Origin of the sequence: Sphingobium chlorophenolicum (assembly GCF_000722875.1) — a bacterium.
GTDB classification, from domain to species: domain Bacteria; phylum Pseudomonadota; class Alphaproteobacteria; order Sphingomonadales; family Sphingomonadaceae; genus Sphingobium; species Sphingobium chlorophenolicum.
Genome location: NZ_JFHR01000034.1, coordinates 1 through 56,147, shown reverse-complemented (window position 1 = coordinate 56,147; position 56,147 = coordinate 1). Strand labels below are relative to the sequence as shown.

General features: G+C 65.9%; 50 protein-coding genes, 1 tRNA gene, 2 pseudogenes and 1 riboswitch. Of the genes and pseudogenes, 29 read left to right on the top strand and 24 right to left on the bottom strand.

Going from position 1 to position 56,147, the window contains the following annotated elements; translation table 11 throughout:
* Positions 1-65 precede the first annotated feature (65 nt).
* On the bottom strand, positions 66-4,268 hold the full coding sequence (locus BV95_RS14430; protein WP_037453231.1) for a translocation/assembly module TamB domain-containing protein: 4,203 nt from the start codon (positions 4,266-4,268) through the stop codon (positions 66-68).
* Entirely contained in the window at positions 4,268-6,349 is a 2,082-nt protein-coding gene (locus BV95_RS14425; RefSeq protein WP_037453228.1) for an autotransporter assembly complex protein TamA, read from the bottom strand. Before BV95_RS14425 ends, BV95_RS14430 begins: the two co-directional genes overlap by 1 nt.
* Before the next feature lie 240 nt (positions 6,350-6,589).
* On the opposite strand from BV95_RS14425, the gene recJ reads away from it, so the two are divergent.
* The 3 genes from recJ (at position 6,590) to BV95_RS14410 (ending at position 9,333) form a co-directional block, all read left to right on the top strand.
* A complete protein-coding gene (gene recJ, locus BV95_RS14420; protein ID WP_037453226.1) occupies positions 6,590-8,356 on the top strand; it encodes a single-stranded-DNA-specific exonuclease RecJ in 1,767 nt (588 codons plus the stop codon).
* 121 nt (positions 8,357-8,477) lie between these two features.
* A tRNA-Glu gene (locus BV95_RS14415) sits at positions 8,478-8,553 on the top strand.
* Positions 8,554-8,667: 114 nt separating this feature from the next.
* Positions 8,668-9,333 carry a peptidylprolyl isomerase gene (locus tag BV95_RS14410; protein ID WP_037453223.1) on the top strand — a complete coding sequence of 222 codons (666 nt, stop codon included), beginning with the start codon at positions 8,668-8,670 and terminating at the stop codon, positions 9,331-9,333.
* Here BV95_RS14410 and BV95_RS14405 read toward each other — a convergent pair.
* Positions 9,330-9,569: a DUF2061 domain-containing protein gene (locus BV95_RS14405; RefSeq protein WP_037453245.1), complete on the bottom strand. Its 240-nt coding sequence runs from the start codon at positions 9,567-9,569 to the stop codon at positions 9,330-9,332. The two genes, BV95_RS14410 and BV95_RS14405, sit on opposite strands and share 4 nt — an antisense overlap.
* 115 nt (positions 9,570-9,684) lie before the next feature.
* On the opposite strand from BV95_RS14405, the gene BV95_RS14400 reads away from it, so the two are divergent.
* Complete coding sequence (locus tag BV95_RS14400; protein ID WP_037453219.1) at positions 9,685-10,425, top strand: DUF72 domain-containing protein; 741 nt, start codon at positions 9,685-9,687, stop codon at positions 10,423-10,425.
* Between the two features lie 306 nt (positions 10,426-10,731).
* Here BV95_RS14400 and BV95_RS14395 read toward each other — a convergent pair whose 3' ends face one another.
* Positions 10,732-10,917, bottom strand: coding sequence for a PspC domain-containing protein (locus tag BV95_RS14395; RefSeq protein ID WP_037453217.1), 186 nt, complete (start codon positions 10,915-10,917; stop codon positions 10,732-10,734).
* A gap of 325 nt (positions 10,918-11,242) precedes the next feature.
* Between BV95_RS14395 and BV95_RS14390 the strand changes: the two genes are divergently transcribed.
* A complete protein-coding gene (locus BV95_RS14390) occupies positions 11,243-11,629 on the top strand; it encodes a gamma-glutamylcyclotransferase family protein (protein WP_037453242.1) in 387 nt (128 codons plus the stop codon).
* 62 nt (positions 11,630-11,691) lie between these two features.
* Positions 11,692-12,597: a dienelactone hydrolase family protein gene (locus tag BV95_RS14385; RefSeq protein ID WP_037453215.1), complete on the top strand. Its 906-nt coding sequence runs from the start codon at positions 11,692-11,694 to the stop codon at positions 12,595-12,597.
* Positions 12,598-12,777: 180 nt separating this feature from the next.
* On the opposite strand, the gene BV95_RS14380 is transcribed toward BV95_RS14385, so the two are convergent.
* Both BV95_RS14380 and BV95_RS24445 read right to left on the bottom strand, forming a co-directional pair.
* On the bottom strand, positions 12,778-13,314 hold the full coding sequence (locus BV95_RS14380; RefSeq protein ID WP_409372090.1) for a peroxiredoxin: 537 nt from the start codon (positions 13,312-13,314) through the stop codon (positions 12,778-12,780).
* 11 nt (positions 13,315-13,325) lie between these two features.
* Entirely contained in the window at positions 13,326-13,463 is a 138-nt protein-coding gene (locus BV95_RS24445) for a hypothetical protein (RefSeq protein ID WP_156028665.1), read from the bottom strand.
* A gap of 35 nt (positions 13,464-13,498) precedes the next feature.
* Between BV95_RS24445 and BV95_RS14375 the strand changes: the two genes are divergently transcribed.
* From BV95_RS14375 to BV95_RS14360, 4 genes are all read left to right on the top strand, one after another.
* A complete protein-coding gene (locus BV95_RS14375) occupies positions 13,499-14,041 on the top strand; it encodes a hypothetical protein (protein WP_037453213.1) in 543 nt (180 codons plus the stop codon).
* A 316-nt stretch (positions 14,042-14,357) separates the two neighbouring features.
* Positions 14,358-15,428 carry a DNA replication/repair protein RecF gene (gene recF, locus BV95_RS14370; protein ID WP_037453210.1) on the top strand — a complete coding sequence of 357 codons (1,071 nt, stop codon included), beginning with the start codon at positions 14,358-14,360 and terminating at the stop codon, positions 15,426-15,428.
* Positions 15,429-15,535: 107 nt separating this feature from the next.
* Positions 15,536-16,048, top strand: coding sequence for a CHAP domain-containing protein (locus BV95_RS14365; RefSeq protein WP_037453209.1), 513 nt, complete (start codon positions 15,536-15,538; stop codon positions 16,046-16,048).
* 85 nt (positions 16,049-16,133) lie between these two features.
* On the top strand, positions 16,134-16,802 hold the full coding sequence (locus BV95_RS14360) for a CHAP domain-containing protein (RefSeq protein WP_037453208.1): 669 nt from the start codon (positions 16,134-16,136) through the stop codon (positions 16,800-16,802).
* Positions 16,803-16,927: 125 nt separating this feature from the next.
* Here BV95_RS14360 and BV95_RS14355 read toward each other — a convergent pair whose 3' ends face one another.
* The 5 genes from BV95_RS14355 to gltX form a co-directional block, all read right to left on the bottom strand.
* Positions 16,928-17,203 carry a DUF3297 family protein gene (locus BV95_RS14355; protein ID WP_013847715.1) on the bottom strand — a complete coding sequence of 92 codons (276 nt, stop codon included), beginning with the start codon at positions 17,201-17,203 and terminating at the stop codon, positions 16,928-16,930.
* Between the two features lie 33 nt (positions 17,204-17,236).
* Positions 17,237-18,094 carry a S1 family peptidase gene (locus BV95_RS14350; RefSeq protein WP_037453207.1) on the bottom strand — a complete coding sequence of 286 codons (858 nt, stop codon included), beginning with the start codon at positions 18,092-18,094 and terminating at the stop codon, positions 17,237-17,239.
* A gap of 4 nt (positions 18,095-18,098) precedes the next feature.
* A complete protein-coding gene (locus BV95_RS14345) occupies positions 18,099-18,521 on the bottom strand; it encodes a DUF350 domain-containing protein (RefSeq protein WP_013847713.1) in 423 nt (140 codons plus the stop codon).
* Positions 18,522-18,833: 312 nt separating this feature from the next.
* On the bottom strand, positions 18,834-20,120 hold the full coding sequence (locus BV95_RS14340; protein ID WP_037453206.1) for a citrate synthase: 1,287 nt from the start codon (positions 20,118-20,120) through the stop codon (positions 18,834-18,836).
* 17 nt (positions 20,121-20,137) lie between these two features.
* On the bottom strand, positions 20,138-21,592 hold the full coding sequence (gltX, locus tag BV95_RS14335) for a glutamate--tRNA ligase (RefSeq protein ID WP_051749795.1): 1,455 nt from the start codon (positions 21,590-21,592) through the stop codon (positions 20,138-20,140).
* Positions 21,593-21,638: 46 nt separating this feature from the next.
* Between gltX and BV95_RS14330 the strand changes: the two genes are divergently transcribed.
* On the top strand, positions 21,639-23,783 hold the full coding sequence (locus BV95_RS14330; RefSeq protein WP_169804658.1) for a ComEC/Rec2 family competence protein: 2,145 nt from the start codon (positions 21,639-21,641) through the stop codon (positions 23,781-23,783).
* Here BV95_RS14330 and lexA read toward each other — a convergent pair.
* The gene (gene lexA / locus BV95_RS14325; RefSeq protein WP_037453205.1) at positions 23,774-24,460 is read right to left on the bottom strand and encodes a transcriptional repressor LexA; all 687 of its coding nucleotides are present in this window, start codon (positions 24,458-24,460) and stop codon (positions 23,774-23,776) included. The genes BV95_RS14330 and lexA overlap by 10 nt on opposite strands.
* A gap of 153 nt (positions 24,461-24,613) precedes the next feature.
* On the opposite strand from lexA, the gene BV95_RS24355 reads away from it, so the two are divergent.
* A complete protein-coding gene (locus tag BV95_RS24355) occupies positions 24,614-24,772 on the top strand; it encodes a hypothetical protein (protein ID WP_013847689.1) in 159 nt (52 codons plus the stop codon).
* Positions 24,773-24,859: 87 nt separating this feature from the next.
* On the opposite strand, the gene BV95_RS14320 is transcribed toward BV95_RS24355, so the two are convergent.
* The 7 genes from BV95_RS14320 to BV95_RS14290 all read right to left on the bottom strand — a co-directional run bounded on the left by BV95_RS14320 (position 24,860) and on the right by BV95_RS14290 (position 32,362).
* Positions 24,860-26,041 (bottom strand): molybdopterin molybdotransferase MoeA, encoded by a 1,182-nt coding sequence (locus BV95_RS14320; RefSeq protein ID WP_037453204.1) that lies wholly within the window; start codon positions 26,039-26,041, stop codon positions 24,860-24,862.
* Positions 26,038-26,523, bottom strand: a complete 486-nt coding sequence (moaC, locus tag BV95_RS14315; RefSeq protein WP_037453202.1) for a cyclic pyranopterin monophosphate synthase MoaC — start codon at positions 26,521-26,523, stop codon at positions 26,038-26,040. The genes BV95_RS14320 and moaC overlap by 4 nt, the downstream gene beginning before the upstream one ends.
* Positions 26,520-27,311 (bottom strand): indole-3-glycerol phosphate synthase TrpC, encoded by a 792-nt coding sequence (gene trpC / locus BV95_RS14310; protein ID WP_037453200.1) that lies wholly within the window; start codon positions 27,309-27,311, stop codon positions 26,520-26,522. Before trpC ends, moaC begins: the two co-directional genes overlap by 4 nt.
* Positions 27,308-28,300: an anthranilate phosphoribosyltransferase gene (trpD, locus tag BV95_RS14305; protein ID WP_037453198.1), complete on the bottom strand. Its 993-nt coding sequence runs from the start codon at positions 28,298-28,300 to the stop codon at positions 27,308-27,310. The genes trpC and trpD overlap by 4 nt, the downstream gene beginning before the upstream one ends.
* 237 nt (positions 28,301-28,537) lie before the next feature.
* Entirely contained in the window at positions 28,538-29,128 is a 591-nt protein-coding gene (locus tag BV95_RS14300; RefSeq protein WP_013847684.1) for an anthranilate synthase component II, read from the bottom strand.
* Positions 29,129-29,270: 142 nt separating this feature from the next.
* On the bottom strand, positions 29,271-29,675 hold the full coding sequence (locus BV95_RS14295) for a RidA family protein (RefSeq protein ID WP_037453193.1): 405 nt from the start codon (positions 29,673-29,675) through the stop codon (positions 29,271-29,273).
* A gap of 65 nt (positions 29,676-29,740) precedes the next feature.
* Positions 29,741-32,362, bottom strand: a complete 2,622-nt coding sequence (locus tag BV95_RS14290; RefSeq protein ID WP_037453191.1) for a TonB-dependent receptor plug domain-containing protein — start codon at positions 32,360-32,362, stop codon at positions 29,741-29,743.
* Positions 32,363-32,411: 49 nt separating this feature from the next.
* Here BV95_RS14290 and BV95_RS23800 point away from each other — a divergent pair, with 49 nt between their 5' ends.
* Positions 32,412-32,588 (top strand): hypothetical protein, encoded by a 177-nt coding sequence (locus BV95_RS23800; RefSeq protein WP_156028664.1) that lies wholly within the window; start codon positions 32,412-32,414, stop codon positions 32,586-32,588.
* 140 nt (positions 32,589-32,728) lie between these two features.
* Here BV95_RS23800 and BV95_RS14285 read toward each other — a convergent pair whose 3' ends face one another.
* On the bottom strand, positions 32,729-33,304 hold the full coding sequence (locus BV95_RS14285; RefSeq protein ID WP_037453188.1) for a TlpA family protein disulfide reductase: 576 nt from the start codon (positions 33,302-33,304) through the stop codon (positions 32,729-32,731).
* Between the two features lie 43 nt (positions 33,305-33,347).
* Here BV95_RS14285 and argH point away from each other — a divergent pair, with 43 nt between their 5' ends.
* The 5 genes from argH to BV95_RS14260 are packed head-to-tail and all read left to right on the top strand — an operon-like array spanning position 33,348 to position 37,984.
* The gene (argH, locus tag BV95_RS14280; RefSeq protein WP_037453183.1) at positions 33,348-34,727 is read left to right on the top strand and encodes an argininosuccinate lyase; all 1,380 of its coding nucleotides are present in this window, start codon (positions 33,348-33,350) and stop codon (positions 34,725-34,727) included.
* Positions 34,727-34,990, top strand: coding sequence for a hypothetical protein (locus tag BV95_RS14275; protein WP_037453168.1), 264 nt, complete (start codon positions 34,727-34,729; stop codon positions 34,988-34,990). Before argH ends, BV95_RS14275 begins: the two co-directional genes overlap by 1 nt.
* Before the next feature lie 20 nt (positions 34,991-35,010).
* Entirely contained in the window at positions 35,011-36,276 is a 1,266-nt protein-coding gene (gene lysA / locus BV95_RS14270) for a diaminopimelate decarboxylase (RefSeq protein WP_037453165.1), read from the top strand.
* Positions 36,276-37,034 (top strand): precorrin-2 dehydrogenase/sirohydrochlorin ferrochelatase family protein, encoded by a 759-nt coding sequence (locus BV95_RS14265; RefSeq protein WP_037453162.1) that lies wholly within the window; start codon positions 36,276-36,278, stop codon positions 37,032-37,034. The genes lysA and BV95_RS14265 overlap by 1 nt, the downstream gene beginning before the upstream one ends.
* Positions 37,031-37,984 carry a zinc transporter ZntB gene (locus tag BV95_RS14260; RefSeq protein WP_037453155.1) on the top strand — a complete coding sequence of 318 codons (954 nt, stop codon included), beginning with the start codon at positions 37,031-37,033 and terminating at the stop codon, positions 37,982-37,984. Before BV95_RS14265 ends, BV95_RS14260 begins: the two co-directional genes overlap by 4 nt.
* Before the next feature lie 131 nt (positions 37,985-38,115).
* Here the strand turns inward: BV95_RS14260 and BV95_RS14255 are convergent, their stop codons facing one another.
* Together BV95_RS14255 and BV95_RS14250 are read right to left on the bottom strand one after the other, a co-directional pair.
* Complete coding sequence (locus tag BV95_RS14255) at positions 38,116-38,739, bottom strand: response regulator transcription factor (protein ID WP_037453153.1); 624 nt, start codon at positions 38,737-38,739, stop codon at positions 38,116-38,118.
* 50 nt (positions 38,740-38,789) lie between these two features.
* The gene (locus tag BV95_RS14250; protein ID WP_051749794.1) at positions 38,790-39,431 is read right to left on the bottom strand and encodes a TetR/AcrR family transcriptional regulator; all 642 of its coding nucleotides are present in this window, start codon (positions 39,429-39,431) and stop codon (positions 38,790-38,792) included.
* An 89-nt stretch (positions 39,432-39,520) separates the two neighbouring features.
* Between BV95_RS14250 and BV95_RS14245 the strand changes: the two genes are divergently transcribed.
* The 10 genes from BV95_RS14245 to cobA all read left to right on the top strand — a co-directional run bounded on the left by BV95_RS14245 (position 39,521) and on the right by cobA (position 53,975).
* Positions 39,521-41,056 carry an efflux transporter outer membrane subunit gene (locus BV95_RS14245; protein ID WP_037453141.1) on the top strand — a complete coding sequence of 512 codons (1,536 nt, stop codon included), beginning with the start codon at positions 39,521-39,523 and terminating at the stop codon, positions 41,054-41,056.
* Complete coding sequence (locus BV95_RS14240; RefSeq protein WP_037453138.1) at positions 41,049-42,200, top strand: EmrA/EmrK family multidrug efflux transporter periplasmic adaptor subunit; 1,152 nt, start codon at positions 41,049-41,051, stop codon at positions 42,198-42,200. The genes BV95_RS14245 and BV95_RS14240 overlap by 8 nt, the downstream gene beginning before the upstream one ends.
* 11 nt (positions 42,201-42,211) lie before the next feature.
* On the top strand, positions 42,212-43,741 hold the full coding sequence (locus tag BV95_RS14235) for a DHA2 family efflux MFS transporter permease subunit (RefSeq protein WP_037453136.1): 1,530 nt from the start codon (positions 42,212-42,214) through the stop codon (positions 43,739-43,741).
* A gap of 107 nt (positions 43,742-43,848) precedes the next feature.
* Positions 43,849-44,427, top strand: a complete 579-nt coding sequence (locus BV95_RS14230; RefSeq protein WP_013847670.1) for an ANTAR domain-containing response regulator — start codon at positions 43,849-43,851, stop codon at positions 44,425-44,427.
* Complete coding sequence (locus BV95_RS14225; protein WP_037453133.1) at positions 44,428-45,630, top strand: CmpA/NrtA family ABC transporter substrate-binding protein; 1,203 nt, start codon at positions 44,428-44,430, stop codon at positions 45,628-45,630. It begins immediately after the preceding gene.
* A gap of 442 nt (positions 45,631-46,072) precedes the next feature.
* Entirely contained in the window at positions 46,073-47,335 is a 1,263-nt protein-coding gene (locus BV95_RS14220; protein WP_037453130.1) for a nitrate/nitrite transporter, read from the top strand.
* A 291-nt stretch (positions 47,336-47,626) separates the two neighbouring features.
* The gene (gene nirB, locus BV95_RS14215; RefSeq protein ID WP_037453127.1) at positions 47,627-50,131 is read left to right on the top strand and encodes a nitrite reductase large subunit NirB; all 2,505 of its coding nucleotides are present in this window, start codon (positions 47,627-47,629) and stop codon (positions 50,129-50,131) included.
* A 5-nt stretch (positions 50,132-50,136) separates the two neighbouring features.
* Entirely contained in the window at positions 50,137-50,472 is a 336-nt protein-coding gene (gene nirD / locus BV95_RS14210) for a nitrite reductase small subunit NirD (protein WP_037453123.1), read from the top strand.
* Between the two features lie 127 nt (positions 50,473-50,599).
* A complete protein-coding gene (locus tag BV95_RS14205; protein WP_037453121.1) occupies positions 50,600-53,206 on the top strand; it encodes a nitrate reductase in 2,607 nt (868 codons plus the stop codon).
* The gene (cobA, locus tag BV95_RS14200) at positions 53,193-53,975 is read left to right on the top strand and encodes a uroporphyrinogen-III C-methyltransferase (protein WP_037453120.1); all 783 of its coding nucleotides are present in this window, start codon (positions 53,193-53,195) and stop codon (positions 53,973-53,975) included. The genes BV95_RS14205 and cobA overlap by 14 nt, the downstream gene beginning before the upstream one ends.
* A 37-nt stretch (positions 53,976-54,012) precedes the next feature.
* Here the strand turns inward: cobA and mobA are convergent, their stop codons facing one another.
* Positions 54,013-54,552 (bottom strand): molybdenum cofactor guanylyltransferase, encoded by a 540-nt coding sequence (gene mobA / locus BV95_RS14195; protein WP_037453119.1) that lies wholly within the window; start codon positions 54,550-54,552, stop codon positions 54,013-54,015.
* 79 nt (positions 54,553-54,631) lie between these two features.
* Positions 54,632-54,845: riboswitch (cobalamin riboswitch) on the top strand.
* A 171-nt stretch (positions 54,846-55,016) separates the two neighbouring features.
* Between mobA and BV95_RS14190 the strand changes: the two are divergent.
* Positions 55,017-55,970 (top strand): annotated as a pseudogene (locus tag BV95_RS14190) (TonB-dependent receptor); the annotation flags it as partial.
* Between the two features lie 14 nt (positions 55,971-55,984).
* Here BV95_RS14190 and BV95_RS14185 read toward each other — a convergent pair.
* Positions 55,985-56,147: pseudogene (locus tag BV95_RS14185) on the bottom strand (IS5/IS1182 family transposase); the annotation flags it as partial.

Below are 56,147 nucleotides of genomic sequence, written 5' to 3'. Positions count from 1 at the left end.
CCCCCTAACCCCCTCCCGCCTGCGGGAGGGGGAATGACTGCAAACCACCCAAAACAGCCGCCCGTTCAATAATCCTTCGAATAGCGAAGATTCGCGGACGACCCCGCATTGGTCCCCGTCTTCGACAGCAGGCTGAGCGTCCTGGACAGCGAGATTTCCAACTGCGTCGCGGTAAAGCCCTTCGGGTCGGTGATCACCTCCACATAGATATTGTTGGAGATATGTTGCCCAACCGCCAGCGACGTTCCGCGCCCGGTCGCCTCGTCGCCGCCCACAATGCCGATTCGGTCGACGCCCGACGCATTTTGCAGCTTACCCATCGGGTTCAGTCCACCCCCGCCACCGCGCAGCCCGTTGAGCGCCGCCGCCAACTGAATCGCCTGGGTCGCGGACAGGTTCGCCACATTGTCGCCGAACAGGATACGCGCCAATATCTCGTCCTGCGGCAGCGTCGGCGTGGAGACGAAGGCGATGTCGGGCCGCTGCGCCGTGCCGCCGACCGCTATGCCTGCCGTCACGTCGCTGATCTTGGTTTCGGCGCGGATCGCCAGCGTCGGGTTCATCATCGGCCCGTTGAAGCTGATGACGCCCTGCTCCAGATTGAATTGATGGCCGGAGAAGCTGTAGCGGCCACGGATTACCTCGATCCTGCCGACAATGCGGGGATCGGTGGCGGTGCCGGTGACGCGCATATTCGTCTTCCATTCGGAATCCAGCCCCATGCCGGTCACGTAAATCTCATTATCGGCGCGCAGTCGGATGTCGAGCTTCCAGGCCGTCGGCTTGGCCGCCGCCTGTCGCGCCGCGAGCCGTTGATCGAGCAGGTCCATGCCTTCGCCCTTGCGCCGCACGCCGGTAAGCTGACGAATGTCGCTGCCCCCCTGCCACGCCACGCGATAGCGGGTTTCTGGGAGCCATAGATCGCCCTTGATCAGGCCGCCATTAGCCGGGCTGTTGGTGATGTTCAGCGTGCCGCTGACCACGCTGGTGATCGCCTCGCTGCGGGCGAGGCGGGCGCGGTCCAGCTTCACGGCAATATTCATGGGATAGCCGCTCTCCGCTGCAAGACCTACAGTGCCGCTCGCCTGTACCGTGCCATCGCCCGCACGGCCGGAAAAGTCGCGCAGGTCGAGCCGGTCGTTGGTGAAACGCCCGTCCAGCCGCATCTGCGTGACACGAGTGCCGAAGGCCTCATTTTCATAGGTCAGCGCATTGGCGCGGACGATGCCGTTGAGACGCGGCGCGGCCAGCCGTCCCCCGAAATCCGCTGCCACTGCGATTGGCCCGGACAATTGCTGGCCCGCCAGTCCGGCAAAGGAGAACAGCACGTCGGCCGGCCCGGCATAGCGGATGCCGCCCCCCAAGGGCGCCGATTGCAGCCGTTCGCTCCAGCTTGCGCCCGGTCCCGGCGGCGCCAGCGTCGCGACGAATCGGCCCAGCGTGGCATCACCACGCCGGACGAGGCCGCGCATGTCGCCGCCCGCGCCGGACAGCTTGCCCTCCAACGCCATCGACACCGGATCGGACACCCTGGTCAGGCTGGACCGGCGGAAGCCGCTGATTGCGAGGCGCGTGGTCGCGGTCGGAAAGGCGGAGCCGGTCTGCGCAAAATCCAGCGTGCCGGTCGCTTTCCCGCCAATCCCCAGGCCCGGCGAAGCCATATTGACGATGGCCAGGTCGAAATCCTTGAACCGCGCCTGCATCGCCGTCTGCTGGCCGAAGCGGCCCGCCAGATCCACCCGGCCCTGCGGCAAAACCAGCGTGGCCGGTTCCAGCCGATACCCTGCTTTCTCGATGCGGATGATGGCAGGCTGGGCGAAGCGGAACGGGATGTTGCTGGCCCGACCCTCCAGCGCGACGGCATAGAGGGTGGGACGCAGCGCCGCGTTCATGGCGATGGAGAAGGGCGCGCCGGTCGATCCATCCGCGACAAGCTGCGCCCGCCCGCGCCCGCCCCGATAGTCGATCCGCCCCCGCGCCTTGCGCACCACATAGTCGCCATAGGCGGCGTTGGCCATTTGCACATCGGCGCTGATCTGTGGCTGGTCGGTCATCACTATATTCGCGGTGACGAGGGCCCGGCCGATCACTACATCCGCTTCGCCCGGCAGTTTTGCGTTGCTGGCAGTGGCGTTCACCTGCGCGCCCTGCGCATTGCCAGCAGCCGTCAGCCGGACCGCGCCCGTGACGCCGGACCCGTTCAGGCCAAGCTGCCCGGTGAAGGGACCGGCGGCGCTCTGCTGCAGGCGGCCGTTCATGTCGATGCCCGCGAAATGCGCCCTGGTTATGTCGATGGTGAGCGGCCCCTTCGCGGTGCGGATCAGCACATTGGCGAAGAAGGGGCCGTAGGCGGACCCGCCCGTGGCTTCGAGCCGGTAGCCAGCCGCCTCGCCGTTCAGTTTCGCCACGACATCATGAAGCTGCACCCCGACATTGGGCCGGGCGGCGCGGAGCACTGCATTGGGCCGCTCCATCGTGCCGCGCACGGTCAGCGCCAGCGGGCCATATCGGTTCGATGTCGCCCGGGCGTCGAAGGCGATCCGGCCGTCCGTATCATAGCTGCCGGAACCGCTGTGAATGCGGAAATCGGGGGCCGCGCCTTTCAGGCCGCTGAGGGTGAATTTGCCCTCAGGCGTCATACCGATGCTGCCGGAGGCGACGGCATTGCCGCCCAGGAAATCGCGGACGGACGCATTTTCCCACCGGGCCGTGCGCACGCCGAAGCGGCCGGACAGGCCGAAACCGCCCCTGGGGCCCGGCACCAGTTTCACGTCGGTCTGCAGGTTGACGATGCCGACGCCGTCGATCCTGTAATCATTGACCCTGCCCTTCAGCGCGCCGCGATAGATGGCGTTTTCCATGTCGGCCAGCACGATGGCGGTGGCGTCTATCCGGTCGCTGTCGATCTTCAGATTGTCGCTGATCAGCTTGCCCGCAGCATAGGCGAAGTCGCCCTTCACCCGCAGATTGCGCAGCAGGCCACCTGCCGCCGCGTTGAGGCCGGTGACGCGGCTGGCGGTGGCGTTGACCGGAATGCGAATGCGGTCGGCGTCGATGACGGCGCGGCCGCTGGCCTTCAGATTCTCGATGCCGGTGGCGTCGAAGGCGAGTTGTTTCGCTGTGATGTCATAGTCGATGAAGGGGGTCGCCATCGGCCCGTCGAGGATGATGGAGGCGCGGACGTCGCGGCCCTTCACCTTCTCCATTATCGCGCCGGGGGCAAGCAGGGCGGCGTCGATCTTGAGCGCGCTGAACCGGCTTTGGCCGAGGTCGACCAGGCCTTGGGCGGTGGCGGAAAGGGCCGGGGATTTGAGCGAGCCTTTGAGGTTCACCCGCCGCGCGTTCAGGCCCGCGAACAGGTCGATGTCGAGCGCGGGCGTCGTCAACCGGTCCACCGTTCCGGCAAAGACCAGCCCCGGCCGCAGCGGACCTTTCGCCGTGAAATTGCCGTCGCGGGCGGCAAGCGCGATGTTCGCCAACTCGCCCTTGCCCGACGTCGCGATCAGCCGCCCGTTCCACGCCTGCCATGTCCCCCTGCCGTCCAGCGTCGCGGTGAAGCCGTCGGTCAGGCCGCTCATCGCCGCGATCACGCCATTTTTGGGCGCGGTCAGCGTGCCCTTTATCGACAGGCGGTTCTGCGCGGGCACGGCGTCGAGATGTGCCTGCAAACGGTCGCCGCTGTCGACCACGGCATTGGCGGACAATATGGCGCGGCCATCGGCGATATGCGTCACGCCATCGATGGCGATTTCGCGCTTCTGGCCTATGACTGGCTTGGCGACGACGAACCGGGCGATCTTCAGCCGGTCGACGTCGATGTCCAGGTCGGGCAGGATCGGAGCGTTGGGATCGGTCTTGGTGATGTTGAACCGCGGGCTGCGCGCCAGGACCACCAGCGGGCTTTCCAGCAGCCGCACTGAGATATGGTTCTCGATGTAGCGGAACGGGCTCCACACCACATGCACTTCCGGGCTGACCGCGAAAATGCCCTTGGGGTCGCGCAGCACCAGATTGCGGATCGTCATGTCGCTATAGATCGATCCGTCGATCCGGCCGACCTCGATGGCCATACCGGATTCCAGCTTCAATGCGGCGATCTGGCGGATCAGGAATTTCTTGCCCGGCTGGGTGTTGAGGAACAGCAACAGGCCCGCCGTCAGCACCAGCAGAGCGACGACAAGGCCGACGATGCCCAGCGCGATCTTTTGCCAGAGCGGTCGCTTCTCGCGAATGATGACTGTCTCATCTGTGGGGGTTTCCGGAGCCATCAGAATGCCTGCCCGATGCCGATATAGAGCGCGAATTTGGACTCGCCCGGCTGCCGGTTGATCGGCATGGCGATGTCGGCGCGGAAGGGGCCGAAATTGGTGTAGAAGCGCCCGCCGACGCCCACGCCGTAACGAATATTGGAAAATTGCGGCATGGAGCTTTCATAAACCTGCCCTGCGTCGACGAAGGCGACCACGCCATAATCGCCGAAGCGATAGCGTCCCTCGACCGCGAATTCATTGACGGACCGGCCGCCGATGGGATCGTTGTTGGCGTCCTTCGGCCCCAGTTCCTGATAGCCATAGCCGCGCACCGACCCGCCGCCGCCTGCATAGATGCGGCGCGACGGCGCCACATCGTCGCGCTTCGCCCCGCTGATCGTGCCGACCCGCGCCCGCCCGGCGATGACCAGATCGTTCGATACCGGATAATAGCCCGTCAGGTCGAAGGTCGCCCGCAAATAGGGGGAGAAGCTGCCCTGCAAAGACCCTTCCGGTTCCGCCCGCAGATTGGCGCGGAAACCCCTGGTCGGGTTCAGCAGGTCGTTGGACCGGTCATAGCCGACCTGCACCGGCAGGCCGCCGATGAAATAGGTCCGCCTCGTCTTGTCCGCCGTCGCCGGATCGACCACCACCTGCTCGTTGGTCAGCAGCACTTCCGCGCCGTAGCTATAGGTCCAGCGCTTCTGGAAGATCGGCGTCGACTGACGCGACCAGCCGATGTTCAGCCCCAGCGTATAGGCTTCATAGGCGTCGTAATTCTGGTGGTTGATCGCGATGCCGGTCTGGAAGGTCTTGTCGCGCTTGCCCGCATTGGACCGGCGGAACGTGCCGGAAGCGCCCTGTTCCTGCGTCCCGGCGATGACGCTGGCGATCACCGCGCCTTCGGGCGGGAAGAGGTTGCGGTGCGTCCACGTCCCCTCGGCGCGAAAACCCTGCCCCGTGCCATAGCCCAGTTCGCCTGCCAGCGTGCGCGGCTTGCCCGCCTCCTGTGCGACATTCAGGTCGACATATTCGGTGCCGTCCGGGCCGGGTTCATTGGTGCGCACGGGATCGACCGAAATGCTGGAAAACAGCCCCGTCGCCACCAGCGCCCGGCGCAGATCGTCCACCTTGCGGCTGTCGTAAAGCTCGCCCGGCCTGAAGCGGCTGATAACCTTCATATGGTCGGCGCCAAAGGCCTGCTTTTCGCCCGTGGTGGTAATTCCCCGGAACGACCCGCGCGGCCCCGTCTCGACCGGCAGCGTATAGTCCCCGGTCGCCGTCGCGGGATCGAGCAATATGTCCCGCTGCCCCACCTTGGCGAAGGGATAGCCATTTTCCGGCAGCCTGACGCCGACATTGGCCTCCGCTCCCTCCACCGCCGCCGCGACGATGAAGTCGTCGGTCTTGAGCGGCAGGCTGTCGCGGATCAGGCCCGGCGGCACGGTCGGCCCGGCGTTGATGACGATGTCCCCGATCCTGTAGCGCTTGCCCGGCGTGACAGAGAGGATGGCCTTCAACGCCCCGTCGCCCGCCTGATCCAGCGAGGCGAGCGCGGTCCCGTCATAATAGCCCTCCGAATAGAGCAGCCGCACGGCCAGCGCTTCATCCTCATGGGCGCGGGCCTGCACCATCGCCGCCGTGTCGGCCTTCCCGCCGCCGTCGATCAGGGCGGAGGAGTCGCGGAACGCCTGCTCCAGCCCGGTCTTGCCGAACCCTTCTATCGCCACGGAATAGCGGACGGCTTCGGTCTTCTCCCCAGGGTCGTTGTCGGTCGCCACCTGCAACGGCACCTGCACGCTGTCGAGCGGCGGGAGAGGTTGCGCCAGTTCGCCGTCCTCCCGCGGTTCGATGGCGGGGGGCAATTGCCGAGCCGCTTCCGGCTGCGGCATCTGCCGGTCGATCCATTCATCGATGGAGGGCAGGGGAGCGTCCGCTTGCCCGGTCCTGGGCAATCGCGCTTCGAATTCGCTGTCGGGCAGGATAGGCTCTTCCGGCGGCGGCGGAGAGGGCGTCTGCGCCATCAGGGGGAGGGGAGAAGCCGCCATCATCATCAGGGCCAAGGCTTGCCGAACCCGCTTCGCCTGCCTGGACTCCATGGAAACCGCTTGCCCCTTCATTGTCCGGCGCCCATCCGCGGGAGCCATCAATACGCCCCAGCGGTTGCTTCGGTTCCGCCTGCGTCATGACCATTTTGCCGCATCGGGGGCGCTTCCCTCCGAATCCCAACCCGTCCTGAGCATTTTCAAGTTGACCGTTTACGGCCAACGTCTCGGAAAATGCGGCATCAAAAGAACAGAGTGTTTTCGCTCAAAGTGAAAACACTCTAGACAATCGGGATGACCATCGCGCTCAACATCACCCGTTCGATCCTCGGCCAGCCCTGGCGTTGGCGCGGCGGCAGCGCGGATGGGCGCGACCCGGCCTATCGGCCGGACGATCTGGTGACGCAATTGCTGTTGGCGCGGGGTTGTCCCCGCGACGCGGTGGAGGCGCATCGCAATCCCACCATCCGCCATTTCATGCCTGATCCCAGCCTGTTCCGCGACATGGACGCCGCCGCCGAACGGCTGGCCGATGCGGTGATGCGGGGCGAGGATGTGCGCATCTTCGGCGATTATGACGTGGACGGCGCAACCAGCGCGGCGTTGCTGATCCGCCTGCTACGCGATCTGGGGCTGGCGGTCCGGCCCTATATCCCCGACCGGCTGATGGAGGGTTACGGCCCGTCGGGCGAAGCGCTGGTGCGGCTGGCGGGCGAGGGGGCGACACTGATCGTCACCGTGGATTGCGGGGCGCAGGCTTTCGACGCGCTCGCCATGGCCAAGGCGGCGGGCGTCGATGTGGTGGTGGTCGACCATCATAAATGCACCACGCTGCTCCCCGAAGCTCTGGCGCTGGTGAACCCCAACCGCCTCGATGAAGCGGAGGAAGCCGCCGCCCATGGCCATCTGGCGGCGGTGGGCGTCGCCTTCCTGCTGGGCGCTGCGCTGATCCGGGTGCTACGCAAACGCAACTGGTTCGCGCAGCGATCAGAACCGCCGCTGATGGAACTGCTGGACATCGTCGCGCTGGGCACGGTGGCCGACGTGGCACAACTGAAGGGGCTGAACCGGGCCTTCGTGGCGCAGGGCCTGAAGATCATGGCGAAGCGGCGCAATGTCGGCCTTTCCGCGCTGATCGACGCCAGCCGCCTGACGCGGGCGCCGCTCTGCCATGACCTTGGCTTCGCGCTCGGCCCGCGCATCAATGCGGGCGGGCGCGTGGGCAAGGCGGACCTTGGCGTGCGGCTACTCACCACCGAAGACCCGGCGGAAGCCGCGAAGATCGCCGCCGAACTCGACCTGCTGAACGAGGAACGCCGCGCCATCGAAGCCACCGTGCAGGCGGAGGCGGAGGAACTGCTGGCCGCGCAGGGCAACCGGGCGGTGGCATTGGTGTCTGGCGCGGGCTGGCATCCGGGCGTGATCGGCATCGTCGCCGGACGCATCAAGGAGAAAGCGGGCCGCCCCGCCATCGTCGTCGCCATCGATGAGGATGGCACGGGCAAGGGATCGGGCCGCTCCATTTCCGGCGTCGATCTGGGCGCGGCGGTGCTGGCGGCGAAGGATAGCGGCTTGCTGGTCGCGGGCGGCGGCCATGCCATGGCGGCGGGCCTGACGGTCGCGGCGGACAAGGTCGATGCGCTGGCCGACTTTCTGGACGAACGGCTTTCCAGCGCCGTCGCCAAGGCGCGGGACGACCGCGCCCTGCTGATCGACGCGGTGCTGGCCCCGGCGGGGGTCAATCCGGACTTCGTCGCCGCCATCGACGCGGGCGGTCCCTATGGCGCGGGCTGGCCCGCGCCGCTGATCGCTTCCGGGCCGATGCGGGTGATCAAGGCCGATGTCGTGGGCAACGGCCATTTGCGCGCTATCATGGCGGGCGACGATGGCCGGTCGATCAAGACCATCGCCTTCCGCCAGGCGGAATCCGATCTGGGCCAGGCGATATTGGGCGCGCCGCGCGACCGGCGGCTGTGGATCGCCGGACGGGCGAAGATCGACGATTGGGGCCCGCGCCCCGCCGCCGAACTGCATCTGGAGGATGCCGCCTGGGCCGATTGAGGGGAGGATCGGCTATTTTATGCCCCGCGTCATTTTCATGACGAAAAGGGGGTTGACCGTTCCGGAGCCACCGCCTAATGCCCGCCTCGCTTCGCAGCGACGCCCACGCGGACCTGCATGTGGCCCCTTCGTCTAGCGGTCTAGGACGCGGCCCTTTCACGGCTGAAACACGGGTTCGATTCCCGTAGGGGTCACCACCTTCCTCCTTTGGAAAGCGGTGAAAATCTGGTGCTTGCCACCCGGTTGCGCCGCATGTGCAAGCGCTCTAGCCTTGGGTGATATCCTTTTTCCTTGAGCGTGCGTTTCTGCCGATGCATCCTGTCGTCCTGCGTTATCTGTTTCCGCTGATTGCCCTTCTCTCCGGTCCCGCCTTCGCGCTGCCCGCGAACCGGCCGACGCCGGGCTATACCCGCGTGGCGATCGAAACCTTCGTCGGCACGATTGTCGTGGCGGCCGACAATCGGCGGGCGCCGGTCACCGCCGCCAATTTCCTGACCTATGTCGATGATGGGCGCTTCGACGGCGTCACCTTCTATCGCGCGGCGCGGCGCAAGAGCGCGCCGAAGCTGGGGCTGATCCAGGGCGGCATCGACACGGATGCGCGCCGGTCGCTGCCGCCGATCAGGCATGAGCCGACGACACGGACGGGCATCCGGCATCTGGATGCGACGATTTCCATGGCGCGTCCGGACCGCGCTAATTCGGCCATGGGCAATTTCTTCATCACCGTGGGGCCGACGCCCAATATGGATGCGCGGGGCGACTATATCGGCTATGCCGCCTTCGGCCATGTGGTGGCGGGGATGGATGTGGTGAAGGCGATCCTCGCGGTCCCGACCTGCTGCGGATCGGGGCCGATGCGCGGGCAGATGATCGTCAAGCCGATCCGGATCATTCGCGCCAAAAGGCTTGACGGCACGCCGCATCCGACGCGGGGCGTGAAGCCATGGCTGCTGTGGCTTAACCGTAAAGGCTAGACCAAACCCACTGCCTGATCGACCAACCAATCCCGACCTCTGTAACGCCGGGGACGCGCCAGAAACTTCTTCCATGCCTGTTCGTGGAAGAAGAAAGCGACGGCGTTGATCATCGGCTCAACCAGCGCGATCCCGCCCGCAACGGCGACCGATCCGGTCATCAGATAAGCGACCGAAAATCCCACGGTCAGATGGATGCTGAGATAGGTGGCGGTCTTGATGAGGTCGGTCGACATGGCATTTGGCTCCTGCGTGCCATAGTTAAGAATCGTTCGCAACACATGCCAACCGCTTTTCCCTCTGGCTCTGATCGACTTTGCCGATCAGGATGCGCATCAAAGGAGAGTGCGGATGGGCGGAAAGATCAGGGTCGGGATCGGCGGTTGGGTCTTCGAACCATGGCGCGGCACCTTCTATCCCGAAGGGCTGCGCCAGAAGGATGAACTGGCCTATGTGGGCGAGCATCTGACCGCGACGGAGATCAACGCCACCTATTACAGCACGCAGAAGCCCGCGACCTTCGCCGGTTGGGCAAAGGCGGTGCCGGATGGTTTCCAGTTCGCGGTCAAGGCCTCGCGCTTCTGCACCAACCGCCGGGTGCTGGCCGATGCAGGCGAGTCCATCGCCAAATTCGTCCATCAGGGATTGGCCGAACTGGGCGACCGGCTGGGGCCGATCCTCTGGCAGTTCATGCCGACCAAGGCGTTCGACCCGGATGATTTCGGCGCTTTCCTGAAGCTGTTGCCCGCCAGCGTCGACGGCGTGCCGCTGCGCCATGCGCTGGAGGTGCGGCATGACAGCTTCGACGATCCCGCCTTTTTCCATCTGGCGAAGGCGGCGGGAGCGGCGGTCGTCTATGCCGACCATCCGGAATATCCGGCGCTTAACGGCCATGATGTGGGCTTTTCCTATACGCGGCTGATGCGCACGCGGGAGGAGGAGCCGACCGGCTATTCGCCCCGCGAGATCGAAAATTGGGCCGACAGGGCGCGCCAGCAGGCGGCGCAAGGGGACGTCTACGCCTTCTTCATCAGCGGCGCGAAGGTGCGGGCCCCTGCAGCGGCGCAGGCCATGATTGTGGCTTTACGGTAACATCGACTGTTGCATTTGCTGCAACTGCGAAGTCATCCTTTGCGATTGTTACAATATCATGTCGGGCGCATAGGCCGCCTTGCCCCTGGGGCGATCATAAGACGACAATATGCAGGATGAAAGATATGAGACATACGGTTCAGGGCGTTGCCCTCATGGTTGCGGTCGGTGCTCAGATGCTGACCTTCTATTCGGTGCTGTTTGCCTGAGCGCGATATGACCCGATCCATAAAGTCCATCACGGACATCGGAAGAGCCGCCCGCTGATATGTCCAGGGGCGGCTCTTTCATTATGGCTGTACTTGATCAGCCCTTCGCCAGCCAGCCCGCCAGCAGATAGGCGGCGACGCCGACCGGACCCAGCGCGCACAGCGTCAGCAGCACGACGGCGATGCGGATCAGCGTGACGTCCAGGCCGGTGCGGTTCGAAAGTCCGGCGCACACGCCCATGATCTTTCCATTGCGGCGGTCGAGGGTGAAGCTGTCGTTCATGAATCTGGCCTTCTTGAATGGATGTTGTCGGATCAGGCGATCGGCGCGACCGGAATGGCGGCGCCGATGAAAAGCGCGGAAACCAGCAGGGCGCCGGTAAGGGCGAAGGCGGCGTTTTGAAGCTTGGCGAACATGATATACTCCCTGATATGTGCTGGGCCGGACGGTCCGGCCGTGATGCCGGGAAGATTGCAGGAGCCGTGCCAATTTCGATTCCCACTGCAATTTCCGGGAATTTCGCGAGTCGCTCGCCATTTTCTGGCGGAAAAATTTCCGCTAATTGGGCAAATTTCCTGCAAGTCAGGATTATCCGCGAGCGGGCTGCTTGAGTGAGCCGCTTCTCTTCGTCTACGGCACGTTGCGGCCGGGCTGCGACGATCCGATGGCGCACTGGCTGCGCAACGCGGCGCGCCATGTCGGCCGAGCGGCGGCGCGGGGCAGCCTCTATCGCGTGGGAAGCTATCCGGGCTTCGTGCCGGGCGGACCCGGTGAAGTGACGGGCGACCTGTTCGCGCTTGCCGATCCGGAATCGGTGCTTGCGACGCTCGACGACTATGAGGAATGCGCCGCGCATTTCCCCCAGCCGCATGAATATCGCCGCGAGCGGTTGATCGTCCAGAATGAAAAGGGCGCGGTGGAGGCCTGGGCCTATGTCTATGATCGCGACGTCGCCGGACTGGAACGGATCGGGAGCGGCGATTTCCTTGCCTGAGAAGGGCTTGCGCTGGTCGCGGCGGCGATTAGGCTCCGGTGCCTTGGCTTGAGGAGAGACGCATGACCGATCAGCCCGAACGCTTAGCTGAAGATCGCAACTGGATCGGCTCGACCGGTCTCGACCGGCGCAGGCTGCTGGCGGGCGGAGCCTTCGCCGCCGGTTTCGCGGCCGCCTGCCGCCCCGTCTCCAGCAGCGCCGTCCAGACCTCCGGCGAAGGGTTGAAGGAGGAAGCGGTGTCGATCAAGGCGAGCGACGGCTTCGCCATGCCCGCCTTCGTCGCCCGGCCAGCCGCTGGCAAGGCCGCGCCGATCATCGTCGTCGTGCATGAGATTTTCGGCGTGCACGAATGGATTCGCGACATTTGCCGCCGTTTCGCCAAGGCAGGCTATTATGCCATTGCGCCCGATCTGTTCGCCCGCCACGGCGACGCGACCAAGGTGGCGGATTTCAAGCAACTGATCGGCACCATCGTGTCCAAGGCGTCCGACGATCAGGTGTTGAAGGATATCGACGCCACCTATGGCTGGGCGGGCAGCCACAGCGGCGATGGCAGGCGGCGCGGCATCACCGGCTTTTGCTGGGGCGGGCGGACTGTGTGGCTCTACGCCGCCCATAGCAAGGAACTGGACGCGGGCGTCGCCTTCTACGGCCGTCTGATCAGCGAGAAGACCGAACTGCAACCGCTGAGCGTCATCGAACAGGTGGGCGCGCTCAAGGCTCCGGTGCTCGGCCAATATGGCGCGCTGGACAAGGGCATCCCCGTCGCCGACGTCGAAAAGATGCAGGCTGCGCTGAAGATCGCAGGCAAGTCGCCGCCCGACGCGATCACCGTCCATCCGGGTGCCGACCATGGCTTCATGGCCGACTATCGCCCCAGCTACAATGAAGCCGCCGCCAAGGCCGCATGGGCCGCGACGCTTGGCTGGTTCGGCAAATATGTAAAGAAATCAGCAGCCTTGGGCTGAGCCGAAAGCGGTACTTGCCGCACATTCATTATCATTCGTCATGCTGAACTTGTTTCAGCATCCATTTCTCCCCACGCGCCGAGGCTCTTGGGGCGCGATGGATGCTGAAACAAGTTCAGCATGACGAGCCATTATATGGTAGCGACTGTCTTTATGTCCGCCTCAACCTGGGCCGAAAGCTCATTTCTGCTTCATCGCTTCCACGGCGGCCAGGGTGCTCTTCACATGCCCGGCATAGTTCATCTCGCTATGGACGAAGGCGATGCGGCCGCTGGGCGCGATGACATAGGAGGTGCGGTCGGTCATGCCCGGCCGCATCTTCAGCGCCACGTCATAGCCCGACACGATATTCGGCCCGGCGGATGCCACGGCGAACTTGCCCGTGCATTCCTTCGTGGAAAAGGCGACCAGATCGTCCACCGGATCGGCCGACATGCCGATCACGGTCGCGCCCGCCTTTCTGAAATCCTCGATATGCTCTGCGAATTCGCGGGCTTCGGCGGAGCAGCCCGGCGTGAAGGCCTTGGGAAAGAAATACAGCACGACCGGCCCGCGCTTCAACTGGTGCGACAGCGTCAGGGTAAATGTCTTGCCCGCCAGCGCGCCGCGGGTGGTGAAGTCAGGCGCCTTCGCCCCTATGGCCAGCGCCGCCACGGCCCCCTGCGAACCCGCCGCCATGGCGGCAAGGGCCAGGACGATCTTCACGCTTTTCATCATCGGCTTCCTCTTCATGGCGGTGGCTCCCAATAGTCGACGGCCTTGGTGATGACTGCAACGTTCGCGGCGCGCAAGTCCGCCAGCAGCCCGCCCGCATCGAACATAAAATGCGTGAGCGGAAGAAAAGTACACCCAGGACGGCGCGCCATGGCATATCTTTCGTGACGGAAAGGAGCATGACGGGATGAATCAGCGAAGCGCGATGACCGGAACCCCTTGGCGAGCCACCGGTTTTCCCCTCATGCGCGCGATGATCCTCCTGCCGCTGCTCGTCCTGGCGGCATGCGGCGACAAGCAGGGCGACCAGCCCGGCATGGCCACCAACATCGTCGACCAGGCCACATCGGACGTCCGCGAAGTGCCGCAGGGCGGGAACGGCATCCAGACCGCCGAACCCGCGCCCGACATTTCGCCTCCGTCAACGCCGGTCGGCGCGACCATACCCGCCAGCATTCAGGGGCGCTGGACAGGGCTGGATGAAAGCTGCGCCGACCGCGCCACCGAACTGGAACTGACGATTACGCCCACCAGCCTGGTTTTCCTGGAAAGCGAGGGCAAGGCGACCGGCGTGTCCCATGGTCCCGACGGCCGCATCCGCATCGACGCCGCCTTCACCGGGGAAGGGCAGAGCTGGAACAGGAGACTGGAACTGCGCCCGTCGGCCGGCGGTCGCGAGTTGACGATGATCGATGACGGCCGGGCGGTGACGCGGAAACGATGTAGTTAGGCGGCGTGACGAGTTCGGCGCTGGGGGCCGGTTTGAGTGGAAAGCGAACCTATCCCATTCCTCCCCATCGGTAGATGGGGAGGGGGACCGGCCGAAGGCTGGTGGAGGGGAAGATACGCAGGTCACGCCATTTCCCCTCCACCATGCTTCGCACGGTCCCCCTCCCCACGCTTCGCGTAGGGAGGAATTGATGTCCGCTCATGACCATCACCCGACATTCCGATTACCGGACGCTGCTCGTCCCGCCGCTTCTGCCGGAACATCGGCTGTTTACTCCATGCTTCCCCAAAGCCGCCACACTGGTTAGAGCCACTCCATGATCGGCCGTCTTACCCTGAGCGATTTCCGCAACCATGCGGATGCGCTGATCGTGCCCGATCACAGCTTCATCGTGCTGACCGGCGACAATGGCGCGGGCAAGACCAACATATTGGAGGCCGTGTCGATGCTGGCCCCCGGTCGCGGCCTGCGCGGCGCGGCCCTGCGCGACATGGCGCGGCAGGACGGGACGGGCGGCTTCGGTATAGCGGCGGAAGTGGACGGCGCGATGCTGGGGACCGGCGTTCTCGCCTCAGCCCCGGATCGGCGGCAGGTGCGGATCGGCGGCGTCTCCTCCTCCGCCAACGCGCTGGCGGATCATCTGTCCATCGTCTGGCTCACCCCCGCCATGGACCGGCTGTTCATGGACAGTCCCGGCGGGCGGCGGCGTTTCCTGGACCGGCTGACGCTGGCGCTCCACCCCGGCCATGCCGTGCACAGCGCCCGCTACGAAGCGGCGATGCGTGCCCGCAACCGGCTGCTGGGCGATCTGTCCGCCGCCGACCCTTCCTGGCTGAGCGCTCTCGAAGCGCAGATGGACGAGCATGGCGCGGCCCTTTCCGCCGCCCGCACCGATCTGGTCGCGCGCCTCAGCGCCGCGCTGGAGGATCAGCCCGACCATCCCTTCGCCCGCCCGCTGCTGGCGATAGAGGGGGAGGGGGACAGCGACGAATCGCTCGCTCTTCGCCTTGCCCGCGAACGCCGTCGCGACGCCGCCGCCGGGCGCAGCCTGTCCGGCCCGCACCGGCAGGATCTGGCCGTCACCCATGCAGCCAAGGCGCAAGCGGCTGCGCTCTGTTCGACCGGGGAGCAGAAGGCGTTGCTGCTCTCCATCCTGCTTGCCCATGCGGCGCTGGTCGCGGCCCATCGCGGCCAGCCGCCGGTCCTTCTGCTCGACGAAGTGGCGGCCCATCTCGACCCGTCGCGACGAGCCGCATTGTTCGACCGGCTGCGCGAAAGCGGCGGTCAGGTCTGGATGACGGGAACAGAAGACAGTCTTTTCAATGAATTACCTGTCGCCAGCCGGTTCAGCGTAACGGCGGGTCACGTCTTTCGTTCCGCAGGTTGACGCAACGCAACAACGACTCGTCGCTGGCTGCTTTTCAACTCGTCCGGCGTCTGCCCTAAGTCTTTTCACGGGGTTAGTTCCAAAGAACAGTCGGGGGTCGCATTTCCATGATCGGTGCTTTTCGCGCTTTTGTCGCAGCGGCAACGCTCGCACTCGGCGCCCTGATCACGACCCCGGCCGCGGCGGGCCTCCAGTGCGCGCCTTTCGCCCGTCAGCTTTCCGGCATCGAACTCTACGGCAACGCCAACACCTGGTGGGGTCAGGCAGAGGGCCGTTACGACCGTGGCCATGAACCCCGCGTCGGCGCCGTCCTGGCCTTTTCGGCTAGCCGCTCCATGCCGGTCGGCCATGTCGCCATGGTCAGCAAGGTGATCGGCGACCGCGAAGTGCTGCTGACCCATGCCAACTGGTCCTATCGCGGCGGTGTCGAGCGCAATGTCCGCGCCATCGATGTGTCGCCCAACAATGACTGGACCGACGTTCGCGTCTGGTACGGCCCCATCGGCGACCTGGGCCTGCGCCCCAATCCCGCCAAGGGCTTCATCTACGCCAACAAGCCTGCCGACGCCCCGGTGCGGATCGCCATGGCCGACCGCGACGCCGCTCGCGGTGCTTTCTGACATTTTAACCAGTTCCTAACGGCTGCCGCCTAGCTTTGTCGGCGGTGGGGCGATTCTGAACCTTTGGGGTCGCATGAGATTGGGAATGATGCGCTGGGCGGCCCTGCTGCTGGCCGGCCTGATGACGACGCCTGCGCTGAGCGCGACCGTACTGCAATGCGTGCCCTATGCGCGCATCGTGTCCGGCGTTCAGATCTATGGCGATGCGTTGACCTGGTGGGACCAGGCGGCAAATCACTACAGGCGCGGCCATATGCCCCGCAAGGGCGCGGTGCTGGCGTTCCGGCCCGCGGGTCCGATGGTGCTCGGCCACGTCGCCGTGGTCAGCAAGGTGCTGGACGAGCGGCGCGTGCTGATCCGGCATGCCAACTGGTCGGTCCCCGGCGCGATCGAGGAGGATGTGCTGGCGCTGGACGTGTCCGACGAGGGCGATTGGAGCGAAGTGCGCGTCTGGCATAGCCCGACGAACCGGATGGGCGCCCGCAGCAACCCGACCTTCGGCTTCATCTACCCCGACAAGCCGCAATTGCGCGAGTTCCGGCCTGATCCTGCGCTGGGCGACAGCATGCGCTTCGCGAGCATGACCGTTGCCAGGGACGATCCGGAGCAGGAAACGGCTCCAGCGCGCAAGGTTTCCAGCCAGCCGCGTCTGGCAATGGACATGGCCGCGCTGCGCTACGCCGATGCGACCCCTTCGGGCCGCTCGCTGCGGGATATCATCTCGGATGTGAAGCGCGACGCTGCGCTGCGTTGAGGTTCGGCGGCGTGTTTAGCGCTTCCATGTTCCTGCGAAGGCAGGAACCCAGATCCGCCATTTCCTGAAAAGGCGACGTCTTACTTGCGAGACGCCGCCCTTTTCATGCTCCGGGCAGACGAAAATTATTCCGCCTTGTCTGCCGCCTCTTCGGAACCCTCGGCGGGATTCTCGAACCAGGCCTCTACCGGCCCCGACAGCTTGATCGTCAGCGGCTGGCCGTTGCGGTCGCGGGTCTTGCCCGCCGCGACGCGAATCCAGCCCTCGGAAATCGAATATTCCTCCACATCGTTGCGTACCCGGTCCTTGAAACGGATGCCGATGCCGCGCTGAAGCACGTCGATGTCGAAGAAGGGGCTTTTCGGGTTGGTGGAAAGCCGGTCGGGGGGCGTGTCGCTCATGATGGTCCAAATCCTGTGAATCCGGGGCGGGGCCTAGCCTTTCGGCCGCCCCGCCGTCAACCGTTCCGGCCCATCGTCGACATCGCAGAAGATGCGCCGGATCACCCCCTGCGCCAGCCAGGATTCGAAACGCGCCCGCGCATCGCCAATGTCCAGGAAGGGGTAAGCGACCGGCCGGTCGCTCACCGCCCGGCTGGCAATGACCAGCCGCATCATCGCATCGGGCGCGGTGGTCAATATGCGCCCGCGCCGGTCGGTGGCGGCGCTGTTGACGCCGACCACATGCCCGTCCTCGGCAAAGACCGGGCCGCCGCTGATGCCCGACAGCGTGCCGTCGCCCATTGGGATGCGTGCATGTTCGGCCCAGGCCAGAACGGGCTGCGTCTCCTCCCCCGCGCCGCGCCGGGCGCGGGCGGCGCCGATCAGTTCGGATATGACCAGCGTCGGCTCTCCCGCCGGAAAGCCCATATGATAGCCGACCGATCCGGGCGGCGGCATCTGGTCCGACAGGGGCAGGGCATGGTCGCTCGCCACGCCGCCGCGCACCAGCGCCGCGTCCGCCTCCCGGCTTTCGACCAGCCGCGACACGGGACGGGCGAAGCCGCCCTGCTCTATGCCGACGCGGGCGCAGCCATGGGTGACATGTTCGGCCGTCAGCCAGGCCCCTTCGCGATCCACCGCGAAGGTGGTGCCCATGCTGTCGGCGGGCGCTTCGGCCCGTTCCTCGATCACGAAACTCTCGTCGCTCCACTGCGGCATCGGGCGGCGCGGCGTGCGCGGGTCGAATGCCTCGACATGCAGTGGCGTCGGCTTGGTGACTTCGCTGATCCACAGCAGCGCCAGGATGATGCCGAGCAGGCCGGGCAGACAGCCGAAGCGCCGCGGCCCCACCGGATCAACTCGCTATCGCGCCTGCGGTGATGCAGGCGATGGCGGCCTTCATCATCGCCAGGAAAATCGCGGCGGAGCGTTCATTGGCCTCGATCCGGGTGGAAAGCTGGCCCAGCAGGAAATCGACGGCGCGAAAGGCGATGAGTTGCAGGATCAGCGTGACGCTGCCCCAGATCATGATGTCCCAGACATTGACCGACCCGGCAAGGCAGAAGCCCAGCGGCACCGCCAGGCCGATAGCCGCCCCGCCCAATGAAATGGCGGCGGCATCGTTGCCTGCCCGGATCAGCGCGAATTCGTCATGCGGAGTGATCCACATGTAGAGCGCCAATGCCGCCACCCAGGCCAAAGTCGCGCAGGCCAGATGCAGCAGGAAGATCGGCAGGCCGGACAACAGGCTCTGGATGACGGGCATGGGATCGGTCATGCCGATCAAAATGCCGCAAGCCGTTATATGATGCAATTGGCAGTCTATGGCGGGCATGGGTGGAAACCGGACCTCTCCTATTCCTCCCCATCGAGAGATGGGGAGGGGACCGGCCGAAGGCTGGTGGAGGGGAAGATACGCAGGTCACGCCATTTCCCCTCCACCATGCTTCGCATGGTCCCCCTCCCCACGCTTCGCGCAGGGGGGATTTCATCGTCCGCTAAAGTCTGATTTCCTCCGCCGCCAATCTCCCGCATCAAACAAAAACGGCGCCCGATGGGCGCCGTCTCCGTTTCTCGCGATCAGCGCGTCTTAGCGCTTTTCGACCGGCACATAGTCGCGCTGCGCCGGGCCGGTATAGAGCTGCCGCGGGCGGCCGATCTTCTGCGCTGGGTCGGAGATCATTTCGTTCCACTGCGCGACCCAGCCGACCGTGCGGGCGAGCGCGAAGAGCACGGTGAACATCTCGGTCGGGAAGCCGATGGCCGAAAGGATCACGCCCGAATAGAAGTCGACGTTCGGGTAGAGCTTTTTCTCGATGAAATAAGGATCGTTGAGCGCGATCTGCTCCAGTTCCTTCGCCACGTCGAAGATCGGGTCATTGACGCCAAGCTTCTCCAGCACGTCCTTCGCGGTCTTCTGCATGACGGTCGCGCGCGGATCGTAATTCTTGTAGACGCGGTGACCGAAGCCCATCAGGCGGAACGGATCGTCCTTGTTCTTGGCGCGGGCGATATATTCCGGAATGCGGTCGACGGTGCCGATTTCGCGCAGCATGTTGAGCGCGGCTTCGTTCGCGCCGCCATGCGCCGGGCCCCAGAGGCAGGCGATGCCCGCCGCGATGCAGGCGAAGGGGTTGGCGCCCGACGAACCGGCCAGACGCACGGTGGAGGTCGAGGCGTTCTGCTCATGGTCGGCATGGAGCGTGAAGATTTTGTCCATCGCATCAACCACGACCGGATCGATCACATATTCCTCCGCCGGGACGGAGAAGGTCATGTTCAGGAAGTTGGCGGTGTAGGAGAGGTCATTGCGCGGATAGACGAAGGGCTGACCCACCGAATATTTATACGCCATGGCCGCGATCGTCGGCATCTTGGCGATCAGGCGGTGGCTGGCGATCCTGCGCTGGTCCGGATCGTTGATGTCCGTCGAATCATGGTAGAAGGCCGACAGCGCGCCGACCACGCCGCACATGATCGCCATCGGGTGCGCGTCTCGGCGGAAACCGCGGTAGAAGGTGGTGAGCTGTTCGTTCACCATGGTGTGGCGAGTGATGGTGCGGGTGAAATCCTCCAGTTCCTTCTTCGACGGCAGTTCGCCGTTGAGGAGCAGGTAGCTGACCTCCATGAAGCTGGACTGTTCGGCAAGCTGGTCGATGGGATAGCCGCGATGCAGCAGGATGCCCTTGTCGCCGTCGATATAGGTCAGGCCCGAATCGCAGCTTGCGGTCGAGGTGAAGCCGGGATCGTAGGTGAACATGCCGGTGTTGGCGTAGAGCTTGCGAACGTCGATGACCTGCGGGCCGACCGTGCCGTTCAGAATGGCATAGTCTTTCGCGTCTCCCCCGACGCTCAAAGTGGCATTGTTATCCGACATGCTGTTCTCCTGATACTTCAATTGCCCGATGCGTGCCTCACAGCGGACAATCGTTCCAAGCTCTCCGCCTTCCCCAGAAGGAAAAGGACGTCGAAAATTCCCGGCGAAACCGTGCGACCGGTCAACGCCGCGCGCAAAGGCTGCGCGACCTTTCCAAGCCCAAGGCCGGCATCCTCAGCCACGCGGCGTATCGCTTCATCGATCGCTTCGACCGTCCAGGACTGGACGGGTGCAAGAGCGTCGGCTGTCTTTCCCAGCAGCGCGCGCGCGGAGTCGTCTAGCAGAGCAAGGGCCTTCTCGTCAAAATCGAGCGGGCAATTTTTGAATAGAAATTCGGCGCCCTCGGCAATTTCGTTAAGCGTCTTCGCCCGTGGTTTCAGCGAAGCCATGGCGGCCGTCAGCAGCTTCTCGCCGCCATCGGGCAATGCGGCGCCCAGCCGGGCCGCGACCATCGGCGCTACCAGCGCCGCCAGCCGCGCATCGTCGGCTTCGCGCAGATAATGGCCGTTCAGATTTTCCAGCTTCTTGATGTCGAAGCGCGAGGGCGAACGGCCGACGCCCGCAATGTCGAACAGCTCCACCGCCCGGTCACGAGAGATGATCTCCTCATCGCCATGGCCCCAGCCCAGGCGCAGCAGATAGTTGAGCACCGCTTCGGGCAGCATGCCCATTTCGTCGCGATAGGCATCGACGCCCAGTGCGCCGTGCCGCTTGGACAGCTTGGCCCCGTCGGAGCCGTGGATCAGCGGGATATGGGCGTAGACGGGTTCTTCCCAATTCATCGCCCTTATGATGCCTAGCTGGCGGAACGCGTTGTTGAGATGGTCGTCGCCGCGAATGACATGGGTGACGCCCATGTCATGATCGTCGACCACCACCGCCAGCATATAGGTGGGCGTGCCGTCGGAACGCAGCAGGATCATGTCGTCCAGCTCCGCATTCTGGACGACGACACGGCCCTGCACGGCATCCTCGATCACCGTTTCGCCTTCGCGGGGCGCCTTCAGACGGATGACGAAGGGCGCGCCTTCGGGCGCTTCGTCTGGCGAACGGTCGCGCCAGCGCCCGTCATAGCGCATCGGCTGCTTGGCGGCGCGCTGCTGTTCGCGCAGTTCGGCGAGTTCCTCCGACGTTGCATAGCAGCGATAGGCATGGCCGCCCGCCAGCAACTGGTTCGCCACTTCGGCATGGCGCGGAGTCCGCTCGAACTGGAAGACGGCAGGCTCGTCGCCGCCCAGGCCCAGCCATTCCAGGCCGTCGAAGATCGCGGCCACGGCTTCCTCGGTCGAACGGGCGCGGTCGGTATCCTCGATCCGCAGCAGGAACTTGCCGTCATGGTGGCGCGCAAACAGCCAGTTGAAGAGTGCGGTGCGCGCACCGCCGATATGCAGAAAACCGGTAGGCGACGGCGCGAAACGGGTTACTACCTGTTTGTTCGAACCTGTAGCACTCACCGCTTCATTCCCTGCCATTTGCTCCGATTCCACGGACCCATCCATGATCGCGACGCCCCCTAGCATGGCTTTTGAGCCACGACAAACCTCCGTTGTCACTTCCGTCAGGGCGGGAGTGGGACGATTTTGGCGCGGCCTGGAACTTTGGCTGGAGGAAGAGCGGGAGCGGCTGCCGCTTTGGGTTCCCATCGCCTTGGGTGCGGGCATCGCGGCCTGGTTCGTCTTGCCTAACAGGTTGCAATGGCTTGGCTTTTGCTGCGCCATGCTGGCGGTGGCATGTGGCGCGCTGGTCCTGCCCGCCGGTGGACGGATGCGCCGGGCGATCCTGTCGGCCAGTCTTCTGGCCTGCGCGGGATGCCTGCTGGTGTGGGCGAAAGCGGCGATATGGGGCGCGCCGCCCCTGCCCAGGGCGGCTTTCGTCGAACTGACGGGGGAGGTTCGGGCGATCGACCGGCTCCCTGCGCGGCAGATGAGTCGCGTGCTGGTGCACCCCGTCGACATGCCCGCGCTGCCATCCCTGATACGCGTCAATCTGGACGAGGCGCTGGCCCCGGCGGGCATTGGGCAGGGGGCGGTCATCCGGTTCCGGGCCAGGCTGATGCCGCCTGCGCCGCCAAGCCTGCCGGGTGGCCATGATTTTGCGCGCCGAGCCTATTTCGACGGGATCGGCGCGACCGGACGCATGTTGGGGCCGATCTCCGTCCTGCGGCCCGCGACGGCGGAGCCGCCGCTGCGGGCGCGCCTGTTCGCGCACATATTGGCGCGGGTTCCGGGGGAGGGGGCGGGCATCGCCGCTGCCCTCGCGACCGGGGATCAGGGCGCGATCACCGAAGCCGACGCCGCAGCGATGCGGCGGAGCGGGCTGGCCCATCTGCTGTCGATCAGCGGGCTGCACGTCACGGCGCTGATCGCGGCGGCGATCTTCCTGCTGATGCGGGTGATGGCGCTCAACCGGCGGGCGGCGCTGGATTGGCCGCTGATGCTGGTCGCGGCGGGCGGCGGCGCGTTGGCGGGTATCGGCTATACGCTGCTCACCGGCGCGGAAGTGCCGACCGTGCGGTCCTGCGTTGCCGCACTGCTGGTGCTGGGTGGGCTGGCGATGGGGCGGGATGCGATCACGCTCCGGCTGGTGGCGGCGGGCGCGCTGGCGGTGCTGCTTCTCTGGCCCGAAGCATTGGTGGGGCCGAGTTTCCAGATGAGCTTCGCCGCCGTGGTCGCGCTGGTCGCGCTGGGGGAGCATCCGCGATTCCGCGCTTTCCTGTCGGCGCGGGACGAGGGGATGGGGCTGCGCATGGCCCGCAATCTGGCCGGAATGTTGGCGACCGGGCTGGCTGTCGAACTGGTGCTGGCGCCCATTGCCCTGTTCCATTTCCACAAGGCGGGGGTGTTGGGTTCGGTCGCCAATCTGGTGGCCATACCGCTGACCACCCTGGTCGTCATGCCGTTGGAGGCGGCGGCCCTGCTGTTCGACCTGTGCGGCTGGGGTGCGCCCTTCTGGTGGCTCACGGCGCGGGCGCTGGACCTGTTGCTGCTGGTCGCGCATGGGGTGGCGTCCAGCCCCTGGGCGGTGGTTCTGGCCCCCGTGCAATCGGGGCTGGCGTTCGGATTGATCCTGTCTGGCATGCTGTGGTGCCTGCTGTGGCGAAGCCGGTGGCGCTGGGCGGGGCTGATGACGGTGACGGCCGGGGTGACGATGATCCTGGCGACTCCCGCGCCCGCCATATTGATCAGTGGGGACGGGCGCCATGTCGCGATACGGACCGCCCATGGCGGCATGGCGATGCTGCGCGAGCGGGCGGGCCGCTACATGCGCGAGGCGATGACGGAGAGTCTGGGCCATGACGGCACGCCGGAAGCGATGGCGGCGTTGCCCCAAGCGCGCTGCTCCCCCGATCTCTGCGCCGTGCGCCTGAGGGGAGGAGGCCGCAACTGGAACCTGCTGCTGACGCGGAGCGGCATGCGGATCGATCCTGCGATATTGGCGCGGGATTGCGCCCGCGCCGACATCGTGGTCAGCGACCGGCGCCTGCCGCGCGTCTGCCGCCCCCGCTGGCTGAAGGCGGATCGCGCATATCTGGCGGCGACGGGCGGCCTCGCCATCGACCTCGACCATGGCGTCATCCGCAGCGTGAAGGCGCGGAATGACGAACATCCCTGGATGACGCGGCCCGTGGACCGGCCGCGCCCATTTCGCGCAGGTCAGTTATAACGCCGCAACAACCCTGCCAGCTTGCCCTGAATGCGGACCTGCCGCGGATCATAATATTGCGGTTCATAGGCGCCATTCGCTGGATCGAGCCGGACCTTCTGCCCCTCCCGCCGGAAATATTTAAGCGTCGCCTCATTCTCGTCGATCAGCGCGACCACGATCTGCCCCTCCCGCGCCACGTCGGTGCGTTGGATAAGGGCGAAGTCGCCGTCGAGGATTCCCGCCTCCACCATGGAATCCCCCGCCACTTCCAGCGCATAATGATCCCCGGTTCCCAGCAGCGCCGCGGGCACGGAAAGCATGTTCTGCCCCTCCAGCGCCTCGATCGGCACGCCCGCCGCGATGCGGCCGTGCATCGGTATCTCCACTATGTCGTTGGCGGCGATCGGCGGCTTGCTCACGGCTGGGCCGGTCGCCAGCGGCGCGCTGGCCGGCGCGACCACCTTGGGCGCGCGATGCATGGCTTCAGGCAGCTTGAGCACCTCCAGCGCGCGGGCGCGATTGGGCAGTCGGCGGATGAAGCCGCGCTCCTCCAGCGCATTGATCAGGCGATGAATGCCGGATTTGGACCGCAGGTCCAGCGCTTCCTTCATCTCCTCGAAAGAGGGGGACACGCCCCCCTCCTCCAACCGGGTCTGAATGAAGCTCAGCAATTCCTGTTGCTTGGGTGTCAACATCGCGCCATGCCCTCTTTGGAACGGATGGAGAACGCATAGGAAACGGAAAGGGGTAAGTCAAGCGCCTAACGGCTTGCCGCATTTGCGGGAACGGGGCGGCGAACTGGCCGTTTACACCACGCCCTCCCCGAAGGAGGCGAATAGGAGAGTAAGATGGCCAACCAGAACAACCAGGGCGGCGATCAACGCCGGGATCAGCAGGGCGGCGACCGCTCCAGCCAGGGCGGACGCCAGCAGCAGCAGGAAAACCGTCAGGGCCAGATGGGCGATGAACGCCGCAAGGACAAGGCGCCCGACAAGCAACAGCGCTGAAAACGGGTTGGCTGTCATTCAGGAAACTGAATGTCGCCGCTATCCATCAGGACCGCACTGGAAGGGGTCGCCTCGCGGCCCCTTTCCTTATGTCAGGGGCAGGACGGTGACAGGGTCGCCGGCGGCGGCGGCGGGCGATCCGGCGGGGCGTAGGATCAGGCAGTCGGCCATCGCCAGCGCAGCCGTGGCCGCGCTGTCCTGCGACGTGACGGAGGCGATGCCCCTTTCGGTACGGAAGGCGCGAAGGTAATCGTCCCGCTCCCCGGTTGCGGGGAGGGAGGCGGCCAGCGTCGCCGGGGCGGTGCGGGGCAGGGGCGATGCCGCGCCCATCAGATGGCGGACCAGCGGCAGCAGGAACAATGTCGCGGTGACGAAGGCCGACACCGGATTGCCGGGCAGGCCGAGGAAGACGGCGGAATCCAGCCTCCCCGCCATCAGCGGTTTGCCCGGCCGCATGCGAATCTTCCAGAAGTCGAGCGAGCCCCCTGCGTGGGCGAAGGCGGGACGGACGACGTCATGGTCCCCCACCGACGCGCCGCCGGTCGACACGATGATGTCGGCATCGGCTGCGCGGACAAAAGCCTGCGTCACGCTGTCGAGATCGTCCGGCACGATCCCCAGGTCGATGACGTCGCAGGGCAGGCCGCCGAGCAGCGCCGCCAGCATCGGCGCGTTGGAGGAGGGAAGCAGCCCCTCCTGCGCGGGCGCGCCGGGCGGCACCAGTTCGTTGCCTGTGGAGATCAGCGCGATGCGCGCGCGCCGGGCGACAGGCAAGACGCCATGGCCGCCCAGCACGGCAAGCGCGATCTGCGCCGGGCCAAGCGCCACGCCCGCCTTCAGCAGAAGGCCGCCCCTGGCGAAGTCGGATGCGGCTGCGCGAACGTTGCGGCCCAGCGCCAGCGGGTCGCCCAATCCCCGCAGCATCGTGTCGTCCCGCTGCGCATTCTCCTGGATCAGGACGCTGTCCGCACCCTGTGGCAAGGGCGCGCCGGTAAATATGCGGCAAGCCTCTCCGGACCCGAGGGGCGCGGGAAGCGGCCCGCCTGCCGCGCTTTCACCGGCAACCTGCCAAGGCCCCGGCCATTCGCCCGCACGGATCGCATAGCCGTCCATCGCGGAAAGATCGGCCCACGGCTGGGCGCGCAGCGCGGCGACATCCTCCGTCAGCCAGCGACCGGCGCAGTCTGGAATGGCCACCCGCTCCGTCGGCAGCCGCGCCGCCAGCGCCATCAGGCGGCCCTGTGCCTCCGCGACCGGCAGCAGGCTCATGCGGCCCGCCCAGCCTCTGCGGTCCAGTCGCCGGACTTGCCGCCGGTCTTGGTCAGCAGCCGCACGTCGCCGATGACCATGCCCTTATCGAGCGCCTTCGCCATATCATAGACGGTCAGCAACGCGACCGTCGCGGCGGTCAGCGCCTCCATCTCCACCCCCGTCTGGCCCGCCGTCTTCGCGGTGGCGGTGACCGTGACGCCGCCCTCATCCAGATCCAGGTCGATGCTGACGGAACTGAGCGCAATGGGATGGCAGAGCGGGATCAGATCGGCGGTCCGCTTGGCCGCCATGATCCCGGCGACGCGGGCCACCGCCAGCACATCGCCCTTCTTCACCAGCCCCTGGGCGATGGCGGCGGCGGCTTGCGCGCTCATGCCGATGCGGCCGGTGGCGACGGCCTGTCGCGCCGTAACCGCCTTGGCCGAGACGTCGACCATATGGGCCGACCCATCCTCGTCCAGATGGGTGAGCCTGCTCATCGCCCCGTCAGCAGGTTGCGGGTGGCGGCTTCGACATCGGCCTGCTTCATCAGCGTTTCCCCGACCAGGAAGCAGCGCACCCCATGATCGGACATGGCGACCAGATCGTCATGGCTGCCGATGCCGCTTTCCGCGACGAAGGTGCAGCCCTCCGGCGCCTGCCCCACCAGTTCATAGGTGCGGGCGAAGTCCACGCTGAAGTCGCGCAGGTCGCGATTATTGACGCCGATCAGGCGCGACCGGAGCTTCATCGCCCGCTCCAGCTCCTGCGCGTCATGCACTTCGACCAGCGCGTCCATGCCCAGACCGAGCGCCGCGTCCTCGATCTCCGCCATCTGGCCGTCGTCCAGCGCGGCGACGATGATCAGGATCGCGTCGGCGCCCAGCGAGCGGCTTTCCAGCACCTGCCAGGGATCGACGATGAAATCCTTGCGCAGCACCGGCAGGGCGCAGGCGGAGCGGGCCGCCATCAGATAATCGTCATGGCCCTGGAAATAAGGTTCGTCGGTCAGCACCGACAGGCAGGCCGCGCCCCCTGCCGCATAGGCCTGCGCATGGGCGGGCGGATCGAAATCGGGGCGGATCAGGCCCCTGGAAGGGCTGGCCTTCTTCACCTCCGCGATCAGGCCGAAGCCGGAGCGGGCGGCATCGTCCAGCGCCTTGCGGAAGCCGCGGGGCGGCGTCTGCTCGGCGGCGCGGGCTTGCAGCCCGGCGACGGTCGTCGCGGCCTTGCGCCGGGCGACTTCCTCCCGCTTCGTGTCGCAGATTTCGATCAGCTTGTTGGTCATTTATAGGCAATCCAGCAATTGAGGAGCGCGTTGGCAAGCCCCCGGTCGATGGTTTCGGCGGCTTCCTCCACGCCCTCGCGGAAATCGGACACGGCGTCCGCGACGACAAGGGCGGCGGCGGCGTTCAGCAGCACCGCGTCCCGGTAAGGCCCCGCTTCGCCTTGCAGCAGGGCGCGCAGGGCGGCGGCGTTAAAGGCGGGATCGCCGCCCCGGATCGCTTCGACCGGATGGGTGGAAAGGCCAAGTTCGGCGGCGGTCAGACGGTACGTCGCGACCAGGCTGTGGCCCTTCACCTCCGCCAGGTCGTTGCCGCCCGCCAGCGACAATTCGTCCAGCCCTTCGTCGCCGGACACGATCATCGCATGGTCGACGCCCAGTTCCGCCAGCGCCTCCGCATAGACGGGGACATAGTCCGGGCGGGCGATGCCGACCAGTTGGCGGCGCACTCCCGCCGGATTGGCGAGCGGTCCCATCAGGTTGAAGATGGTGCGCTCGCCTATGGCCTTGCGGATGGGGCCGAGCCGTTTGAGCGCGGGGTGATAATTTTGCGCGAAGAGGAAGCAGATGCCCAGATCGGCCAAGGTCGCTTCAGCGGTCTGCGCGGCGCGGTCGAGGTCGAGGCCAAGCGCTTCCAGCGTATCGGCGGCGCCCGCCTTGGAGGAAGCGGCGCGGTTACCATGCTTGGCCACGGGGACGCCCGCCGCCGCCACGACCAGCGAGACGGCGGTGGAGACGTTGAGGGTGTGGTGGCCGTCCCCACCCGTGCCGCACACGTCGATCGTGCCGGGCGGCGCGGCGACCGGGAGCGTGCGGACGCGCATGGCGCGGGCGGCGGCGGCGATCTCCGTGGCGGTCTCGCCCCGCCGGGCCATGGTGACGAGGAAGCCCGCAATCTCCCCTTCGGACAGGTCGGCATCGAACAGCAGATCGAAGGCCATGGCGGCCTGTTGCGCGTCGAGCGGGGCAGTAGGATCGGGCAGGCGTGTCATCGACGCTGCCTTAATCATGGGACGGCGCCGGAGTCGAGATGGAGAAGCGCAATATAGTGCCCCAAGCTTGCGGGATGTCCGGACCTATCCCATCCTCCCCATCGAAAGATGGGGAGGGGGACCGCCGCCGAAGGCGGTGGTGGAGGGGAAGATTCGGAGGTCGTGCCCCATTCACTCCACCAGCCTGCGGCCAGCCCCTACCCACACGCTCCGTTCAATTGCCCATTCGGAAAGCCCTCAGGCCGCCACGCGCTCCTGAACGGGAATGCCCGCGATCCGCATGAAATTGGCCAGCATCTCATGGCCATGTTCGGTAGCGATGCTTTCCGGGTGGAACTGGACCGAATGGATCGGCAGGTCGCGGTGGCGGAAACCCATCACAGATCCGTCCTCGCTGGTGGCGTTGACGATCAGCGTGTCGGGAATATCCTCCACGATCAGCGAGTGATAGCGGGTGGCGGTGAAGGGCGAAGGCAGTCCCTGAAACAACCCGCTGCCGTCATGGCTGACGGGCGACGTCTTGCCGTGCATCAGGCCGCCGCGCACCACCTTCCCGCCGAAATGCTGGCCGATCGACTGGTGGCCCAGGCACACGCCCAGCAGCGGCGCGCCTGCATCCGCGCAGGCGGCGACCAGGTCCAGGCTGACCCCCGCCTCATTGGGGGTGCAGGGACCGGGGGAGAGCAGGAAGGCCTGCGCCCCGGTGGACAGCGCCTGCCCGGCGGAAATGGCGTCGTTGCGAACGACCTCCACCTGCGCGCCCAGTTCCATGAGATAATGGACCAGGTTCCAGGTGAAGCTGTCGTAATTGTCGATGACGAGGATCATGGGAGGGCTTTAGCGCGCTATGGGGGGTTGGGGAAGTGGGAGCGGACGGGCGAAATCCGGATGATGCCCAACCATTTTCCCGACGATCCCCGGACGGGAAGCGGAACCGTCCGCTTCCGACCGCTCCCGAACGGCGTTTCGCCTATTTGAAGCTCGCGATGCACTCGATTTCCAGCGGCGCGCCCCTCGCCAGCCCGTCCGCGCCGAATGCGCTGCGGGCGGGCAGCCGCTTGCCCTGGAAATAGCTTACATAGACCCCGTTGAAGCGCGGCCAATCCGCCATATCGTCCAGCATCACCGTGCATTTAACCACATGGCCATAATCGAGGCCGTTATCTTTCAGGATTTTGCCGATGGAATCCATGGAGGCGCGGACCGCTGCATCGAAGCCCTCCTTATGTGGGTCCATGCCTGCGGGTGCCTCTCCGATCTGGCCGGAAAGATAGAGGATGTCGCCGGCGCGCACGGCGGGCGAGAAGGGCAGAGGCTGCTGCGCCGCCACCGGCGCGGCGCCGAAAGCCAGGAACAGGGCGATCCATTTCTTCATGTGCATGTTTCCCGATGCGAAAAGGGCCGGCCCGTTTCCGGACCGGCCCCCCCTTCGTGACGCCGTTAGAATTTGAAGTCGAGACGGGCGTAATAATAGCCGCCCGACGTGCTGTAGGGACCATGGCCATAATAGCTGTTATAGGCCCCGGCCCCGTTGATGAAGGGCGATACGCCCGCGCCCGGCGTCACGCCCTGCATCACAGCGGGCACTTCCGGCCGCTTGTTGAACAGGTTGTTCGCGCCGACCGAGAAGGTGACGAAATCGGTGAAGTCGAAACCCGCCTCCAGATCGGTGAGCGCGGCCGCCTTGACCACACCGTTGAAGTAGAGCTGGTTGGCGTTGACCCCGTTGACGAGAGCGCCGTCCGCGATCAGGAAGCCGCCGTTCGGGATGAAGCCGCCGCCCGGCGTGAAGCCCGGACGGACCAGGATGCTGGTCTTGCCATAGAAGGTTTCGCGCAGGTTGAGCGTGAACTTCCCGCTCTTGAACAGCGCCCCGGCCACGATCTTATAGTCCGGGTTGGAACGCTCGATATTGCTTTCCGACGCCGCGTTGAAGATCGGATAGCCGACCTTGTTGTTGGTGATCTTCGTCTTGTTATAGTTCGCCGTCAGCGACAGGTTCAGCGTGCCGAAGTCCAGCGCGACAGGATAGGCGGCCGAAAAGTCGATGCCCCAGGTGCGGGTGTCGATGCCGTTGGTGAAGCTGGACACGCCGATCGTGCCGCTGTTGAACAGCGCGCTGTCCAGGACGATGCCCGCCGAATTCAGGGCGTTCAGGATTTGCGCCCCACCTGGCTGCGGCACGCCGTTCAGAACGGCGTTGCGCGCCGCCGTGCCGGTGATGCGGTCCTTGATCTTGATAAGATAGGCGTCGACCGTGACGGCCAGCTTCGGCACCGGCCGCAGCACGACGCCCGCAGAGAAATTCTTCGACTTTTCCGGTTTCAGGCTGCCGAAGCCCAGCAGCGCGGCGGCGGGCGTCCCTGCGGGAAGCTGCGCGATGGCGCTGGTCGGGCCGACGTTGATGGTCGAATATTTCTGTTCCGCCAGCGTCGGGGCGCGGAAACCGGTGCTGACCGTGCCGCGCAGCGCGAAGGCGGGACTGAAGTCGTAGCGGGTGGTGATCTTGCCGATGGTCGTGTCGCCGAAGTCGGTATAATCCTCGTATCGTCCGGCAAGGTCGACGGACCAGTTTTCGACCGGCTCCGCGATCAGGTTGATATAGCCCGCGCGCGAACTGCGGCGGAACTTGCCCGCGTCGGTCGCCTTGTAACCGGGGAAGGATTGGACGCCAGTCTTGTATGTCGAATAATAGTCGCCCGCGACGATCTCATAAGTGTCGCGGCGATATTCGCCGCCGAACGCGAAGGTGAGGGGGCCTGCCAGCCCGACTTCGAATTCCTTGCGGATATCGGCGGTGACCGTGGTCTGGCTCAGGCGGAAGCCGCCGTCATAGGCCTTGTCGACCGTGTTGGGGACGCCGATTCCCTGCAACGAGGCGGCATAGCTTTCCTGCCAGACTTCGCGATGGGCCGATCCTTCGGTCCAGATGTCGTCCTTCTGATAGCCGTAGGTGGTGCTGAGATCGTAATTCCAGCCCGAAGCCTCGCCCTTGGCGCCGACGGTGAAGCTATATTCGTCCTCGATCACATGCTGGAGCGGAACCATGCCCCAGGTGCCCGTGTCGCTGTAGCAGATGTTGGGATTATAGGCCGTGGCCGTGATGCCGCCGCCAAGGTTGCCGGTTTCGTAGCAGATGCGCTTGGGGTGACGATAGCCCTGCTTGGCGTAGCCGATGCGGCGGGCAAGGTCGCCGAAGCTGTACAGTTCGATGCCGCCGAAATCATAGCCCATATTGTAGAAGGCTTCGGTCAGATAGGTTTTGGGCTGGCCGCCGTTGATGCCCGACAGCGCGTCGCCCGCCAGGTTCGACCATTGGGCAGGGGTGTTGGATTGCAGCGTGCCGTCCGGCTTGGTGATCTGCACCTGCCCGGTGCCGACGGTGGTGTAATCCTGGCGGCGGTGGAACAGGCTCAGGTTGAAAAAGCCGTCTTCGCCCAGCTTGAAGCCCATATTGCCGGACGCGGAGAAGAGTTCGCCTTCGCTGTCATAATATTGGCCGCCCGTGATCTTGAAGCTGCCGCCTTCATTATTGTCCTTGAGAATGAAGTTGATGACGCCCGCAATGGCGTCCGTGCCGTAGACGGCCGCCGCGCCTTCCTGAAACACCTCGACGCGGGCGATGGCGTCCGGCGGGATCAGGTCGATGCTGGGTGCGGCCGAACCCTGGAACGCGCCGGAGATCACCTGAAGGATGCCGTTGCCGTGGCGGCGCTTGCCGTTGACCAGCACCAGCGTGTGGTTGGGGCTGAGGCCGCGCAGACGGGCGGAAAGCGAGAAGCTGGAAAGGTCGGTGCCCTGCGTCTGGGCGGTGAAGCTGGGGACGATCTGGGTCAGCACCTGGTTCAGGTTCGGCTGGCCGACATGGCTGATCGCCTCCTGGCTCAATACCTGGATCGGCGCGGCGCTTTCGGCTGCCTGCATGCCGACGGCGCGGGTGCCGGTGACGATGATGGCGCCGCCGTCATCGGCCTGCGGCGTCTGCGCCTCCTGGGCCATCGCGCAGGCCGACCAGGAGGAGGCCAGCGCAAGTGAAAGTTTAAGAGCGGTCAATCTTTTCATCTATGCCCCCTGTTGCATTTTATCTTTGACAAGGGGGTCAACGAACAATTTGAGTGCAACCTCTATTGCGGCGCACAAAAAATTAAAGAAAATGAAATATTTCCGCGCTGTTTTCGGAAGAAAATCGGACGATATTGCTATGCCGCATGGCAATTTGACAATTGATAAGCGTGCATGCGGCCATGCGCATTTTGCAAGAAACGCGCATGGCGGATTTTTGATCTAGATTCGTTATATGTAAATTCGGCTCTTAGCCGTCATGCTGAACTTGTTTCAGCATCCATTTTTCCCCATGATCCGCCGTCTCCGTAGGCGCGATGGATGCTGAAACAAGTTCAGCATGACGAGTGGGGTGGGGATCGAAGATCAACTCGCCAGCGCCGCCTCTATCAGCGCCCGGCCTTCCTTGCTGGACCAGTCCATCGCGCCGACCACCCGCGCCATCTCCTTGCCCTGCGCGTCGTAGATGACGGTCGTAGGCAGCATGCCCGTATTATAATGGAAGCCGAACTGGTTTTCCGGATCGATCCAGCCCTTCAGATGCGGCAGCGGATGCTTTTCGAAAAAGGGCTTGATCACCGCCTCGCCCTGGCTGTCCTGCGATATGGTGAGGACGGCCAGCCCCTTCTTCCCATAATCCGCCGCCACCGCGTCCAGCGTCGGCATTTCCGCGACGCAGGGCGCGCACCACGTCGCCCATAGGTTGACCAGCATCGGCTTGCCCGCGAAATCGCTCAGCTTCGCATCGCTGCCGTCTGGGTTCTGGAAGGTGAAGTCAGGGGCGGGCGTCCCCGCCTTCGACCTGTCGAGCGTATAGCTAAACGCGCCCTTCCCACTCTGCGCAGGCCCCGTCGCCTCGCCGCTGGTGGCGTTCGGGCCTTGCCCGGCGGGCGGGGATTGCTTATCGCACGCGCCAAGGCCAGCCAGCAGGAGCAGTGTCATTACGCAGGGCAAGAATGATCGCACGGGAAAAAGCTCCAACAGCATGTGGGGCGGACGCTTCGCGGCCGGTCCGGCTTCGGTCATGCGCGAGATAAATGCCTCTATCCCGTTCGACAAGCGCTTGTGGAAACAGGATATCGCCGGATCGAAGGCGCATGTCGCGATGCTGGCCAAGCAGGGCATCGTCGACGGCGAGGACGCGCAGGCGATCACCGAGGGGCTGAACCGCATCGCCGCCGAGTATGAAGCCGATGGCGTGCCGGTCAACCTGGACCTGGAAGACATCCACATGGTCACGGAGTCGCGCCTGGCCGAACTGATCGGCCCGGCGGCGGGGCGGCTGCACACGGCACGCTCCCGCAACGATCAGGTGGCGACAGACTTCCGCCTCTGGGTGCGCGACGCCATCGAAGAGGTCGAGGCGGGCTTGCAGGGCCTGTCCGACATGCTGCTGACCCGTGCGGAGGAACATGCCGATACGGTGATGCCGGGCTTCACCCATCTCCAGTCAGCGCAGCCGGTGACTTTGGGCCATCACCTCATGGCCTATCATGAGATGGTCCGTCGCGACCGCAGCCGTTTCGCCGATGCCCGCGCCCGCCTGAACGAATGCCCGCTGGGCGCGGCGGCGCTGGCGGGGACAGGCTTTCCCATCGACCGTCACGCCACGGCGGCGGCGCTCGGTTTCGCCAAGCCGACCGACAACAGCCTCGACAGCGTGTCGGACCGCGACTTCGCGCTTGATTACCTCATGGCCGCGACGCAAGTGGCACTGCACCTCTCTCGCCTGGCGGAGGAGTTCATCATCTGGGCGAGCCAGCCCTTCGGTTTCGTCAAGCTGCCCGATGCCTATTCGACCGGCAGTTCGATCATGCCGCAAAAGCGCAACCCCGACGCCGCCGAACTGGTGCGCGGCCATGCGGGCCGGATCATGGGCTGCATGAACGCGCTGTGCGTCACGATGAAGGGCCTGCCGCTCGCCTATTCGAAGGACATGCAGGACGACAAGCCGCCGGTGTTCGAGGCGCACGACCTGCTGGGCCTCTCCATCGCGGCGATGACCGGCATGATCGAGACCGTGACCTTCCGCGCCGACCGGATGCGCGGGCTTGCGGAAAGCGGCTTCGCCACTGCCACCGACCTGGCCGACTGGCTGGTGCGGGAGGGGGACGTGCCCTTCCGCGAGGCGCATCATATCACCGGCCGCGCCGTCGCGGCGGCGGAGGCGGCGGGCGTGCAGCTTGCCGATCTGCCGCTGGATACGCTCAAGGCCATTGATGCGCGGATCGATGAGCGTATCTATGCGGTGCTGACGGTCGACGCCTCGGTCGCCAGCCGCAGGAGCCACGGCGGCACCGCGCCCGATCAGGTGCGCGCGCGCATTGCCGAGGCCAGGAAGAACGCGAAAGGGCAGGGCAAGTGATGACGGCACGGATCGCCAAGGGGATGGCGCTGGCGGCGCTTGCGCTGGCCCTGGCGTCCTGCGGCGGTCGCCAGCCGCTGAAACCCGTGGAGGGGCAAAGCCTTCCCGCCGTGCCGGTGGGCGCGGCGACCGCGCCGACCGCCGCGCAACTCACCACGCCATCGGTTCAGGCACGGCCGGAACGCAATGTCGAACTGCTGACCCAATCGAGGGTGCGCGGCGACGACCCGTTCGACCTGCCGCCCGAAAGCGACCCCCGCTAGATTTTCAGGAAAGACAAGAATTGGACCATTTCACCTATGTCGACGGCGCGATGCTTGTGGAGCAGGTGCCGATGGCGGAAATCGCCGCCAAGGTCGGAACGCCCGTCTACATTTATTCGACCGCGACCCTGACCCGCCATGTCGGCGTGTTCCGGGAGGGGCTGTCGCAGCTTGCCGACCCGCTGATCGCCTTCGCGGTGAAGGCCAATCCCAACGCCGCCGTGCTGGCGACGCTGGGAAGACTGGGCCTGGGCGCGGACGTCGTGTCGGCGGGCGAACTGCTGCGCGCCATCGCGGCGGGCATCCCCGCGAACCGCATCGTCTTTTCCGGAGTCGGCAAGACGGCGGACGAAATGCGCATCGCGCTGGAACAGGGCATCTACCAGTTCAATCTGGAAAGCGAACCCGAAGCGGAAATGCTCTCCGAAGTGGCGCTGTCGATGGGCAGGAAAGCCCCGGTCGCCTATCGCATCAACCCCGATGTCGACGCGGGCACCCATGCGAAAATCTCGACCGGCAAGTCGGAAAACAAGTTCGGCATCCCCTATGACCGGGCGCTGGCCAGCTATGCCGCCGCGCGCGACCTGCCCGGCCTGGATGTGCAGGGCGTGGCGGTGCATATCGGCAGCCAGCTCACCGACCTCAAGCCGCTGGAGGCCGCCTTCGTCAAGGTCGGCGCGCTGATCGAAAAGCTGCGGGCGGCGGGCCACGACATCCGCACCGCCGACCTGGGCGGGGGCCTCGGCGTCCCCTATGACCCGTCCCAGCCCCTGCCGCCCAGCCCCGCCGACTATGGCGCGATGGTGACGCGGATCACCCAGGGCTGGAACGTCCGCCTGCTGTTCGAACCCGGCCGGCTGATCGTCGGCAATGCGGGCGTGCTGCTGTCGCAGGTGGTGCGGGTGAAGCAGGGCGCGCAGGCTCCCTTCGTCATCGTCGACGCGGCAATGAACGACCTTCTGCGCCCCAGCCTCTACGACGCCTGGCACGACATCCGCGCCGTCCATCCGAAGGGCGACCGCGCCGCCGCCAATGTGGTAGGACCGGTGTGCGAGACGGGCGACACCTTCGCCATGCATCGCGACATGGATGTGGTGGGCGCGGGCGATCTGGTCGCCTTCATGACGGCGGGGGCTTATGGCGCGACCATGGCGAGCACCTATAACAGCCGCGCCCTGACCCCCGAAGTGCTGGTCTCCGGCGACAAATGGGCCGTTGTCCGCGCCCGTCCGCCTATCGAAACGCTGATCCAGGGCGACAATATTCCAGACTGGGTTCAGGACTGATGCAAAGCCTGCCCGTCTTCCTGCGGTTGCAAGGGCGGGCCGTCATCCTGACCGGCGAGGGCGAGGCGGCGGACGCCAAGCGCCGCCTGCTGGAACGGGCCGGGGCGCGCATCGTGAGCGAGGGGGAAGAAGCCGCGCTCGCCATCGTCTCGGACGGCGATGAGGCGACAGTGGCCCGGCTCCAGGCACGCGGAATATTGGTGAACGCCACCGACAGACCGGAGCTGTGCGACTTCACCCTGCCCGCCATCGTCGACCGCGATCCGGTGCTGATCGCCATCGGCACGGGCGGCGCTTCGGCGGGGCTGGCCAAGGCGCTCAGGCAACGGATAGAGGCTCTGCTGCCCGCTCGGCTGGGCGCGCTGGCGACGGCGCTGCACGATGCGCGGGGCGCGATCCGGAAGCGCTGGCCGGACGCAGCAGCGCGGCGGCGGGCCATTGACGCCGGGCTGGCCACTGGCGGCCCGATCGATCCGCTCTCGGACAAGGCGGTCGACGCCGTGCCCGACTGGCTGGCTGCACAGGCCGATGTCGACGCCGACCGGCTGGAAACGATAAAGCTCCGGTCCGCCGATCCCGACGATCTGACCCTGCGCGCCGCTCGCCTGCTGGGCGAGGCGGATCGCATCTATCACGCGCCCGACGTGCCTGCCGCGATCCTGGATCGCGCCCGCGCCGACGCGGTCCGCATCGCCGCAAGCGCGCCGCCCGCCCAACCGGGCGAGGGCCTGTCTCTCTGGCTGGAGATGGAGCGATGAGCCGGGTCTTCCTGTTCGAAGGCGGCAAGGCGCGGGAAATCTCTCTGGACGCCTATTGCGCGCTGACGGAGGACGCGCCGTTCAGTTGGGTCCACGCCGACGGCTGGCGGGAGGATGCCCGCATCGTCGCGTCCCGCTGCGACCACATGCCCGAAGCCGCGCTGTCCGCGCTGCTGGCGCAGGAAACCCGGCCGCGCTGCACGCTGATGGCGCATGGCGCGCTGGTGAACCTGCGCGGGCTAGGCGCGGCCGAGGACGGGGTGGGCGATCCGCTCGTGTCGATCCGCCTTTGGGCCGAACAGGCGCGGGTCATTTCCGTCAGCTATCGCCCGCTCGCCGCGATGGAACCGGTGACGGCGCAGATGCTGGCGGGCAGGATAAGCGATCCGGGCGACCTGATTGCCGCCTTCGCGCAGCAGATCACCGAAGCGCTGGACCCCGAAGTCGCCGATCTGGGCGACGGGCTGGACGAGATCGAAAGCGCGCTGACCGAACATGGTCCGGCGGAGGCGCGGCGGCGCGTGTCGCAGATTCGCGCCACCGCGATCAGCTACCGCCGCTTCATCGCGCCGCAGCGGCAGGCGCTGGAAAGATTATCCGCCGCCGACGCGTCCTGGCTGGAACCGGACGACCGGCTGCACCTTCAGGAAGCCGCCGACCGCTGCGCCCGGATGGCTGAGGAACTGGAGGCGGTGCGTGAACGCTCCGCGCTCGCCCATGAAGAGCTGACCGACCTGCGCGCCGAACAGATGAACCGGCAGGCGCTGATCATTTCGGTGGTGGCGCTGGTCTTCCTGCCGCTCACTTTCCTGACCGGCCTGCTCGGCATGAATGTCGACGGCATCCCCTATGCCCACGAACCCTGGGCCTTCTGGGGCGTGGTCGGCGTCTGCGCCGCGATGGCCGCCGGGATCAGCGGCTGGTTCGCCGCCACCCAATGGCTCAAATAAAAAATCCTCCCCATCGCAGATGGGGAGGGTCGAAGAGAGGCGCGTGACTCTCTTCGACGCTCGCGAAGCGAGTGGTGGAGGGGAACTGCGCAGGTCGATCCTCTTCCGCCCGACCCACCTAAAATCGCACCCTAATTCCGCGCCGCGTTCAACCGCGCAATCTCGTCATGCAGCGCCTGGATCGACGACACCAGCCGGGCCCGATCCGCCTGCATCTCCGCCAGCGCGTCCCGCGTTTCGCCCAGTTCCAGGGCGCGCCGGGCGATGCGAGCATCCAGTTCGGCATTGTGCCGGGCCAGCGCGCCGACCTGTTCGGCCCGCGCGCAAAGATGGCGCAGCCGCGCATCCAGCAGGTCGAAATCGAACGGCTTCACCACATAATCGTCCGCGCCCGCGTCCAGCGCCTCGACGGCCGAAGTCTTGTCCTGCCGCCCGCCGATCATGACGAAACAGGCATTGTCGGCCAGACCGGCGGCGCGGATCTTCCGCATCGTCGCCACGCCCGGCAGCAGCGCCAGCCCCATGTCGATCAGGATGATGTCCACCGGACGGCCGATCAGCATGTTGATCGCAATGAATCCGTTTTCGGCCAGCGCCACGTCATAGCCCAGATGGGACAGGCGCCGCGCCACCGCTGCCCGCGCAGCGGCATCCTCGTCGATCAGCAGAAGGCGCGGCCTGCGCGCCGGTCGCGCCGCTTCCGGGTTCTGCGCCGGTCGCGGCCGGCTGATCCTGTCTGGTTTCCAGAATTGCATGACGTCCCACCTTTTGCCGCGCAGCATAGGATCAGTGGGCAAAGAATTGGTTAATGCGGGTCCGGCGCATAGGCGCGCAGGAAGCATTCCAGTCCATATTCGACATCGGCCGCCATCTGCTCCGGCGTGGTCCGCTCCATCTGGCCCCAGATCAGCGACTGGTGGCTGCCCGAAAGCATCAGCATGGCGAAGGTGCGCGCCGCCAATCCGGGATCGGATCGGCGCAAAAGGCCGCGATCCATCGCCTGTTCCAGATATTCGGCGATCAGCCGCCGCGTGGTCCCCGGCGCATGTTCGTAGAAGATGGCGCCCATCTCCGGAAAGCGGCCCGATTCCGCCACGACCAGCCGGTGCAGGGCGATGCTGTCGGGCGCGGTGATCTTCGTCAGGATGTTCAGCCCCGTCCTGCGCAGCGTTTCCTCCAGATCGCCGCCGGGGTCCAATATTTCGGCCAGGCGGGCGCGATAGGCGGTGGTCGCATTGTCCAGAACGGCGGCGAACAGCTCTTCCTTGGACGGGAAATAGCTCCACAACGTGCCCTTCGATCCGCCCAGCGCGGCGGCGATGGCCGACATGGTCGTCGCGGCATAGCCATTTTCCAGGAAGGATTGCGAGGCGACGTCCAATATCGCCTGACGCCTTTCCTGGCGGCGCGCTTCCCGGCGGCTGAGGGGGGGGAGAGACTCTGTCATTAAATCGTACCATATAGTACGCTATTTCTGTTGACAAGGATTACCAACCGGCGCAAATGCCGAATTCATACTAGATGGTACGGTTTGATATGCTCGCGAGTCGTCTCTCGAATCTTTCCGCTCTCTCCGTCCGCGCCGGATTTCTTGCCGGGGGCGTGGCGCTGCTTTCGGCCTGCGCGGCGGTGCCTGATCTGGGGCCTCGACCCGAAATACGCGCCCCCGACAGCATTGCCGCCGAACGCAGCTTCCAGGCCGACAATGCCGCCCAATGGCCGTCCGAAGGCTGGTGGCGGGCCTATGGCGACCCGCAACTGGACGCCCTGATCGAGGAAGGGCTGAAGGGATCGCCGGACGTAGCCGCCGCCGCCGCTCGCTTCGCGGAGGCCAACGCCGTCGCCCAGCAGTCCGGCGCGCCGCTGCTGCCCTCGGTCGATCTGGACGCCAATGCGGGCGCGACCAAATCCAGCTACAATATGGGCATGCCCAAGGAATTCGTGCCCAAGGGATGGTTGGGGATGGGCCGGGTGGGCCTGAATTTCGGCTTCGACCTCGACATTTGGGGCAGGAATCGCGCCGCGCTGGCGGCGGCCACGTCGCAGGCGCGGGCGGCGGAGATCGACGCCCGGCAGGCCCGGCTGGCGCTGGCGACCGGCGTGGCCGACGCCTATGCCGACCTCGCCCGGCTTTATGATGAGCGCGACATACAGGCGCGGGCGCTGGAAATCCGCGCCGCCAGCCAGAAACTGGTGGCGGACCGCCGCGCCAACGGGCTGGAAACCCGCGGCAGCGAACGGCAGGCCGATGCCACCGTCGCCACCGCCAGGGCGCAGCTTGCCGCCGCCGACCAGGCGATCGCGGTGCGCCGGCATCAGATCGCGGCGCTGATCGGCGCGGGACCGGACCGTGGCCTCGCCATCGCACGACCCCGCCTTGGCAAGCCCGGCCCCCTCGGCCTGCCCGCCGACGTGACCACCAATCTGGTCGCCCGCCGCCCGGACATAGCCGCCGCGCTCGCCCGGACGGAGGCGGCGGCCAAGCGGATCAAGGTGGCCCGCGCCGATTTCTTCCCCGCCATCCGCCTGAATGCCCTGATCGGCGTCCAGTCGCTGGGCTACCAGACCGTCCTTCAGGGCGCGCAGTTCGCAGGCGGCCCCAGCCCCTTCACCGACACGCTGTTCAAGAAGGATTCGCTGTTCGGCAACGCCGGTCCCGCAATCAGCCTGCCCATCTTCCACGGCGGTGCGCTCAGCGGCCAGTATCGCGGCGCCCGCGCCGTCTATGATCAGGCGGTGGCCAATTACGACAAGACCGTGCTCGGCGCCTATCAGCAGGTGGCAGACGCCGTGACCGGTCGTCAGACGCTCGACCAGCGGCTGGCCGACGCCCGCGCCGCCCTCGTCGCGTCGGAGGAAGCCTATGGCATCGCCCGCCAGCGTTATGAAGGCGGCCTCAACACCTATCTCGACGTGCTGAACGTGGAAAATCAGCTTCTCGCCGCCCGCCAGTCCGTCGCGGACCTGGAAGCGAGCGCCTTCACGCTCGACATCGCCCTCATTCGCGCGCTCGGCGGCGGCTTTGCCGCCAACCAAGCACAACAGTTGCCCAAGGACACCCCCCATGGCTGACGCAAAGCCCGAATTCAATTCCGAGACCAGCAAGGCCGAAGCCGCCGCCCTGCGTCTGGAAAACCGCAAAAAATGGCTGGTGCGTCTGGCTCTGGCAGTGCTGGCCATCGGCGCGGCCTATGCGATCTGGTATCTGCTGGTCGGCCGCAACCATGTCAGCACCGACAATGCCTATGTGAATGCGGAGGTGGCGCAGGTGACGCCGCTGATCTCCGCCCAGGCGGTCGAGGTGCTGGTGACGGACACCCAGTCGGTCAGGCGCGGCGACATATTGGTGAAGCTGGACCCCACCAACGCCCGCATCGCCATCGCCCAGGCGGAGGCTGACCTGGCCGAAGCCCGTCGTCGATTCCGCCAGACCGTCGCCACCAGCGGCTCGCTCGCCGCGCAGGTGGAGGCGCGGGGCGCCGACATCGAACGCGCCCGCGCCCAACTGGCGACCGCGCAGGCCGATTTCGACAAGGCCCGCATCGACCTCCGGCGACGCGAGGCGCTGGCCCCCAACGGCGCCGTGTCGGGCGAGGAACTGACCAGCGCGCGCAAGGCCTATGCCGCCGCGCAGGCCGCGCTCGATCAGGCGCGAGCCGGGGTAGCCACGGCGGAGGCGACGCGCGGCGCGGCCACGGGCCAGCTTGCCGCCAATGACGCGCTGGTGCGCGGATCGACCATCGACACCGATCCCGCCGTGCTGGCCGCCAAAGCGAGGCTGGACAATGCCCGGCTCGACCTCGACCGCTCCGTCATCCGCGCGCCCATCGACGGCGTGGTGACGCGGCGGCAGGTGCAGGTGGGCCAGCGCGTCGCGCAGGGCACGCCGATCATGACCATCGTCCCGCTCGCCCAGGTCTATGTCGACGCCAATTTCAAGGAACGTCAGCTTGGCCGGGTGAAGGTCGGCATGCCCGCCACCGTCACGTCCGATCTTTACGGCGGCGACGTCGTCTATCACGGCAAGGTCGTCGGCTTTTCCGGCGGCACGGGCGCGTCCATGGCGCTGATCCCGGCGCAGAACGCGACCGGCAACTGGATCAAGGTGGTGCAGCGCCTGCCCGTGCGCATCGCCCTCGACCCCAAGGAACTGGCCGAACATCCCCTGCGCGTCGGCCTTTCAATGGAAGCAGAGATCGACCTTTCCGGCGAATAAGGAAGCGTCCCGTGAGCCGCCCTGCCGACATATTCTCGCTCTTGTCGCCCCGTCACCGCCTGTTGGCGGGGCTGACGCTGGCGCTCGCCAATTTCATGGTCGTGCTCGACCTGACCATCGCCAATGTGTCGGTGCCCCATATCGCTGGCAATCTGGGCATTTCCGCCGATCAGGGCACCTGGATCATCACCAGCTACGCCGTGGCGGAGGCGATCTGCGTACCGTTGACCGGCTGGCTGGCGCAGCGTTTCGGCGCGGTCCGGCTGTTCACCATGAGCATGCTGGGGTTCGGCCTCTTCTCGCTGCTGTGCGGCCTGTCGATGACCCTTGGCATGATCGTCGTATGCCGCATCGGCCAGGGGCTGTGCGGCGGCCCGCTGATGCCGATGTCGCAGACATTGCTGATGCGCATCTTCCCGCCCGAACAGCGCGGGCGCGTCATGGCGCTGTGGGCGATGACGACGCTGCTCGGCCCCACGCTGGGTCCGATCGTCGGCGGCTATATCAGCGACAATTGGAGCTGGCACTGGATCTTCTTCATCAACCTGCCAATCGCGGCCCTGTGCATCTTTTCCGCGCTGACGCTGCTGCGCCCCGTGGAAACGGAGCGGGTGAAGCTGCCCATCGACTATATTGGCCTGGCGCTGCTGGTCTTCTGGATCGGCTGTCTTCAGATCATGCTGGACATCGGCCGCGACCATGACTGGTTCGGCCATCCGATGATCGTCGCGCTGGCGGTGATGGCGGGCATCGGCTTCTGCGTCTTCCTGATCTGGGAATTGACGGAGGAACATCCCATCGTCGATCTACGCGTGTTCCGCCATATCGGCTTCACCTCCGGCGTGTTCACGCTGGCGCTATGTTTCGGCGCCTATTTCGCGGGCATCGTCATCATCCCCCAATGGCTGCAATTGTCGATGGGCTATACCGCGACATGGTCGGGCCTGGCGACGTCCTTCACCGGCGTGTCCGCCATGTTCATCGCGCCCATCGCCGGTCGTATGATCGGCAAGACCGATGTGCGCCTCATGATTTCGGGCGGCGTCGCCTGGATCGGCTTCGCGACATTGTGGCGGACGCAATGGACCGCCGACGCCGATTTCTGGACGCTTGCGATGCCGCAATTCATCCAGGGCATCGGCATGCCCTTCTTCATGATCCCGCTGACCACGCTGACGCTGGGGTCCGTCCGGCCGGAGGAGACCGCTTCGGCCGCGGGCATGCAGAATTTCCTGCGCACGCTGGCCATCGCCATCTCCACATCCATCGTGCTGACCGGCTGGGGCGACGGGCAGCGCGTGTCGCGCAACGAAATGGCCGGGACGCTCCATGCCGATCCGACCCTGGCCGATCTGGCCAGCCGCGGCTTCACGCCGGAACAGGGGCGTCAGGTGGTGTCGAATCTGGTCGACGCCCAGTCGCTGGTGGTGTCGATGAACCATGTCTTCTTCACCGCCGCCGTGGTGCTGTTCATGGCCGCGACTTTGGTGTGGCTCGCGCCGCGTCCCACGGGAAGGGTGGACACTTCGGCGGCGCATTGATCGCGGCGCTTATTCAAAGCCTTGCCTCGCGCCTGATACCGTTACGCCCGCCGCCCGATTGACGCGGCGCGGCATCATCGTCACTGAGTGGCAAAAAGGTGGGGTCCATGCGAATCGTCATCATCGATGACAGCGGCCTGCGCGCGACGGTCCTGGAGGAAGGACTGCGCGAAGCGGGCTATGACGATATTCACATCGTCCCCCCGCGTGGCGGCTTCGTCGCGCGGCTGGAGCGCATGGCGCCCGACGTCGTGCTGATGGACCTGGGCAGCCCCAGCCGCGACACGCTGGAGGAGATGCTGACGGTCAGCCGCGCCCTGGCCCGGCCCATCGCCATGTTCGTCGACCAGTCGGACGAAAGCATGATCGGCGCGGCCATCGACGCAGGCGTTTCCGCCTATGTCGTGGACGGGCTGCGCAAGGAACGGGTGAAGCCGGTGCTGGAACTGGCGGTGCGCCGCTTCAACGCCTTCGCCCGGCTCCAGAGCGAGTTGGACGAGGCGCGCACGGCGCTTTCCGACCGCAAGATCATCGACCGCGCCAAATCCATCCTGATGAGCCAGCGCGGCCTTGGCGAGCCGGAGGCCTATGCGCTGCTGCGGTCAAGCGCGATGAATCAGGGAAAGAGGATCGTGGACGTCGCCCAGGCCCTCATCACCGCCAGCGACCTATTGGGAGGGATGTGAATGACGACCGACCTGCGCATCGCCTTCCTGCCGCTGACCGACGCCGCCGTCCTGGCGGTGGCCCGCGAAAAGGGCTTCGCGGAGGAGGAGGGGCTGCATCTCGACCTCGTCCGCACGACCAGTTGGGCGACGTTGCGCGACCGTCTGGTGTTCGGGCAGGTGCAGGCCGCGCATATGCTGGCGCCGCTGGCCGTCGCGGTGACGCTGGGATTGAGTCAGCAGGCCGCGCCGCTCTCCGCGCCGTACAAGCTCAACGTCAACGGCAACATGCTGGTGATGGCCAGCGAATTTGCCCAGGCGCTGGACCCGGACGTGGCGGCGCGGCTGGACGATCCGCTGGGCACCGCGCATGACTTCGCGGCGGCCATTGGCCTGTGGAAACGCAAGCCGGTGATCGGCGTCGTCCACCGCTATTCCAGCCATTCGGTAATGCTGCGCTACTGGCTGGCGAGCGCCGGGGTGGACCCGGACCGCGACGTGCTGCTGCGCGTCCTGCCCCCGTCCCTGACCGTGGAGGCGCTGCGGGCCGGAGAGATTGACGGCTTCATCGCGGGCGAACCCTGGGGCAGCGCGGCGGTGGACGGCGGCCTGGCGGAGGCGGTGGCCATCGGCGAACGCATCTGGCGGCGCGGCGTGGAAAAGGTGCTGGCCTTCCGCACCCCCTGGCTGGAGGAAAATCCCGACAGCGTCGACCGGTTGCTGCGGGCGCTGGTGCGGGCGGCCGCCTGGTGCGACGAGCCGGACCATCATGAGGCGCTGGCCCATCTGCTGTCGCAGCCGCACTATGTCGACCAGCCGGCCGAACTGATCCTGCGCGCCCTGTCCGGCGGCATCGTGCCCCGCGTGGACATGGCCCCCCTGTCCATGCCCGATTTCATGCTCTTCTCGCGGGAGGCGACGCCCTTTCCGTGGCGCAGTCAGGCGCTGTGGATCTATTCGCAACTCGTCCGCTGGAAGATGGTGGACCATAGCGCGGAAAACGCCGCCAAGGCCGCATCGGTGTTCCGCCCCGACATCTTCCGCCGGGCGCTGGCCGACAGCGACGTGGCGATGCCCGGCGCCAGCATGAAGGTGGAAGGCGCGGTCGCCTCTCCGCTGGCGGTGGGATCGAAGCGGGGCGAACTCACGCTGGGACCGGACAGCTTCTTCGACGGGCGGGTGTTCGACCCCGAACGTATCGAGGATTTCCTGGCGAGTTTTTAGGGCGCTTACCTAAGTAACTGATTTTGGGTGGAAAGCGGACCCATCCTATTCCTCCCCATCAAGAGATGGGGAGGTGGCAGCGCGAAGCGCTGACGGAGGGGAAAATGCGCAGGTCGCGCCATTTCCCCTCCACCAGCCTTCGGCCGGTCCCCCTCCCCACGCTTCGCGTAGGGAGGAATTTAATGTCCGCTCATGGCCATTTCCTGCCCCAAGGCATCACCCACCGCTCCCTGAAAATTTTGTGCCTTGCAACATAGATCGAATCGCGAGATAAGATAGGAGTCGCGCGACGAAGCGCGTTTTTCAGGATGAGTCCCTCCCAAGGCCGGGATTGCGCTCTCCTTCAGATTTCACAGCAAAGCCGCTGACCGGATTTCGCGAGGAGCGAGGTCCGGAGGCGGCTTTTTTCGTGTCCATTTCACAAAGATTGAGGGACGTCATCATGGCAACTGCTTATTGGGAGCGCCCCGATGGAGAGGGCGAAGGGCCGGAAGGCCTCGGACAAACCAGCCAGACCAGTTTCTGGAAGGCCGGGCACACGCCGACCCTGATCGCCGCCTTCCTCTATTTCGACCTCGCCTTCATGGTGTGGGTGCTGCTGGGGCCGCTGGCGCCCTCCATCTCCAAGACGCTGGGTCTTACGCCCGCTGAAAAGGGCCTGATGGTCGCCGTCCCCACGCTCGCGGGCGCCGTGCTGCGCGTCGTCAACGGCCTGCTGGTCGACCGGATCGGCTGCAAGCAGGCGGGCGCGATCAGCCAGGTAATCGTCATCATCGGCCTGTTCACCGCCTGGTCCATGGGCGTCGACAGCTTCGCGGGCACGCTGGCGCTGGGCGTCATACTGGGCTTTGCGGGCGCCAGCTTCGCGATTGCGCTGCCGCTCGCCAGCCGCTGGTATCCCGCCGAACATCAGGGCAAGGCGATGGGCCTTGCGGGCATGGGCAATTCGGGCACGGTGCTGGCTTCGCTGTTCGCGCCGATGCTGGCCAAGCTGTTCGGCTGGAACGCGGTGCTGGGCCTCGCCTGCATTCCGCTGACCATCGTCTTCGTCGTATACATGATCATGGCGAAGAACGCGCCGAACGCGCCCGCGCCCAAGAAGCTGGTCGACTATTTCCACCCGCTGAAAAGCGCCGACGCCTGGTTGCTGATGGGCTTTTATTCGGTGACCTTCGGCGGTTTCGTGGGCCTCGCCGCATCGCTGCCCATCTATTTCACCGACCAGTTCGGCCTGACCCCGGTGGTCGCGGGCTATTGCACTGCGGGCTGCGTGTTCGCCGGATCGCTGGTCCGTCCGATGGGCGGCGCGCTGGCCGACGGGATCGGCGGCGTCAAGGCGCTGATGATGGTCTATATCGCCGCCGCCCTGGCTCTGGCGGGGGTCGCCTATGCGCCGACGCTCTTCTCCGCGCTCGGCCTGTTCGTCGCCGCGATGCTGGCGCTGGGCGTCGGCAACGGCGCGGTGTTCCAACTCGTGCCGCAACGCTTCCAGGAGGAAATCGGCGTCATGACCGGCCTGGTCGGCATGGCGGGCGGCATCGGCGGTTTCTATCTCGCCTCTTCGCTGGGCATCGCCAAGCAGTTCACCGGCAGCTTCGCCCCCGGCTTCCTGATCTTCGCGGGTCTGGCCGTGGTCGCCTTCCTCGGCATCTCGCTGGTCCGTGCCCGGTGGCGCGCGACCTGGACCAGCGCCGCGCGCATCTGATCGCTTCATGATCTGACAGGAGGGGAGGCGGCGGCCCGCGAAAGGCCGCCGCCCTTTTCGCGTCTGCGATATGGCCTGGCGCAAAATACATCGTGCTGCGAGGAATCGCTTGACGCGAATCGTCAGATGCATATGCTGCGATGCAAAGGACAGGGTTGTCCTTCTTCCATAGCCGCGATGGTCCAGGGACGGACAATCAAGGCGCTTATGATGGCAAGGCCGCCATCCAGACCTTCGGTTTCAAAGACCGGGGGTCCGGATGGCGGCCTTTTTCTTTTCTGGAGTCAAGGGATGGATTTTCAGAACAACGGACCGGAAACGGCCAGCGAAGAACAACTCTTCGTGCCGTCCGAAGATGTTCGGGAACATCTGGTGGTCGTGGGCAACGGCATGGCCGGTTGCCGCGCTGTCGAGGAACTGCTGGCGCGGGACAAGCACCGTTATCGCGTCACCATCTTCGGCGCGGAACCTTATGTGAACTATAACCGCATCATGCTCTCGCCGGTCCTGGCCGGGGAAAAGAGCTTCGACGACATCATCATCAACAGCCGCGACTGGTACAGCGATAACAATATCGAACTGATCGCGGGCGACCCGGTGACGGCCATAGACCGCGCCGCCAAGACCGTCACCAGCCAATCGGGTCGCACCGTCGGCTATGACAAACTGCTGATCGCGACGGGTTCCGACCCCTTCATCATCCCGGTTCCGGGCAAGGATCTGCCCGGCGTCATCAGCTTCCGCGACATGAAGGATGTCGACACCATGCTGGCCGCCGCTGACAAGGGCGGCAACGCAGTCGTCATAGGCGGCGGCCTGCTCGGCCTCGAAGCGGCCCACGGCCTGACCCTGCGCGGCATGAAAGTGACCGTCGTCCACCTCATGGACTCACTCATGGAACGTCAGTTGGACGAAGCGGCGGCATGGCTGCTGAAGTCCGCTCTGGAAGGGCGCGGCCAGACCATCCTGACCGGCGCCAACACCGAAGAAATCTACGGCGACGGCAAGGTAGAGGGCGTCCGCCTGAAGGACGGAACCGAAATCCCCGCCAGCCTCGTCGTCATGGCGGTGGGCATCCGCCCCTCGACCGCCCTTGCCCGCGAAGCCGGGCTGGAGGTCAATCGCGGCATCAAGGTCGACGATCACATGGTCACCAGCGACCCGGACGTGTTGGCGGTCGGCGAATGCGTCGAACATGACGGCAATGTCTATGGCCTCGTCGCGCCGCTCTGGGACATGTGCCGCAGCCTCGCTGACGGCCTGACCGACCGGCATACGGGCTACAGGGGTTCGGTGACGTCCACCAAGCTCAAGGTCGCGGGTCTGGACGTCTTTTCCGCCGGCGATTTCTCCGGCGGCGAGGGGTGCGAGGACATCGTCCTGCGCGACGCCTCGCGCGGCGTCTACAAGCGCGTCGTCGTCAAGGACGACAGGATCGTCGGCGCGGTGCTCTATGGCGATACCGTCGATGGCGGCTGGTATTTCGACATGCTCAAGAAGCAGGAAGACGTCGCGGAAATCCGCGACCTGCTGATCTTCGGCCAGGCCTTCGCCTCCGGAGGGGGCGCGCTGGACCCTAAGGCGGCCGTTGCGGCGCTCTCGGACGATGCCGAGGTCTGCGGCTGCAACGGCGTCAGCAAGGGCCAGGTCGTCGCCTGCATCGAAGCAGGCAATTGCAGCCTCGACGCGGTGCGCGCCACCTGCAAGGCGTCGGCAAGCTGCGGAAGCTGCACGGGATTGGTCGAAAATCTGCTGGCGGTGGTGCTGGGCGACGACGTCCAGTCCGGCCCAAAGACGCTATGCAAATGCACCAGCTTCACCCATGACGATGTCCGTCGGGAGATCGTGGCGCAGAATATGCGCTCGATCCCGGAAGTGATGCAGTTGCTGCACTGGTCGACGCCGGACGGCTGCTCCTCCTGCCGCCCCGCGCTGAACTATTATCTGCTCTGCGCGCTGCCCGGCGAATATCAGGACGACCAGCAAAGCCGTTTCGTCAATGAGCGCATGCACGCCAACATCCAGAAGGACGGCACTTATTCGGTTGTCCCGCGCATGTGGGGCGGTCTCACCAACCCGCGTGAACTGCGCGCCATCGCCGATGTGGTCGAGAAATATGACGCCCCGATGGTGAAGGTGACGGGCGGCCAGCGCCTCGACATTTTCGGCATCAAGAAGGAAGATTTGCCTGCCGTCTGGGCCGACCTCAATGCCGCGGGCATGGTGTCGGGCCACGCCTATGGCAAGTCGCTGCGCACGGTGAAGACCTGCGTCGGGTCGGAATGGTGCCGCTTCGGCACGCAGGATTCCACCGGCCTTGGCGTCAAGATCGAGAGGATGACATGGGGGTCGTGGATGCCCCACAAGTTCAAGATCGCCGCGTCCGGCTGCCCCCGCAACTGTGCGGAGGCGACGATCAAGGATTTCGGCGTGGTCTGCGTCGACTCGGGCTACGAACTGCATGTGGGTGGCAATGGCGGCATCCATGTCCGCGCCACCGACCTGCTGTGCAAGGTGACGACCGAGCAGGAGGCGATGGATTATTGCGCCGCCTTCATCCAGCTCTACCGCGAGGAAGCCCGCTATCTGGAGCGCACCGCGCCCTGGATCGAGCGCGTCGGCGTGGACTATGTGAAGCAGCGCATTGTGGAGGATGAGGCAGGCCGAGAGGCGCTGCGCAGCCGCTTCCTCTATTCGCAGAGCTTCAGCCAGGAAGACCCCTGGGCGCAGCGCGCAGCCGGTGCGGACGCGGAACTGCACCAGCCCCTCGAACCCATTGCCATCGCTGCGGAGTGACACCCATGACCGACTGGATCGACATCGGAACGCTGGCCGACATTCCCCAGCGCGGCGCCCGCACGGTGCAGATCGCGGGCGAGAAGGAAATCGCCGTCTTCCGCACTGGCGACGACCATGTCTTTGCGCTGGTCAACGAATGCCCGCACAAGAAGGGTCCGCTGAGCCAGGGCATCGTCCACGGCTACAGCGTCGCCTGCCCGCTGCACAATTGGAACATCGCCCTGAAGACGGGCGAGGCGCAGGGCAATGATGAGGGCTGCACCCCCACCATCGCGGTCAGGGAAGAGGGTGGCCGCATCCTGATCGCCCGCCCGGCTTCGCTCAAGGCGGCCGCATGAAGGCCAGCCTTTCTTCTCCCCTCCCTTTCAAGGGAGGGGCCGGGGGTGGGTGCGCCGCGCCAGCGGCGCCTGCGAGGGTGAGGTTGCAGGCTCGCTTCGCTCGCACCCAGCCCAACAGGGAGGGGCTATGACGAGTATACGCACCACCTGCGCCTATTGCGGCGTCGGCTGCGGCATATCGGCCACGCCGACCGGTGGCCGGTCGGTCGAAATCAAGGGGGACACGGCGCACCCGGCCAATGGCGGACGCCTCTGTTCCAAGGGCACGCATCTGGGCGAGACGGTGGGGCTGACCGGCCGCCTGCTGCACCCGATGATCGGCCAGAAGCGCGCAAGCTGGGACAAGGCGCTGGACCTGGTCGCGAAGAAATTCCGCGAAACCATAGACCGCCATGGTCCCGACAGCGTGGCCTTCTACGTCTCCGGCCAGTTGATGACCGAAGATTATTATGTCGCCAACAAGCTGATGAAGGGCTTTATCGGTTCAGCGAACATCGACACCAACAGCCGTCTCTGCATGTCCAGCGCCGTCGCCGGGCACAACCGGGCGTTCGGTGAGGATGTGGTGCCCGCCAGCTATGACGATCTGGATGAAGCCGACCTGATCGTGCTGGTCGGCTCCAACACCGCATGGTGCCATCCCATCGTCTATCAGCGTATCCAGGCCGCCCGCGCCGCGCGCGGCACCAGGCTGGTCGTCATCGACCCCCGCCGCACCGAAACCTGCGAAGGCGCCGACCTGCATCTGCCGCTGAAGCCCGGCACGGACGTCGCCCTGATGAACGGCCTGCTCGCCTGTTGCGATGCGGAGGGGATCACTGATCCGGCCTTCCTTGCCGATCACGTCAACGCGCCCGAAGGCTTCTGGGAGCATATCCGCACCGGCCACGATCTCTGGACGACGGCGAAGACCTGCGACATCGCGCCCGCGCTGCTGGAACAATTTTACAAGCTGTTCGCCGCCACGCCCCGCACCGTCACCATGTTCAGCCAGGGCATCAACCAGTCGATCCGCGGCACCGATCAGGTCAACGCGATCATCAACGTCCATCTCGCCACGGGCCGCATCGGCAAGCCGGGCGCCGCGCCCTTCTCCATCACCGGCCAGCCCAACGCCATGGGCGGCCGCGAGGTCGGCGGCCTTGCCTCGACCCTCGCCGCGCATATGGACTTCGCGCCCGATAATGTGGAGCGGGTAGGCCGCTTCTGGGCCGCCCCGGCCATGGCGACAAAGCCGGGCCTGAAAGCCGTCGACCTGTTCCGCGCCATCAACGAAGGCCGGATCAAGGCGCTCTGGATCATGGCGACCAACCCCGCCGTCTCGCTGCCCGATGCGGGCCGCGTGCGGGAAGCGCTGGAGGCGATCCCCTTCCTCGTCGTGTCGGACATCATGGCCGACACCGACAGCAGCACCCATGCCCATGTCCGCCTGCCCGCCGCCGGATGGGGGGAAAAGGACGGCACCGTCACCAATTCGGACCGCACCGTCAGCCGCCAGCGCCCCTTCCTCGCGCTGCCCGGCGAGGCCAGGCCCGACTGGTGGATCGTCAAGGAAGTCGGCCGCCGCATGGGCTGGCGCAACGCCTTCGCCTATGACCGCCCTGCTGAGATCTGGCGCGAACATGCGCGCCTCACCGCCTATCAGAATGACGGCCAGCGCGTGCTCAACCTGCGTGCCCAAGCCACCATCGGCAACGAAGCCTATGACGCCATGCAGCCCTTTCGCTGGGGCGGCGACACGCCCTTCGCCAACGGTTTCACCACGCCGGACCGCAAGGCGCGGCTGGTGCTGACCAGGCAGATGGAGCTTCAGGAGCCGCTCCAACAATGGCCGATGACGCTCAACACCGGGCGTTACCGCGACCAGTGGCACACGATGAGCCGCACCGGCCTGTCGCCCAGGCTCGCCCGGCATCGCGAGGAGGCGCTGGTGGAAATCCACCCGCGAGACGCCGAAGCGCTGGGCATCGTCGACCGCGACCTGGCCCGCGTCCAGACCGCGCAGGGCAACAGCCTCTTCCGCGTGGCCCTGAGCGAAGGCCAGCGCCCCGGTGAGATCTTCACCCCGATCCACTGGACCGATCAGGTGTCGAGCGGCGGCCGCACCGGCCTGCTTCCCCGCCCGCTGGTCGATCCGCATTCGGGCCAGCCCGGCTTCAAATCCACCCCGGCCAGCGTCGAGAAGGTCGCGACCGAATGGAAGGGCTTCCTGATCCTGCGCGGGGACCAGCCGGTGAAGTTGCCCTGCCTCTGGTCCACGCGGATCACCGTGCCGGGCGGCGCGCTGTACGAGATTGCGGGCAATGGCGACCCGGCCCGGCTCGACGCCTTCCTGCCGAAGGGCGACCGCGTCGAGGCCATGGACGCCTCGCGCGGCACCCGGCGCGTGGCGACCATCGGCGAGGGCAGATTGAACGGCGTGCTGTTCGTGACCCGCACCGGCCTGCTGCCCTCCCGCGACTGGCTCATTCGCCAGCTCGAAGCCGAAGGGGTGGGCGGCTCCGTCCTCGCCGCGCGCGGTCCCGGCAGCCAGCCGGACAAGGGTGCTACGGTCTGCGTCTGCTTCGACATCGGCCTGAACCAGATCGTCGCCGCCATTCGGGAACAGCAACTGGTCGACGTGCCCGCCATCGGCAAGGCGCTGGGCGCGGGGACCAATTGCGGATCGTGCCGCCCCGCGCTAGCCAATATCCTCGCCCAAACCACACAGGAGACGCTTCATGCAGCCGAATGAGCTTATCGCCCCCGGCGAGGTCTGGCTGGTCGGCGCGGGCCCCGGCGACCCGGACCTGCTGACCCGCAAGGCCGAAAAGCTGATCTCGGCGGCGGAGATCGTCTTCTACGACGCGCTGGTGGGGCCGGGGGTGCTGGACCTGATCCCGCAGGGCGTGGAGCGGGTCAGCGTCGGCAAACGCTCCGGCCGCCACAGCAAGGCGCAGGAAAGCATCAACGACCTGCTGCTGGCGGCGGCGAAGGCGGGCAAGCGCGTCGTGCGCCTGAAGGGCGGCGACCCCTCGGTCTTCGGCCGCTCGGCTGAGGAGATGGAGCATCTGGCGGCGGACGGCATTTCCTTCCGCATCTGCCCCGGCATCACCACGGCCAGCGCGGCTGCGGCGAGCGGCCATGCCTCGCTCACCCTGCGCGGCGTGGCGCGGGGGCTGACGCTGGTGACGGCGCATCTGAAGGCGGGCGAGCCGCTGAAGCTCGATTGGGAAGCGCTTGCCCGGCCGGGCGGCACGCTCGGTATCTATATGGGCCGCGCCGCAGCGGGGGAGATCAGCCGCTCGCTGATCGCCGCCGGACGCGATCCGGAGACGCCGGTGATGGTGGCGGTCAATGTCTCCCTCCCCAATGAGCGACTGATCCGGGGCAAGCTGTCCGCGCTGGCCTTTCTGGTGCAGACGATCAGCGATGAAGACCCGACCCTGCTGCTGATCGGGGAAGCGGTGGCGGGGACAAATCTTCCTGCTGACATTGCCGTAAGCGCCTCTATCAAGGTCTGACGTACATCTCCCTCGTTCGGGCTGAGCTTGTCGAAGCTCAGCCCGAACGGGGAAGGATGAACCGCTCCAGATCCTCTGGCCGGTTGATATTGGGCAGCACGAATTCCGGCCGTTGCACGATCCGCGCCCCGACCCGCTCCAGCCAGCCATAGATCGACCGGTTATTCTCCTCAGCCAGATGCGCATCCAACTCTCCAGCCAATGAAGCGGGCCAGAATCCGGCCAGTTGCTGCCCCTTCAGGATCGCCGCGCCGTCCCCGATCAAGGCTTCCGCCAGCCCGTCGGGATAGACCGGAACGTCGCACCCCGTCGTCAGCACAGCGTCATAACCCAGCGCCGCGGCATGATGCAGCGCCGCGTTCAGCCCGCCCAAAGGCCCCATGTCCGCCGCCGGCCGGTCCGCCAGCCCGATCATTCCCGGAACCTGACGCCCGCAAACCACGACCGTTTCGACATGCGCGCCCAGCGCCGCCGCCGCATGATCCAGCAATGTCCGTCCGTCGAGCATCGCCAAAGCCTTGTCGCTGCCGAAGCGGCTGGATCGTCCCCCGGCCAGAACCGTGCCCAGCAATCGCATTCCATCCCTCCTCATGCCGCTTGGCATCAGCCTCGCTTTCCCTTATGGCGCGCGGCGCGGGCGGGGCATAGCCTCCGCGCGCAAAGAAGATCGCGCCGGTGCCCGATAGGGCTGAAAACGGGAATGCGGTGCGGGCGGGAAACCGTCCAATTCCGCAGCTGTCCCTGCAACTGTAAGCGGTGAGCGCGATGCACTTCGGTCGAAAGACCGGCCACTGGACCACAAGTCCGGGAAGGCGTGCATCGCCGCATTGACCCGCGAGCCAGGAGACCTGCCGGCGCACGGTCGCTCTTGCCCTGGCCCAGGGGTTGGCCATGGCACGGTGTTTTCCGTCTGAGCGACGAAGCGGCGCAGGGCCGCATCGGTGCGGGGGCGGGCATTGGCGTCGACTTCCCCCTGCGCCGACCGCGATGAGCGGATGCCCTGAGCCATGAAGTCGCAGCGACGCTCAGGGAAACAGAATAATGTTGAAAGCCACCATCTCTCTTGCCGCTTTGCTCGCGGCCATGCCCGCGCTGGCGGCGGACAATGACGAGATCATCGTCACCGCGCTGGGCATCGAACAACCCCGTGACGAAGTTGGCCAGGCCGTCACCGTCATCGACGCCGACACCATCCGCACCCGCCAGAGCGTCAGCGTGGTCGACCTGCTCGCCACCACGCCGGGCGTGCGCTTCAACCGCAGCGGCAGCCTGGGCGGCGTGACCGGCGTTTCGTTGCGCGGCGCGGAAACGACGCAGACGCTGGTGCTGATCGACGGTGTCAAGGTCAACGACACCAGCGGTATCGGCGACATGTATGATTTCGGCAATCTGCTGACCGGCAACATCCAGCGCATCGAGATTTTGCGCGGCTCCAACTCGGTCGCCTACGGCAGCCAGGCGGTCGGCGGCGTCGTCAACGTCATGACCGGTACGCCTGCCGAGGGTTTCGCGGGCAACGCCTCGGTCGATTACGGCTATCGCGATACGCTGAACGCCAAGGCGGATATTTCCGGCACCACCGGCATCGCGTCGGGCGGCGTCGGCTTGGCTTATTTCAACACTGACGGCATTTCTTCCGCCGCCAACGGCACGGAGAAAGACGGGTACGAGAATATCGCCGCAAATGCCAAGCTGAAGCTGGCCTTCACCGACACGCTCAGCCTCGACCTACGCGGCTATTATATCCACGCCGATCTGGATACCGACAATGGCGTGGTCGACAGCACGACCGATTCGTCGAAATCGGATCAATATGTCGGCTATGCCGGGCTGAACCTGGCGTTGTTCGACGGCAAGCTCACCAATCGGGCGGCCGTGACCTGGTTCCGCATGGACCGCGATTATGCTTCCGCATTCGGACCTTATGGCTATTCCGGCACCAATCTGCGCTTCGAATATGAGGGCGTCTATCAGCCCGTGGACCAGGCCAGGCTAAGGCGTGTGGACATTTAGCGCATAGCGATCTTCAGGGCCGCAAGGTTGATCATGGCGCGGTAGCTCTGATCAGTTTTCTCGTATCGGGTAGCGATGCGCCGGAATGTTTTGAGGCTACAGAAGAAGTTCTCGACGAGGTGCCTCCAGCGATAGGCATGGAAGTCGCAGTCGATTTTT

Bases quoted from the DNA above. Each gene is read 5' to 3' on its own strand.
- BV95_RS14405 (WP_037453245.1), bottom strand. From the start codon at position 9,569: ATGTCGACCGACCTCATCAAGACCGCCACCTATCTCAGCATCCATCTG.
- trpD (WP_037453198.1), bottom strand. From the start codon at position 28,300: ATGACACGCCTGCCCGATCCTACTGCCCCGCTCGACGCGCAACAGGCC.
- BV95_RS14320 (WP_037453204.1), bottom strand. From the start codon at position 26,041: ATGAGCCTGCTGCCGGTCGCGGAGGCACAGGGCCGCCTGATGGCGCTG.
- BV95_RS14240 (WP_037453138.1), top strand. From the start codon at position 41,049: ATGGCTGACGCAAAGCCCGAATTCAATTCCGAGACCAGCAAGGCCGAA.
- argH (WP_037453183.1), top strand. From the start codon at position 33,348: ATGTGGGGCGGACGCTTCGCGGCCGGTCCGGCTTCGGTCATGCGCGAG.
- BV95_RS24355 (WP_013847689.1), top strand. From the start codon at position 24,614: ATGGCCAACCAGAACAACCAGGGCGGCGATCAACGCCGGGATCAGCAG.
- BV95_RS14250 (WP_051749794.1), bottom strand. From the start codon at position 39,431: ATGACAGAGTCTCTCCCCCCCCTCAGCCGCCGGGAAGCGCGCCGCCAG.
- BV95_RS14245 (WP_037453141.1), top strand. From the start codon at position 39,521: ATGCTCGCGAGTCGTCTCTCGAATCTTTCCGCTCTCTCCGTCCGCGCC.
- gltX (WP_051749795.1), bottom strand. From the start codon at position 21,592: ATGGCAGGGAATGAAGCGGTGAGTGCTACAGGTTCGAACAAACAGGTA.
- BV95_RS14430 (WP_037453231.1), bottom strand. From the start codon at position 4,268: ATGGCTCCGGAAACCCCCACAGATGAGACAGTCATCATTCGCGAGAAG.
- BV95_RS14295 (WP_037453193.1), bottom strand. From the start codon at position 29,675: ATGAAGAAATGGATCGCCCTGTTCCTGGCTTTCGGCGCCGCGCCGGTG.
- BV95_RS14275 (WP_037453168.1), top strand. From the start codon at position 34,727: ATGACGGCACGGATCGCCAAGGGGATGGCGCTGGCGGCGCTTGCGCTG.
- BV95_RS14300 (WP_013847684.1), bottom strand. From the start codon at position 29,128: ATGATCCTCGTCATCGACAATTACGACAGCTTCACCTGGAACCTGGTC.
- BV95_RS14205 (WP_037453121.1), top strand. From the start codon at position 50,600: ATGACGAGTATACGCACCACCTGCGCCTATTGCGGCGTCGGCTGCGGC.
- recF (WP_037453210.1), top strand. From the start codon at position 14,358: ATGATCGGCCGTCTTACCCTGAGCGATTTCCGCAACCATGCGGATGCG.
- nirB (WP_037453127.1), top strand. From the start codon at position 47,627: ATGGATTTTCAGAACAACGGACCGGAAACGGCCAGCGAAGAACAACTC.
- BV95_RS14410 (WP_037453223.1), top strand. From the start codon at position 8,668: ATGCATCCTGTCGTCCTGCGTTATCTGTTTCCGCTGATTGCCCTTCTC.
- BV95_RS14355 (WP_013847715.1), bottom strand. From the start codon at position 17,203: ATGAGCGACACGCCCCCCGACCGGCTTTCCACCAACCCGAAAAGCCCC.
- BV95_RS14230 (WP_013847670.1), top strand. From the start codon at position 43,849: ATGCGAATCGTCATCATCGATGACAGCGGCCTGCGCGCGACGGTCCTG.
- nirD (WP_037453123.1), top strand. From the start codon at position 50,137: ATGACCGACTGGATCGACATCGGAACGCTGGCCGACATTCCCCAGCGC.
- cobA (WP_037453120.1), top strand. From the start codon at position 53,193: ATGCAGCCGAATGAGCTTATCGCCCCCGGCGAGGTCTGGCTGGTCGGC.
- BV95_RS14255 (WP_037453153.1), bottom strand. From the start codon at position 38,739: ATGCAATTCTGGAAACCAGACAGGATCAGCCGGCCGCGACCGGCGCAG.
- BV95_RS14340 (WP_037453206.1), bottom strand. From the start codon at position 20,120: ATGTCGGATAACAATGCCACTTTGAGCGTCGGGGGAGACGCGAAAGAC.
- BV95_RS24445 (WP_156028665.1), bottom strand. From the start codon at position 13,463: ATGGCGCGCCGTCCTGGGTGTACTTTTCTTCCGCTCACGCATTTTATG.
- trpC (WP_037453200.1), bottom strand. From the start codon at position 27,311: ATGACCAACAAGCTGATCGAAATCTGCGACACGAAGCGGGAGGAAGTC.
- BV95_RS14290 (WP_037453191.1), bottom strand. From the start codon at position 32,362: ATGAAAAGATTGACCGCTCTTAAACTTTCACTTGCGCTGGCCTCCTCC.
- BV95_RS14345 (WP_013847713.1), bottom strand. From the start codon at position 18,521: ATGACCGATCCCATGCCCGTCATCCAGAGCCTGTTGTCCGGCCTGCCG.
- BV95_RS14385 (WP_037453215.1), top strand. From the start codon at position 11,692: ATGACCGATCAGCCCGAACGCTTAGCTGAAGATCGCAACTGGATCGGC.
- lexA (WP_037453205.1), bottom strand. From the start codon at position 24,460: ATGTTGACACCCAAGCAACAGGAATTGCTGAGCTTCATTCAGACCCGG.
- recJ (WP_037453226.1), top strand. From the start codon at position 6,590: ATGACCATCGCGCTCAACATCACCCGTTCGATCCTCGGCCAGCCCTGG.
- BV95_RS14395 (WP_037453217.1), bottom strand. From the start codon at position 10,917: ATGAACGACAGCTTCACCCTCGACCGCCGCAATGGAAAGATCATGGGC.
- BV95_RS14425 (WP_037453228.1), bottom strand. From the start codon at position 6,349: ATGGAGTCCAGGCAGGCGAAGCGGGTTCGGCAAGCCTTGGCCCTGATG.
- BV95_RS14265 (WP_037453162.1), top strand. From the start codon at position 36,276: ATGCAAAGCCTGCCCGTCTTCCTGCGGTTGCAAGGGCGGGCCGTCATC.
- moaC (WP_037453202.1), bottom strand. From the start codon at position 26,523: ATGAGCAGGCTCACCCATCTGGACGAGGATGGGTCGGCCCATATGGTC.
- BV95_RS14220 (WP_037453130.1), top strand. From the start codon at position 46,073: ATGGCAACTGCTTATTGGGAGCGCCCCGATGGAGAGGGCGAAGGGCCG.
- BV95_RS14330 (WP_169804658.1), top strand. From the start codon at position 21,639: ATGGCTTTTGAGCCACGACAAACCTCCGTTGTCACTTCCGTCAGGGCG.
- BV95_RS14360 (WP_037453208.1), top strand. From the start codon at position 16,134: ATGATGCGCTGGGCGGCCCTGCTGCTGGCCGGCCTGATGACGACGCCT.
- BV95_RS14225 (WP_037453133.1), top strand. From the start codon at position 44,428: ATGACGACCGACCTGCGCATCGCCTTCCTGCCGCTGACCGACGCCGCC.
- BV95_RS14285 (WP_037453188.1), bottom strand. From the start codon at position 33,304: ATGACACTGCTCCTGCTGGCTGGCCTTGGCGCGTGCGATAAGCAATCC.
- BV95_RS14380 (WP_409372090.1), bottom strand. From the start codon at position 13,314: ATGATGAAAAGCGTGAAGATCGTCCTGGCCCTTGCCGCCATGGCGGCG.
- BV95_RS14400 (WP_037453219.1), top strand. From the start codon at position 9,685: ATGGGCGGAAAGATCAGGGTCGGGATCGGCGGTTGGGTCTTCGAACCA.
- BV95_RS14260 (WP_037453155.1), top strand. From the start codon at position 37,031: ATGAGCCGGGTCTTCCTGTTCGAAGGCGGCAAGGCGCGGGAAATCTCT.
- BV95_RS14365 (WP_037453209.1), top strand. From the start codon at position 15,536: ATGATCGGTGCTTTTCGCGCTTTTGTCGCAGCGGCAACGCTCGCACTC.
- BV95_RS14375 (WP_037453213.1), top strand. From the start codon at position 13,499: ATGAATCAGCGAAGCGCGATGACCGGAACCCCTTGGCGAGCCACCGGT.
- mobA (WP_037453119.1), bottom strand. From the start codon at position 54,552: ATGCGATTGCTGGGCACGGTTCTGGCCGGGGGACGATCCAGCCGCTTC.